The sequence below is a fragment of the Amycolatopsis sp. 2-15 genome, assembly GCF_030285625.1.
GTDB lineage: Bacteria > Actinomycetota > Actinomycetes > Mycobacteriales > Pseudonocardiaceae > Amycolatopsis > Amycolatopsis carbonis.
Genome location: NZ_CP127294.1, coordinates 3,200,841 through 3,257,820, shown reverse-complemented (window position 1 = coordinate 3,257,820; position 56,980 = coordinate 3,200,841). Strand labels below are relative to the sequence as shown.

Below are 56,980 nucleotides of genomic sequence, written 5' to 3'. Positions count from 1 at the left end.
GAACCAGTTTCACATGCGACGAGCGGGACGGCTCCCGGCATTTCTGCCGACACCGCAGCGAATGGACTAGTCGGCGGGCCATTCGTAGGACAGCTCGTAGCGGTCCGCGGCCAGGACCATGTCGTTCATTTCGAGCGGCGTGCCGTCGGCGCCGTAGGCCACCCGGGTGAGGGTGATGACCGGGACACCATCGGCGAGCTGCAACAACGAGGTCTCGTCCGGCGACGGCATGCGCGCCCCGACCTGTTCGGTGAACGAGCCGAGCCGGTGCCCAGCATCCTCCAGCCGCGCGTAAGTGCCGCCGGGCCCGGTCTCGGGATCTTCGATGACAGTGCCGCGGGTCAGCTCGCGCGGCAACCTCGACACCGCGAGCTGCACGACCAGATCATCGGCGCGCATCACGCGGTCCCGAACGGTCACTTCGTCGCCTTCGGCGATCGCAAGCCTCGTGGCAACTCGGCTGTCGGCATGCTCGAACCGGACCTCGACCGACGCGGAGGGCGTGAGACCGCGCGCGGTGGCATCGGCGCGAAAGGCGCCGCGGTCACTTTGCCGGGCGGCGCGCGAAAGCCTAGTGGTCGCCACTCGTTCCTGCACCAGCGCCGGCGGCCGGACGAACACTCCGCGTCCGTGCTCCGAGGTCACGAGACCTTCCGAGCGCAGCATGTTCACCGCTTCCCGAACGGTCGGCCGCGACACACCGTAGGTGTCGACCAACTCGCGCTCACTGGGCAACTGCTCGCCCGGGGCGTACTCACCTGCCGCGATCTTGCCGCGAAGATCCCCGGCGACCTGCCGAAACGCAGGGATGCCGCTTCTGCGATCCACCATGCCAACATTCTCGCACTCATCAACTTGTCTTGACCAGTTGCCCCACTGTATGTCACGGTAGCGCAACTCGTCAGGACAAGTTGCTGGATGGTGAACCATGGATTCGTTGACGGAACAGATCGAGGTGGCGCGGACGCGGCTGGAGGAAATCCGCTACTCCCGCGGCTGGACTCTCTCGAACATCCAGGAGATGACCGGCCTCCCCAACCGCGTCACCGCCGCCCGGTGGTGGTTCCGCGCCCCGCACTCGAAAGGCCTGCACCGGCTCGCCGGCTACGCCCACGAACTCGGTTACGGCATTCGCCTGCTGATCGTGGAAGACGACCCCGCCGAACGCCCCCTGCCCTGGCGCGAACGCATGCCCCACACCGACTTCACGACCCTGGACCCCGACGCGGACGCCATGGCCGAACCCCGTCGCCTGCAGGAAAAACTGCGCCGCGCCCGCCTGGCCACCGGCCGCTCGCGCACCGACCTCGCCGAGGCCCTCGACACCAGCCCCCTCCACATCTGGTGCCTCGAGTACAGCCCGACCGTGCACGACTTGGCGCTGTGCGAGTTCCTGATGTACGCCCGTTTCCTCGGCTACACCATCCGCCTGGACCTGGTGCCCGACAACGAAAAAGGCTCTTCCCCGGACGAATCCGGGAAAGAGCCTTTTTCGCTCAGCGTCTAGAACCTATTCGTAGATCTCACCCTTGGCAGCCTTCGCCACCAGCGACTCCGGCGGCAGGAAGTGGTCGCCGTACCGCGCGGCCAGCTCACGCGACCGGTCGACAAAGCCCTGCAACCCACCGGCGTACTGGTTGATGTACTGGATCACGCCACCGGTCCACGCCGGGAACCCGATCCCGAAGATCGACCCGATGTTCGCGTCGGCCACCGTGGTCAGCACGCCCTCGTCGAAGCACTTCACCGTTTCCAGGGCCTCGGCGAAGAGCATGCGCTCCTTGAGATCCTCGAAGGGGACGTCGCCGGTGCCGGACTTGAAGGCGTCGCGCAGGCCGGGCCAGAGGCCGGTGCGCTTGCCGTTCTCGTCGTACTCGTAGAAGCCGGCGCCGGTGCTGCGGCCCTTGCGGTCGTACTCGTCGAGCATGCGGTCGATCACGGCTTCCGACGCGTGCGGCGTCCAGGTGCCGCCGGAGGCCTCGACCGCGGCCTTGGTCTCGACCCGGATCTTGCGCGGCAGCGTGAGCGTGAGCTCGTCCATCAGCTGCAGCGGCGGCGCCGGGTAGCCGGCCTGCGAACCCGCCTGCTCGATCGACGCCGGCTCGACACCCTCGCCCAGCGCGGCGACGGCCTCGTTGATGAACGTGCCGATCACGCGCGAAGTGAAGAAGCCGCGGCTGTCGTTGACGACGATCGGGGTCTTCTTGATCTGCAGGGTGTAGTCGAAGACCTTCGCGAGCGTCGCGGGCGAAGTCTTCTCACCGCAGATGATCTCGACCAGCGGCATCTTGTCCACCGGCGAGAAGAAGTGGATCCCGATGAAGTCCTCGGTCCGTTTCACGCCCTCGGCGAGGGTGGTGATCGGCAGGGTCGAGGTGTTGGAGCCCAGCACCGCGTCGGAGTTCACGATGCTCTCGATCTCGCCGAACACCTTGTGCTTGAGCTCGACGCTCTCGAACACGGCCTCGATCACGAAGTCGACGCCCTCGAAGTCGGCCGCGTCGCCGGTCGCCTTGATGCGGCCGAGCAGCTCGTCGGACTTCTCCTTCGTGGTCTTGCCGCGCGAGAGGGCCTTCTCCTCGAGCTTGACCGCGTAGCCCTTGCCCTTGTCGGCGGCTTCCTGCGAGACGTCCTTGAGCACGACGTCGATGCCGGCCTTCGCGGAGACGTACGCGATCGCCGCGCCCATCATCCCGGCGCCGAGCACACCCACCTTGCGAGCGGTGTACTTCTCGAAGCCGTCCGGCCGCGAGTTGCCCGAGTTGATCGACTGCAGGTCGAAGAAGAACGCCTTCGTCATGTTCTTCGAGACCTGACCGGTGGCCAGGCTGACGAAGTAGCGCGTCTCGACCTTGATCGCGGTGTCGAAGTCGACCTGCGCGCCCTCGATGGCCGCGGCCAGGATCGCGCGCGGCGCCGGCATCGGCGCGCCCTTGAGCTGCTTGCGCAGGTTCGCCGGGAACGCGGGCAGGTTCGCCGCGAAGCTCGGGTTCGACGGGGTGCCGCCCGGGATCTTGTATCCCTTGACGTCCCACGGCTGCACGCCGCCCTCGGGGTTGGCCTTGATCCACGCCTTGGCGGCGGGCACCAGCTCCTCGACGGTGTCCACGACCTCGTGGACCAGGCCCAGCTCCAGCGCCTTGCGCGGCTTGTGACGCGTGCCCTGCAGCAGCACGTTCAGCAGCGCGCTCTGGATGCCGAGCAGCCGCACGGTGCGCACGACGCCGCCGCCACCGGGCAGCAGGCCCAGCGTGACCTCGGGCAGGCCGATCTGGCTGCCCTTCGCGTCGGCCGCGATGCGGTGGTGCGTGGCGAGCGCGATCTCGAGGCCGCCGCCGAGCGCGGCGCCGTTGATGGCCGCGACGACAGGCTTGCCGAGCTGCTCGATGCGGCGCATCTGCGTCTTCATCAGCGTGCTGGACTCGGTGAAAGCGGCGGCCTGCTCCGGCTTGGCCTGGATCAGGTCACGCAGGTCGCCACCGGCGAAGAACGTCTTCTTGGCCGACGTGATCACGACACCGGTGATGTCGTCCTTCTCCGCCTCCAGCCGGTCGACGGTCACGCCGAGCGACTCGCGGAACGCGGAGTTCATGGTGTTGGCCGACTGGTTGGGATCGTCCAGTGTCAGCGTGACGATGCCGTCCGCGTCCTTCTCCCAGCGGATGGTCTTGCTCTCAGCCATTCTGGATCCTCACACCCGCTCGATGATGGTCGCGACGCCCATGCCGCCGCCGATGCACAGGGTCACCAGGGCGCGGCGCGCCTGGCGGCGTTCCAGCTCGTCGACCACGGTCCCGACCAGCATCGCGCCGGTGGCGCCGAGCGGGTGGCCCATGGCGATCGCGCCGCCGTTGACGTTGACCTTCTCCTCGGGCAGGTGCAGGTCCTTCATCCACTTGAGCACGACGGAGGCGAACGCCTCGTTGAGCTCCCACAGGTCGATGTCGTCCGGGGTCAGGCCCGCGGTCTTGAGCACCTTCTGCGTGGCCGGCGTGGGGCCGGTGAGCATGATCGTCGGCTCCGAGCCGATGGCGGCGGTCGCGACGATACGCGCCTTCGGCGTGAGGCCGAAGGTCTTGCCGACCTCCTCGCTGCCGACGAGCACGATGGCCGCGCCGTCGACGATGCCGGAGGAGTTGCCACCCGTGTGGACGTGGTCGATCTTCTCGACCTGGTGGTACTTCTGCAGCGCGACGGCGTCGAAGCCGCCCATGTCACCGATCGTGGTGAACGCCGGCTTGAGCTTCGCCAAGCCCTCGACGGTGCTGCCGGGGCGGCGGTGCTCGTCGTGGTCGAGGATCGTGACGCCGTTGATGTCCTTCACGGGCACCACGGACTTCGCGAAGTAGCCGCCGGACCAGGCCGCCTCGGCCTTCTCCTGCGAACGCACCGCGAACCGGTCGACGTCCTCGCGGCTGAAGCCCTCCATCGTCGCGATCAGGTCGGCGCCGATGCCCTGCGGCACGATGTACTCGTCGTAGGCCGTGGTCGGGTCCATGAACAGCGCGCCGCCGTCGGAACCCATCGGCACGCGCGACATGGACTCCACACCGCCCGCGATGATCAGCTGGTCCCAGCCAGAGCGCACCTTCTGGGCCGCGATGTTCGTGGCCTCCAGGCCCGACGCGCAGAAACGGTTGAGCTGCACGCCCGCGACCGTCTCCGGCAAACCCGACACGAGGGCGGCGGTGCGCGCGATGTCGGCGCCCTGCTCACCCACCGGGGAGACCACGCCGAGCACGACGTCGTCGATCGCCTTCGGGTCGAGGTTCGGGTGGCGGACCTTGAGCTCTTCGATCAGCCCGACCACCAGGTCGAGCGGCTTGGTGCCGTGGAGGGCACCGCCCTTGTTCTTACCTCGAGGCGTGCGCATCGCCTCGTAGATGTAGGCCTCGCTACTCACTGAACACTCCTCCGCGCAGCGGCGTGGTTGGACACTTCGGTGTATCTCACGGCCGAGCATACCGAGCCATGGGTGCTAATGCCCATTAACATAAGCCTGGCGAACCCGATGGTGTCAATGGGTTGCCCGTGTTCCGATTGACGCTATCGTCGGTTCACCATGAGTACTCCAGCCCGCGGGTCGCGCCCCCGCGACCGCAAGGCCCAGCTCGCCGCGGTCGCGGCGGGGCTGTTTCGCGCGCGCGGCTTCCACGGCGTCGGCATCAACGACATCGCCGCCGCGGCGGGCGTCACCGGTCCCGCGCTGTACCGGCACTTCGCGGACAAGCAGGCGATCCTGGCGTACGTCGTGCTGGCCGGGATCGACGACATGGAGGCGGTGACCGCTTCGGCGCTGTCGGGTGCGCCTGACCAGCTGGAAGTGCTGCTGACGGGGCTCGCCACGCAGGCCGTCGAGCGGCGCGAGATCGCTGCTTTGTGGCGTTGGGAAGGCCCCCATCTGCCCCGCGACGAGCGGCGCGAGATCCGCCACCGGTCGGGCGCGGTGCTCGACGCTTGGACGAAGGCGCTGCTCGGCGTCCGCCCCTCACTGGCCACCGACGACGCCGAGTTCCTCTGCTGGGGCGCCCTGTCGGTGTTCGGCAGCGTGGCCGTGCACCACACGACGGTGGCCCGTCGCCGGTTCGTTCCGCTGCTCGTCGAGCTCGCCTTGGCTGTGTTGAACAGCACACTCCCGGCTGGTGGCTCTGCCGAGCCGGTCCGCGACGGCCTCGGCACACCTTCCCGCCGCGAACAGGTACTGGCCGCGGCCACTTCACTGTTCGGCGAACGCGGGTTCCACGCGGTGAGCATGGAGGACATCGGCGCCGCGGCCGGCATTGCCGGGCCGAGCGTGTACCGGCACTTTCCCAGCAAAGCGGCCCTGATGGTCGCCATCGGTCACCGCGCCGCGGACCGGCTCGCGCTCGCCGCCGAGCAGGCCCTGCGGGCGCCGGACGAACTCTCGGCACTACGCCGGCTGGCGGCTTCGTACGTCCACACGTTGCTGCACACGCCCGAACTGCTGGTCTCCTTCACCGCCGACCGCGTCACCATGCCGGACCGCGACAAGGCCGATCTGCTGCGCGTGCAGCGGGACTATGTGGACCAGTGGGTGGCCCTGCTGGCGACGATCTCCCCCACTCTGCCGGCGCGCGAGGCGAAGATCCGGGTGCACGCGGCGTTGACGATCGCCAATGACCTGACGCGTACCCGTCGGGTCAGTGGGCGGGCGAATCTTGAGGCGGAGTTGACGGCCCTGTTGCATGCGGTGCTGGAGCGCCCGATCCCGTGAGCCGGAAAAACGAGCACCGCGACGGTGGACGCCGCGGTGCTCGCAGAGATTTCCCGCTCAGGGGACCAGGTAGTTCCCGGCGACATCAGGTTTCGTCGGGTGGTAGTACTCCACGATGCCGTCGCGCCAGACGCGAACGGTGATTCGGTCTTCACCGTTGGGTTGGAAAAAATCAAACAATGCGTCGACGTTTGCCGGGCTGAATCCGATGGCCAGCATCAAAGCGGTGAAAAGCGGACGTTCGATCAGGCCGTCGCGATCGGGGTCGCCGAGTTCGGAGAGGGCGTCGGCAAAGGACGTCACGGTCTCGTCGAACTTCTCGGGCGAGAGGACGCACGCGGTGAACTCGTCGTAGCTCACCTTGCCGTCACGGTTGGCGTCCAGCTCGCGTTCGACGGTGGTCCACCACTTGTCGAAGGAGGCTCTCAGCGCCGCCTTCGCTTCGGGGCTCGAGCCGTCCGCCACCTGCTCGACGCGGCTCGACATCGCCGCGAAATCGCTCTCCTCCAAGTATCCGTTGTGATCGACATCGAACAATCCGAAAACAACCCTTGTCCGATCTTCGGCAGTGACGGTCATGATTCCCCACATCATTCCGGCGAAAATTCCACATCGAATTGTGCCGAGCACCGGGTGATCATGAAACCGTTTCCACACTAAAGAGTGCAATTGCCGTCACCCACCGAATTCACCGGGGAAGCCCAGTAGTTCGGCCGTTCGAACCGGCACCGGTGACGCACTGCCACGCAGGACTGGCCTACCCGTGCTAACCTACTCGCCAGTAGGTAACCCGAGGGAGAGGCCACATGGCTGCGGCGAGGAAACGAGACGCGATGGGCTTCGGCCTGGCTGCGCTCACCCGGCTGGCCGGGAGCAGCGTGATCGACAAGGCCGGGCTGCGCGCGCCGGTGCGGAACCTGGTCAAAGCGGGCACCCGCAACGGTTTCCGCGCGGCGGGGGCGGCCACGCGGTCGTTCAAGTCGGTGCGACGTCTGGGCAAACCCGCGCGGCTCGCGCCGACGACCGACACCGGGCTGTTCGACCTCACGCCGAGCGAAGACCAGCAGCTCATCGCCGAAACGGTGACCGAGTTCGCCGCCGAGCAGTTGAGGCCCGCCGCCGCGGACGCCGACGCCAAGCTCGCGGCACCCGAAGGCCTGCTCATGCGCGCGGCCGAGCTGGGTATCAGCCTCGTCGGCATCCCTGAGGAGCTGGGTGGGGCGGGGACCGAGCGTTCGGTCGTCACCAACGCGCTCGTCGCCGAGGCCCTCGCACACGGCGACATGGGGCTGGCGGTCGCGGTGCTCGCGCCGTCCGCGGTGAGCACGGCGCTCGTGGCCTGGGGCGACGAGCAGCAGCAGGCCGACTACGTGCCCGCGTTCGCCGGTGACCAGGTGCCCGCGGCGGCGCTGGCGCTGCTGGAGCGCACGCCGCTGTTCGACCCCTTCAAGCCCGCCACGAAGGCCAAGCGCACACCGAAGGGCTACCAGCTTGACGGTGTGAAGTCGCTGGTCCCGCGCGCGGCGGAGGCGGAGCTGTTCCTCGTGTCGGCCGATCTCGAAGGGCGCGGCCCGGCGCTGTTCCTCGTGGAATCGTCGTCGGCGGGCGTCACCGTGGAAGCCGAGCCCGCGATGGGCCTGCGCGGCGCGGCGACCGGCAGGCTGCACCTGGAGAAGGTCGCGCTGCCGGCGGGCGCGTTGCTCGGCGGTGGGAAAGCCGACGTGTTCACCGAGGTCGTGCGCCTCTCGCGGCTGGGCTGGGCGGCGCTCGCGGCCGGGACGGCGAAGGCCGTGCTCGACTACGTGGTGCCGTACGTGAACGAGCGCACCGCGTTCGGCGAGCCGATCAGCCACCGGCAGGCGGTGGCGTTTTCCGTCGCCGACATCGCCATCGAGCTGGAGGGCCTGCGCCTGGTCACGCTGCGCGCGGCCGCCCGGGCCGAGCAGGGCAAGGACTACGCGCGGGAGGCCGCGCTGGCCCGCAAGCTGGCTGTGGACAAGGGCATGCGCATCGGCAACGCGGGCGTGCAGCTGCTGGGCGGGCACGGCTTCGTGAAGGAGCACCCCGTGGAGCGCTGGTACCGGGACTTGCGAGCGATCGGCGTGATGGAAGGCGCCGTCCTCCTCTAGAAAGGCTTTTCGATGATCAACCTCGAAGTTCCGAAGAAAGCCGGCACGCTGATCAACCAGGCGTACCAGGCCGCGGCCGAAGTGTTCCGGCCGATCTCGCGCAAGTACGACCGCGCCGAACACACCTACCCCGCCGAGCTCGACATGTTCGCGGCCCTGCTCGACGGCCTCAACTCCTCCGGCGAAGGCGGCGCCGGCGCGGCGGGCGTGCGCCGTTCTGCTCCCGATTCCGCGCGTGGCAACCGCAACGGCGCCAACCTCAACGTCGTCCTGGGCACGATCGAGATGTGCTGGGGTGACGTCGGCCTGCTGCTGTCCATGCCGCGCCAGGGCCTGGGCAACGCGGCCATCAGCTCGGTGGCGACCGACGAGCAGCTTTCGCGGTTTTCCGGTTTGTGGGCCGCCATGGCCATTACCGAACCCGACTGCGGCTCCGACTCCGCCGCCATCACCACCACCGCCGTCCTCGACGGCGACGACTACGTGCTCAACGGCGAGAAGATCTTCGTGACGTCGGGCCAGCGCGCCGATGCCGTCGTGGTCTGGGCCACTTTGGACCGTTCGAAGGGCCGCGCGGCGATCAAGTCCTTTGTGGTCGAAAAGGGCACACCGGGCTTCGAAGTCGTTCGCGTGGAACACAAACTGGGCATCCGCGCGTCCGACACGGCCGTGCTGCGCTTCGAAAACTGCCGCGTCCCCCGCGAGAACCTCCTGGGCACGCCGGACATCGACACCGCCAAGGGCTTCGCGGGCGTCATGCAGACCTTCGACAACACCCGGCCCTTGGTCGCGGCCATGGCGGTGGGCGTCGCCCGTGCTGCGCTGGAGGAGACCCGCCGAATTCTGTCCTCCGCGGGCGTCACGATCGACTACGACCGCCCCCCGCAACACCCGGCCGCCGCCACCTGGCTCGAACTGGAGGCCGACTTCGAATCCGCGTACCTCCTGACGCTGGAATCAGCGTGGATGGCGGACAACCGCAAGCCCAACTCCCTGCAGGCCTCCATGGCGAAAGCCAAGGCCGGCCGGACGGTCGTGGATGTGACGCTGAAGTGCGTCGAGCTGGCGGGTGTTTATGGGTACACGGAGGAATCACTGCTGGAGAAGTGGGCGCGGGATGCGAAGATTCTGGACATTTTCGAGGGGACGCAGCAGATTCAGCAGCTGATCGTGGCGCGAAGGGTGTTGGGGAAGACTAGTGCGCAGTTGAAGTAGACCCAGCCCTGCTTCCGACCGGAGGCGTCACAATGGCTACCAACCATGAACGACGCGAGCCCCGAAGCGCTCGACCTCGGCAACGCGCTGCAGGGCCTGCAGCAGCACTCGGAGTCGCCGGGTGGCCAGCTTTGCGTCGCCGTCAGATGCGATCGTCGAGGAACTCGTCGAGATAAGTCCACGTCGTGCCCCGCGCTTTACGCCCGGTCAGCACACCGAGGTGGCCGCCGGGTGAGGTGCGGAAGCGCACCTCCGGCGCGTTCTCCAGCAACCGCACCACACGTTCCACCGAAGCCTGCGGGGCGATCGTGTCGTTCTCACCCGCGACGACGAGCACCGGGGCCTTCACGTCCGCCAGGCTGATCTTGCGCCCGTTGAGGTCGACGGTGCCCTCGGCGAGGTCGTTGGTGCGGAACAGGCGGTGGTAGAGCTGCCCGAACGTGCGGCCCGGGTAGGCGTACATGTTGTCCATGAAGTGGTCCACGGCCTCGATCTGCGCGAGGTAATCGCGGTCGTCGAGGTGCGAGAGGATCGCGATGGGCTTCGTGATCTCCTTGCTGATGCCCGTCGCGCGGAACACGCGGCTGACCAAATAGGACGGTGCCCCGCCGAACGCGCGGTAGACCGGCGTGAGCAGGTGGCCGCCGGTGAGGTCGACGAGCGGGCGGAACGGCGCGACGATCGGGATCGCCGTGAAGTCCACCGGCGACGCGATGGCGGTGACGGACTCGATCGGCAGGTCGGGCTGGTCGGCGTTCACCAGCAGCGAGAAGATCCCGCCCAGCGACCACGACACCAGGTGCACGCCCTCGCCGCCCGAGTCCTCGCTCACCTTGCGGATCGCGCGCGGCAGCACCTCGTCGATCCAGTGCTCGATGCCGAGGCGCCGGTCGGAGAACGCGACGTTGCCGTAGTCGACGAGGTAGACGTTGCGCCCCGCCTCCACGAGGTGCTCGATCAGGCTGCAGCCGCGGCGCAGGTCGAAGCACAGCGCGGGCGCGGCCAGCGGCGGCACGAGCAGGATCGGCGGCCCCGACACGGGCGCGCCGCTGTGGGTCATCCGGTACAACGAGCGGTTCGGGCCCTGGTCGATGAGCACCCGGGGCATCGGGCGCAGGTCGGCGACGCCACCGTGCAGCACCTTCCCCACGACGTTCGACGCCGCTGCGGCCAGCCGTGCCGTGGGTGAAACCATGTGTGCCTCCTGAGCTCGACCTCTCGGAGGCAATCTTGCCCGGGGCCGCGGGCGGCATCAACACCGCCACACTTGCAAGAACCCGGCAAGCACGTCCATTTCGGACAGTGTCCGGTGACCGGGAACCTAGTTCCCCGAGTCGGCCGCCGGAGCGCTCTGAGCAGCCCGGGACTCGTATTCCGCCCGCGCCGGGGAATGCGCGGCCGACGCCAGCAGCTGATCACCACCGAGCGCGCGCACGAACCATTCGCCGAACGCACGCGGGAACAGCCGTGTGATCCGGCCCGTGAAATCCAGGGATTTCGGCACGAAAACATCGAACTTCGGGTATTTCAGGGCATCCGCGATCGCCGCGGCGACGTCTTCGGGCCCCACGGACTTGATGAACTTCGCCTCGCCGAGCCCGGACGCCAGCTCGGTGCGCACCACCGCCGGCATCACGCACGACACCGACACGCCCGTGCCGCGCAGCTCCAGGTGCACCGCCTCCGACAGCCCGACCACGGCGTGCTTGGTCGCGCAGTACGTGGCCGCGCCGGGGAACCCGGACTTCCCGGCCATCGAAGCGACGTTCACGATGTGCCCGGTTCCCCGCGGCTTCATCCGCTTCACGGCCTCGCGCGTGCCGTGGATGACGGCGTGCAGGTTGATCTCCAGCATCCGGCGCGTGGCCGCGTCGTCCTCCTCGTCGAGCGGCGCCAGCGGCATGATGCCGGCGTTGTTGATCAGCACGTCGATGGGCCCGACCTGGCGCTCGACCTCGTCGAGGAACTCGGTGAACGCTTTCGTGTCAGTCACGTCCAGCGGCAACGCGACGGCTTCGGGCCCCAGCTCACCGGCCGTCTTCTCCGCGCGGACGTGGTCGAGGTCGCCGAGCACCACCCGCGCGCCGAGCCGCTTGAGCGCGGTGGCCGTGGCGGCCCCGATGCCCTGCGCGCCACCGGTGATGACGATGACCTTCCCGGACAGCGAGCGCGGCTGCTTGGCCATGGCGGGCTCCTCCTGCGTCGACGGAGACGGAACACTATTGGCGTCGTGTCAATATCGTGCCCCCGCGGGGCGCCGAGCGCCAGTCGACTGCCCCGATCAGGGGCGTTGCTCGAAGACCTGACCGATCCAGCCGCCGACGTCGAAGCGGACCGTCGGCGTGAAGCCCTGGCCCTCGTAGTAGCGCTGCAGCTCGCCGTCGCCGCCCGCCCAGCAGTCGACGCGCACCAGGCCGATGCCGCGTTTCCGGGCTTCCTCCAGCGAATACTCCAGCAGCCGCGCGCCCACCCGATGCCCTGTGAACCGGCGCGACGTGATGAGCAGCCCGATGTAGAGCTCCCGCTCCCCGGCCGGCGGCACGTGCTTCGGGCATTGCTCCTGGACGATCAGCGCGCCGGCCGGCTGCCCGCCGACCTCCGCGAGCCGCAGGCCCGGCTCCTTCGTCATGTCGGCCACGCGCGAGGCCCGGTGCGGAATGCCGCTCCACGGCTGATCACCCCACTGGCCGGCGCTGCCGCGCGCCACCAGCCACTCGACGGCCTCGTCGAAGAAGCGCAGCAACGTGTCGGCGTCGCCAGGCTCGCCCGGGCGGATCGTGAAAGTCCCCACCTTCGACGTTGTACCCCTACGGCAGCGTCAGGACCACCGGCCCGGCCTCGGTGATCGCGACGGTGTGCTCCGAGTGCGACGCGCGGGTGCCGTCGGTGGTGTGGACGATCCAGCCGTCGTCGGCGTGCCGGTAGTCGTCGCAGCCGCCGCGAGTGAACATCGGTTCGAGGGCGAGGACCAGGCCGGGCCGCAGGCGCAGGCCGCGGCCTGGGCGGCCATCGTTGGGCACGGGTGGGTCCTCGTGCATGGCGCGGCCGATGCCGTGGCCGCCGTGGTCTTCGGTGACGCCGTAACCCGAGGCGCGGCCGATCGCGGCGATGGCAGCCGAGATGTCTCCCATCTTCGCGCCTGGCCGCGCGGCCGCGATGCCCGCCGCGAGCGCCTGTTCCGTCGCCGCGATCAAAGCGAGGTCGGCCGGGTCCGCCGCGCCGACGACGAAGCTCACCGCGGCGTCGCCGTGCCAGCCGTCGATCGACGCGCCGCAGTCGATGCTCAGCAGGTCGCCGTCGCGCAGGCGGTACCGGCCGGGGATGCCGTGGACGACGGCGTCGTTCACGCTCGCGCAGATCACGCCCGGGTACGGCACCGGCGCCCAGTCCGGGTGGTAGCCGAGGAACGACGGCTTCGCCCCGGCGTCGGCCATCACCTGCGCGGCGACGGCGTCCAGCTCCGCCAGCGAAACGCCGATGCCCGCGGCCTCCCGCACAGCTGCCAACGCCTGGGCCACCACGCGGCCCGCTTCCCGCATCACCGCGAGCTCGGTCGCGGTCTTCAGCTCTACCATGCGGATAACTATACCGGTATTATCATCCCGATCGGTGCTCCGGGCCGGCGAGGTGAGCGGCTGTCGGCGTAATGCGACGCGAGCGCTTGCGTACGGCCGCCGATCTCGCGGCCCACACTGTCCACTCCGGACTGATCGGAGAAACCGCCGTGCGCGACGTAGTCGGTGATCATCGCGGTGGCGGCGAGCCTGGCCCAGGTTGAACGCGTCCTGCAGCCCGGTGTTCATACCCTGACCGACCCGGGCTGCTGGACGGTCAGCAGCACTTCGCGCAGCGCAGCGCAGCGCGCGCTGGCCGCGGTCATCGGGTGACGCTCAGCGCGGCGATCCGCGTCGCGAAGTCCGCCCACAGCTCACGCGGCAGGCTGTGCCCCATGCCGGGCACGACCACGAGCTCCGCCCCGGGGATGGCCGCCGCCGTGGCGCGCCCGCCACTGAGGTCGCACATGCGGTCGGCGTCGCCGTGGGTGACCAGGGTGGGCACGCCAGCCGCCGCAGCCGGTCCGTGCGGTCGCCCGACGCCAGCACGGCGATGGCTTGCCGCGGCATGCCCAGCGCGGAGTAACCCCGGTCGAACGTCCGCCCCGCCCGCTCCGCGACGGCGGCCTCGTCGAACTCGAACCCAGGCGACCCCGTGATCCGCGACGCGCGCAGCTGCCACGCCACGAACGCCTCCCGTTCACTCGGTGGCTGTCCCATCTCGGCCAAAGTCGACGGGTCGGGCGCGCCCACACCCGGGGCGCCGCTCGTGGACATGATCGACGTCAGCGTCCGCACTCGACCGGGGTGCTCGATGGCGGCCATCTGCGCGATCATCCCGCCGAGCGACGCGCCGACGAGGTGTGCGCTTTCCAGCCCGAGCAGATCGAGCAGACCGACCGTGTCATCCGCGAGGTCCGAGAGCGTGTAGGACGCCGTCGTGAAATCCCCCGCGAGAACGGCCGGGAAGTCCGGCGCTGGCGCGGCGTCGAAATGCGTGGACCGGCCGGAGTCGCGGTTGTCGAACCGGATCACGTGCAGGCCGCGGTCCACCAGTTCCTGGCAGAACCCCTCGGCCCAGTTGATCATCTGCGCGCCGCCACCCATGATCAGCAGCACCGCGGGCATCTCGGGGTCGCCGAAACGCTCGTACGCCACGGCAATTCCGGACGGGCCGACGTTCAGCGCGAGTTCTCAGGCATGGCCTCGAGAGTAGCCCCGCGCCGGCCCCGGAAAATCGACCCGCAGACCGATGTTTCCGGCTTGCCACCCGGGTTATGGTGAAAGGGGATCAACCGGCAGTCCGGCGTTTTCTGCCATGATCGGCCGCATGACTCCGGACAACCACACACTGCCGGCCAACGACTACAACAGCTTCGCCGAGGCGTATGCGGCCCAGAACGAGGGCGGCATCCAGAACGCCTACTACGAGCAGCCCGCGATGCTGGAGCTCGCCGGAGACGTCGCCGGAAGACGGATCCTCGACGCCGGCTGCGGCGCCGGTCCGCTGTCCGCGGTGCTGCGCGATCGCGGCGCGATCATGTCCGGGTTCGACCTCAGCGCCGGCATGCTGGAGCTGGCCCGCCGCCGGCTCGGCCCCGAAGCCGACCTGCGCGTCGCCGATCTGGCCGAGCCGCTGCCCTACGCCGACAACGCGTTCGACGACGTCATCGCGTCCCTGGTGCTGCACTACCTGGAGGACTGGGGCCCGTCGCTCACCGAGCTGAAGCGCATCCTCAAACCCGGCGGCCGCCTGCTGATCTCGGTCGACCACCCCTTCGCGATCCACGCCCTGCAGCGCTTGGAGGGGATCAAGACCAACTACTTCCAGACCTACAAGTGGACCGAGGACTGGACGTTCGGCAGCCAGACCATCCCGATGTCGTTCTGGATCCGCCCGCTGCACGCGATAACCGCCGCCTTCACCGCGGCGGGCTTCGAGATCTCCGTGATCAGCGAACCCATGCCCGCGCCGGAAGCCCGCGAGCTGTGGCCCGAGGATTACCGCATGCTCACGGTCAGCCCGAGCTTCCTGTTCTTCGTGCTGACCGCGAGCTGACGCACTAGCCCGCGGCGACGCCGAGGTGGCGAGCGATGAGCATCCGCTGCACCTCGCTCGTCCCCTCGCCGATCTCCAGGATCTTCGCGTCGCGGTAGAAGCGGCTGACCGGGTACTCGTTCATGAAGCCGTAGCCGCCGTAGATCTGGGTGGCGTCGCGGGCGTTGTCCATGGCGGCGTTGGAGGCGACGAGCTTCGCGATGGACGCTTCCTTCTTGAAGGGTTCGCCGCGCAGCATCTTCGACGCCGCCTGGTAGTAGGCGAGGCGCGCGGTGTGGGTGCGCACCTCCATGTCGGCGATCTTGAACTGGATCGCCTGGTACTCGCCGATCCGGTGCCCGAACGCGACCCGGTCCTTCGCGTACTTGAGGCACTCGTCGACGCAGCCCTGGGCCAGACCCACGCTCAGGGCGGCGATCGCGACGCGGCCTTCGTCCAGAATGGACAGGAACTGCGCGTAGCCGCGGCCACGGGTACCGACCAGGTTCCCCGCCGGCACGCGGACGTCGGCAAAGGACAGCTCGTGCGTGTCCGAGCAGTTCCAGCCGACCTTGGAGTACTTGGGCGCCACGGCGAAGCCCGGCGTGCCCGAGGGCACGAGGATCGCGGAGATCTCCTTGCGGCCGTTCTCCATCACGTCGGTGACGGCCGTGACGGTGACCAGCCGCGTGATGTCGGTGCCGGAGTTGGTGATGAACGCCTTGCTGCCGTTGATCACCCACTGGTCGCCGTCGAGCTTGGCCCGGGTGCGCGTGGCGCCGGCGTCGGAGCCGCCGCCCGGTTCCGTGAGGCCGAAGCCGCCGAGCGCCTCACCGGAGCACAGGGCGGGCAGCCAGGTTTCCTTCTGCTCCTGTGTGCCGAAGCGGTAGATCGGCATCGCTCCGAGGGAAACGCCGGCCTCCAGCGTGATCGCGACCGACGAGTCGACCCGCGCCAGCTCCTCCAAAGCCAGGCACAGCGCGAAGTAGTCGCCGCCCATGCCGCCGAACTCCTCGGCGAACGGCAGGCCGAACAGGCCCATCTCCCCCATCTTGGCGACGAGGTCGTAGGGGAACTCTTCCTTCTCGTACATCGGCCCGATCACGGGCGCGACCTCGTTGTGCGCGAAGTCCTCGACCGTCTTGCGCAGCGCCTCGTACTCTTCGTCCAGCCGGAAGTCGATCATCTTTGCTCCTCGTTCGGGCTCACCACGGCCAGGGTTTCGTCCAGCGCCACCTGCTGGCCCGCGCGCGTCGAAAGCTCGCTCACCACGCCGTCGATCGGCGCGGTCACGGTGTGTTCCATCTTCATCGCTTCCACGACCAGCAACGGTGTGCCGGCCGCGACCACGTCGCCCTGGGCGACCTTGACCACGAGCACCGTGCCCGGCATCGGGCTCTTCACCGGCCCGGCACCCGCGGCCTCACCGCGGGCGGCCAAGCGCACTTCCTGGTCCGCGAACGCGAAACCGAAGCCGTCGCGTGCGAGCCACACCGTCTGTTGTGGACCGTCGGCGCGGCGGTAGCGCTCGATTCCGCTGTCCCGCCGGACTTCCAGCACGTCACCGACACGGGTCGCGGTGGCCTCGACCGGTTCGTGGTCGTCGACCTGGACGGTGGACGCGGTCACGCGCACCACGGCCTGGACCTCGCCGGCACGCAGGCGGAACGTGACCCCGCCCCCTCCGCCGACGCGCCACCCGCTGGGCACATCCCACGGATCCACCACGGAACCCTTCGGCTGCAACGAAAGCAGCCGGTCGAGCGCCGCCGCCACGAAGAACCCTTCGGGCACGTCCGAAGACACCAGCGACGACAACCGCCGGTCCACCAGCTCCGTGTCCAGCCGGCCGGCGCGCACGTCCTCGTCGGCGAGCAGGCCGCGCAGGAACGCGATGTTCGTGCCCAGCCCCAGCAACGCCGTGTCCGCCAGCGCGCGGTCGAGCTTGCGCAACGCCGCCGTGCGGTCGGGACCGTAGGCGATCACCTTGGCCAGCATCGGGTCGTAGTTCGACCCGATCACCGCACCCTCGGTCATCCACGAGTCCACGCGCACGCCGTCGCCCGACGGCTCGTGCACGGCCAGCACCGTGCCCCCGGTCGGGATGAAGCCGCGCGCGGGATCCTCGGCGTACACGCGAGCTTCGACGGCGTGGCCTTCGAGGCGTACGTCCTCCTGCTTCAGCGTCAGCGGATCACCGGCGGCGACGCGCACCTGCCACGCCACGAGGTCGAGCCCGGTCACCATCTCCGTGACGGGGTGCTCCACCTGCAGCCGGGTGTTCATCTCCATGAAGAAGAACTCGTCCGGGTCGTGCGCGGACATGATGAACTCGACGGTGCCTGCGCCGACGTAACCCACGGACCGCGCGGCCTCGGCCGCGGCGGCGCCCATCTTCTGGCGCGTGGCCTCGTCGAGCAGCACCGACGGGGCCTCTTCGATGATCTTCTGGTGCCGCCGCTGCAGGCTGCACTCGCGTTCACCGAGGTGCAGGACGTTGCCGTGCTGGTCGGCCAGCACCTGGATCTCGATGTGGCGGGGCGTGGTGACGAACCGCTCCACCAGCAGCGTGTCGTCACCGAAGGAGCCGCGCGCCTCGCGGCGCGCGGACTCGATCGCGGCGGCGAGCTCCGACTCCTCGTGCACGAGCCGCATGCCCTTGCCGCCACCGCCCGCGGACGGCTTCAGCAGCACCGGGTAGCCCACCCCGGCCACCGCCTCGGCGAACCCGCCCTCCGGAATGTCCACATCGGACACGCCGGGGACCACGGGCACACCGGCCGCGGACACCGTGGCCTTGGCGCGGATCTTGTCGCCCATCTGCTCGATCGCGGCGACGGGCGGGCCGATGAACACCAGCCCCGCCTCTTCACACGCTCGCGCGAACGCCGCGTTCTCGGCGAGGAAGCCGTAGCCCGGGTGCACGGCCTGCGCGCCTGTCACCTGGGCAGCCTCGACGATGGCCGATATCGACAAATAGCTTTTCGCCGCCTCGGCCGGGCCGATCCGGACCGCGGTGTCGGCCTCGCGCACGTGCTTGGCGTCGGCGTCCGCGTCGCTGTACACCGCGACCGAGCGGATGCCCAGCTCCCGCAGCGAGCGGATCACGCGGACCGCGATCTCGCCGCGGTTGGCGACCAGAACAGTGTCGAACGAAGACATGCTCACTCACATCCGGAAGACGCCGTAGTTGACCTCGGGCAGGGGCGCGTTGGCCGCGGCCGACAGCGCGAGCCCGAGCACCGTGCGGGTATCCGCCGGGTCGATCACGCCGTCGTCCCACAGCCGCGCGGTGGAGCAGTACGGGCTGCCCTGGTGCTCGTACTGGTCGCGGATCGGTGCCTTGAACGCGTCCTCGTCCTCGGCCGACCACTCGCCACCGCGGGCCTCGATCGCGTCGCGGCGGACCGTCGAAAGCACCGACGCCGCCTGCTCGCCGCCCATCACGGAGATCCGCGCGTTGGGCCACATCCACAGGAACCGCGGCGAGTACGCCCGGCCGCACATCGAGTAGTTCCCGGCGCCGAACGAGCCGCCGATGATCACGGTGAACTTCGGCACCCGCGCGCACGCGACGGCCGTGACCATCTTCGCGCCGTGCTTCGCGATGCCGCCGGCCTCGTAGGCCTTGCCGACCATGAAGCCGGTGATGTTCTGCAGGAACACCAAGGGGATCGAGCGGCGGTCGCACAGCTCGATGAAGTGCGCGCCCTTCATGGCCGATTCGGCGAACAGCACGCCGTTGTTGGCGATGATGCCCACCGGATGCCCGTGGATGTGCGCGAAGCCGGTGACGAGCGTGGCACCGTACTCCTTCTTGAACTCGGAGAACCGGCTGCCGTCGACCACGCGCGCGATCACCTCGCGCACGTCGTACGGGGTGCGCGAATCCGTCGGCACCACGCCGTAGAGCTCGCGCGGGTCCACTGCCGGCTCCTCGACGGGCCGCACGTCCCACGGCCGCGGCGTGCGCGGGCCGAGGGTGGAGACGATGTCGCGGACGATGCGCAGCGCGTGGGCGTCGTCGTCGGCGAGGTGGTCGGTGACACCGGACTGGCGCGAGTGGACATCGCCGCCGCCCAGCTCTTCGGCGGTGACGACCTCACCCGTCGCGGCCTTCACCAGCGGCGGGCCGCCGAGGAAGATCGTGCCCTGGTTGCGGACGATGACCGCTTCGTCGCTCATGGCCGGCACGTACGCGCCACCCGCCGTGCAAGAACCGAGCACGGCGGCGATCTGCGGGATTCCGCGAGCGGACATCGTGGCCTGGTTGTAGAAGATGCGCCCGAAGTGTTCGCGGTCGGGGAACACGTCGTCCTGGTGCGGCAGGAACGCACCGCCGGAATCGACGAGGTAGATGCATGGAAGGTTGTTGTGCAGCGCCACTTCCTGGGCGCGCAGGTGCTTCTTGACCGTGAGCGGGTAGTACGTGCCGCCCTTGACGGTGGCGTCGTTGGCCACGATCACGCACTCGCGCCCGGAGACGCGCCCGACACCGGTGATGATGCCCGCGCTCGGCGCCTCGTCGTCGTAGAGGCCGTTGGCCGCGAGCGGCGAGAGCTCCAGGAACGGCGAACCCGGGTCCAGCAATGTGTCGACGCGGTCGCGCGGCAGCAGCTTGCCGCGTTCCACGTGGCGGGCACGGGACTTCTCGGGCCCGCCGAGGCGGGCGGCGTCCAGGCGCTTGCGCAGGTCCTCGACGAGCTCGCCGTGCGAGGTGACGCTGCGGGTGAACGCGTCGCTGCGCGGATCCGCGGAACTGCTCAGTACCGGCGTGTCCATGACTCCCCGTCGAGACGTTGGTGATCCAAGACGTTGGTGATCGACTACGTTAGCGGTCGTTAACTCCTCTTCGGATGTTAGCGACCGCTAACCGGAGTGTCCAGCCAGGGTCCGGGGGCTCACACCTGCGTCAGCCGGGCCCCTCGCCAGTGGCGGCGAGCAGCGGAACCACGACTTCGCTGACGGGTGTGGGGATGCCGTGGTGGCGCCCGCGGCGCAGCACGACCCCGTTGCGGACGTCCCATTCCAGCGGCCGGCCGGCTTCGCGGTCGGCCAGGATCGACGTGCCCATGTCCGCCGGGTAGGCCCGGAACGTGTCGATGATTTCCCCAGGCACCTCGTCGCCGAGGTCGGCACCCTCAGCCCGGGCCACGGCGAGGCACTCCCGCAGGTACACGAGCCCGAGCTCGGCGAGGTCGGCCCGCGCGAACATGCCGGCGCGCCGGCCGGTGAGGGCCATCAGCCCCGCGAGCGCGTTCTGCATGAGCTTGCGCCAGGCCAGCGAGCGGAAATCGGCTACCGCCTCGACCGTGCACAAGCTCCCGGCCAGCGCTTCGGACACCGCGCGGCCCGGCTCGGTGTCCGGCACGGTCAAGCGGGCCGGGGCACGCAGCCACACCGACCCGTCGGCCCGGGTCTGCGCCGGGAACCACACGACGCTGGGCAGCACCCGGCCGAGGCGGGCGTGTTCCGCGACGGCGGTTTCCTGCTCGACCCCGTTCTGGAGCACGCAGACGATCGTGTCCGCCCGGCACAGCGCGGCCAGCCAGGGCGCAGCTGCCTCGAGCTGCGTCGCCTTGACGGCCAGGAAAACGAGATTGACCGGAGTGACGTCCGGGGTGACCTTGACCTGGACCGGGCCGGGCACCACGAGGTGATCCCCCGGAGCGTGCAACTCGAGCTGATCACGAGCGGTGCGGCCGTACAACCGGGGGGTGCGGCCGACCTGGTGCAATGCGGCCGCGATGGTCGTCCCGATCGCTCCGGGGCCGATCACAGCGACGTTCGGGCTCGTCATTGTTCGAGTATCGCCTGCTTCACCACGGCCGGCCGGTCGTCACGCGGGCTGCCACAGCTCGATACGGTTGCCCTCCGGGTCGGTGACCCAGCCGAAGCGCCCGACGCCGGCCATCTCCTGCGTCTCCTCGGCCACCTCGGCGCCCTTGTCACGCAGCTGGGTGAGCATGGCGTCGAGGTCGCGGACGCGGAAGTTGAGCATGGACTGCTGCGACTTCGAGCCGAAGTAGTCCGTGCCGGCCTCGAACTGCGCGAAGACGGTGGGGCCGGGTTCCTGCTGCCACACCCCGTTTTCGTCGGCGTCGAGGCCGAGGCAGTCGCGGTACCAGGCGCCCAGGGCCGCCGGGTCCGACGCGCGGATGAAGTAGCCGCCGATGCCGAGCACGCGTTCCATGGCCGTGATCCCGCCAGCGCGGCGGGCGGTTGTCCGAGAGACAGGGTCAGTCGGTGACGGCGTCGGAGATCCACTCGGCGACGGGGAGATCGCGGTCGAGGCATTCGACCGACAGCCTGATGGTCCAGCGCAGCGCTTGGAGCACGAGGCTGTCGACCTCGTTGGGCGCGGCGCTGGCCAACGCGATCTCCACCTGCTCGCGCGCGGCTGCGGTGTTGCCGTGCACCTCGGCGAGCAGCGTACGCACGGCGGTGCGCACGGGCGGGTCGGCCTGATCGATGGAGACCTCTTCGCCGTCCTCGTCGAAGACCTGGACCTTCACCGGGGCGGTGCCGCCGTCACCGAGCGTGGACACCATGGCGCTGCACTCGCCGAACAGCAGCAGCATGAGCTCCTTGGTCTCCTCCGAGCGCGCCTGTGGCTCGTCGGACGACGGGGTGACCTCTTCGAGCGCCTCGGCATCCTCGCCGAGGCTGATGGCGACGAGCGCGCGCTGCGCCTTCTCCACGAGCCGCTGCTCGTCCTCGCTCCGGTCCGGGGTCACGTGCCTATCAAACACCAGCACCGGCTTCCGTGGGGATACCCCGAATCCGGGTGATCAGCCCGCCGCGGAAAGTGCGCCCAGAGCGAGCCGGCAAAGCAGTTCGGACAGCTCTGCGTCACCGAGATGGCGGTTGTACGGCGTCGAGTTGATCAAGCCGAACACGGCGTGCGCCGCCGAGCGGGCCTCGCGCTCTTCGAGGCCGGGGATCGCGTCGCGGATCGCGCGCACCCACACCTCGACGTACTGCCGCTGGAGCGCGCGCACCTGCTTGCGGTCACTGTCGGTGAGATTCGCGAGGTTGCGCTCCTGCACGGTGATCAGCGCCGGGTGGTCGAGCGCGAAGCCGACATGGAAGCGCACCAGCGCTTCGAGCAGCTCGAGCGGCGTGCCGCCCGTCTCGGCGCGGTCGGTGCCGCCTTCGAGCAGGTAGTGGCTGATCGAGTTCAGCATCTCGCCGAGGATGGCGTCCTTGCTGCGGAAATGGCGGTAGAGCGCCGGGCCCGAGATGCCGACGGCCGCGCCGATGTCGTCGATCCCGACACCGTGGAAGCCGTGGTGGGCGAACAGCTCGGCGGCGGCGGCCATGATCTGTTCACGCCTGTTCGCCTTCTCGCCGTTCACGAGTGGGGTGGGGTTCGCCGGCATTTGGCCATAGTAGGACCGGCGGTTAGCGAGCGCTAACTTCCGGCCCTACTTCCTGCCTGGGCCAAGTGGAGTCACCTGCGGATTCTGGGGTGTCGTGTGGGGATTCCACCTGGTATTCGTATTCCTCGTCGAGCCGTCACGACCAGGAGTGACCCATGGCTGAAGCCACCCGTCCCACCTCACGATCGTTCCTCCGGATGTGCGCGGCCCTGGGGGTCGCTGTTCTCGCCTCTCTGGGCATCGTGGGTACCGCGCACGCTGCTCAGAGCTACGTCGCACTCGGCGACTCCTACTCCTCCGGGGTGGGCGCCGGGAGCTACGGCAACTCGGGCAACTGCAAGCGCAGTGCCAACGCCTACGGCCAGCTGTGGGCCAACGCCCACCCCGGGACCACGTTCACCTTCCTCGCCTGTTCGGGTGCGAAAACGGGTGATGTGCTGAACCAGATCAACTCGATGCCGTCGGGCACCGGCCTGGTCACCCTCACGGTGGGCGGCAACGACGCGGGCTTCACCGACGTGATCACCACCTGCACCCTCAACAGCGACCAGACCTGCACCGACCGGGTCAACACCGCCAAGACCTACGTGCAGAACACCCTCCCGGGCCTGCTCGACAACGTCTACCGCGCCGTGAAGTCCAAGGCGCCCAACGCGAAGCTCGTGGTGCTGTCGTACCCGCGCTTCTACACCGTGCCGGGCTCCTGCAGCGTCGGCCTGAGCGACACGAAGCGCGCCGCGATCAACTCCGGCGCGGACACGCTGGCCTCCGTGCTGGCTTCGCGCGCTGCGGCCGCGGGGGCCCAGTTCGTGGACGTGCGCTCGGCTTTCGTGGGGCACAACATCTGCTCGTCGGCCAGCGACTACCTGCACAGCCTCACCTGGCCGGTGGACGAGTCGTACCACCCGACGGCGGCTGGGCAGCGTGGCGGGTACTACAACCCGTTGACGTCGGCGATCGGCTGATCTTTCTGTGGTTTTGGTGATAGGGAAGGGGCGTCCCTCGTCGGGGCGCCCTTTCTTGTTGCTTGCGGTTTCACCGGGTCCGACGTGGCAGGGTGGTTTTGGCGCTGTTGAGGGGTTGTGCCGGAGTCGAGGGTTGCGCCCGAGTGGTTGCGGTCCGCTAACCGGGTGCTGTGGACAGCTTGGGCTGAACACAGGCTTCTGTGGACAACTTCCACTGAGCACAGGGTTTTGTCCCTGGCCGCCGATAGAATGGATCATGGGCAGCCCCCGGGAGGGTGGGTTATGCCGTCGCGCGGGGGTTATGCCGTCGCGCGGGGTCGCGCAGGAGCAAAGGGGCGCGCCCGAGCCAGAGGTCACGCCGGAGCGGGGAGCGGATGGGTGTGCAAGTCCGCGTCACGGGTAAGCGCCGATCGGGCACGACCATGCCGTGCGGTCGTCGGACCAGAGGGCCGTGTCGTCGTAGGCGAGGGCGCGGGCCGGGCGGGCGGTGCCGGGCACGTGGGCAGGCCGGCGCGGAGGTGCTCGACCACGAAGTCCTGCAGGCGATCCGCCGCGGCGGCGAGGAGGGCGGCGGGCGCGTCCGGAAGGCCGAAGCCGAACGACGTGCCGTCCGGCGAAGTGACGGTGACCAGGACCGTGGAGCCGTCGAGGTGGGCGGTCCAGGTGAGGGCGCCCAGCCAAGCGTGGTGCGAAGCCGAGTCGGTGGCGTGGGCGAAGTCGCGCAGGATCGGGTGCAGGTCGAGGGAGATCGGCCGGCCGGTGGGTCCGGGTCGGGCGCCGACCGGGCCGCAGGTGGTCTCCAAGCGTGAGGTGAAGGCGTCGTCCACCGCCCCAGCGTGCCTCGGATCGCCGCCCGACGCCCGGTCAACCCAGCAAGGACTTCACCAACGCCGCGATCTGCCCCGTCTCGATCAAAAACGAATCATGCCCATACGGCGACGAAACCACCGCCGTCTCCCCGCCGACGCCCTCCGCGATCTCCACCGACTGGTACAGCGGATAGAGCCGGTCGCTGTCCACGCCGGCGACCACGGTGCGCGCCCGGACCCGCGACAGCGCCGACCCCACCCCGCCGCGGTCACGGCCGACGTCGTGGGTGTTCATGGACTCCGTGAGGACCACGTAGGAACCGGCGTCGAAGCGGCGGACCAGCTTGTCGGCGTGGTGGTCCAAATAGGACTCGATGGCGAAGCGGCCGCGGCGCAGCGGATCCTCCGACCCCTGCGGCTGACGGCCGAAGCGTTGCGCCAGTTCGGGTTCGCTGCGGTAGGTCACGTGGGCGATCCGGCGGGCGACGCCGAGGCCGGCGTGCGGGCCCTCGCCCGGCGAAGACGAGTAGTAGTCGCCGCCATGCCAGCCCGGGTCGGCGCGGATGGCGTGCAGCTGCGGCGCGGCCCAGGCGATCTGCTCGGCCGACGCGCGGGCCGTCGAAGCCAGAACCAGGACGGACGCCACCCGATCGGGCAACGAGACCGCCCATTCGAGGGCGCGCATCCCACCCATCGAGCCGCCGACGACGCCGGCCCAGCGCTCGATGCCGAGCGCGTCGGCCAGCGCGGCTTCGGTCGCCACCTGGTCCCGCACGGTGACGGCCGGGAAGCGGCTGCCGTAAAACCGACCGTCGGGATCGGGGCTCGACGGGCCCGTCGAGCCCTGGCAGCCGCCGAGCACGTTGGGCGCCACCACGAACAGCGAGTTTGTGTCCAGCGCCTTGCCCGGCCCGACGAGGCCGTCCCACCAGCCCGCGCTGGGGTGGCCGGGCTCCGCGGGGCCGGCGATATGGCTGTCGCCGGTCAGGGCGTGCTCGACGAGGACCGCGTTGGAACCGTCGGAGTTGAGCGTGCCCCACGTCTCGTACGCGAGGGTGTAGGACGGCAGCGAACCACCGGCCTCCAGCGACAGCGCGCCGGGACCGGTGAACCACTGCCGCCTGCCGGGTGGGTCCTCTGCCCGCCACGCACCGGTGACGGGCAGGGGAAACGCACCGGAATCCGTCACAGTTCCGCCTTGGCGGCGCGGAAGCCCGCCTCGAGGTCGGCCTTGAGGTCCTCGATGCCCTCGAGCCCCACGGCGAGCCGCACCAGGCCCGGCGTGACGCCGCTCGTGAGCTGCTCCTCCGGGCTGAGCTGGCTGTGCGTGGTCGACGCCGGGTGCACGATCAGGCTGCGCACGTCGCCGATGTTCACCAGCTGGCTGTGCAGCGTGGTGCCGTCCACGAACTTGCGCCCGGCCTCGACGCCGCCACGCAGGTCGAACGACAGCACCGCACCCGCGCCGCGCGGCAGGTACTTCTGCGCGGCCGCGTGGAACTTGCTCGACGGGAGGCCGGCGTAGTACACGGTCTCGACCTCGTCGCGCTGCTCCAGCCACTCCGCAAGCGCTTGCGCATTGGCGACGTGGCGCTCGAGCCGCAGCGACAGCGTCTCGATGCCCTGCAGGATCAGGAAGCTGTTGAGCGGCGAGATGGCCGCACCGGTGTCGCGAAGGATCTGCACGCGCGCCTTCGCCGCGAACGCGCCGGGGCCGAGCGCCTCCCAGTACTTGAGACCGTGGTAGCTGGGGTCCGGCTCGGAGAAGCCAGGGAAGCGCGACGGGTCCTTGCCGAAGTCGAACGTGCCGCCGTCCACGATCACGCCCGCGACCGTGGTGCCGTGGCCGCCGAGGTACTTGGTGGCCGAGTGCACGACGATGTCGGCGCCGTGCTCGATCGGGCGCAGCAGGAACGGCGTGGGCACGGTGTTGTCGACGATCAGCGGTACGCCGGCCTCGTGGGCGACGTCGGCGACGGTGCGGATGTCGAGCACGTTGCTGCCCGGGTTGGCCAGCGTCTCGGCGAAGAACGCCTTCGTGTCGGGCCGCACGGCCGCGCGCCACTGCTCGGGGTCGTCCTGGTCGTCGACGAACGTGACCTCGATGCCGAGCTTCGGCAGCGTGTAGTGGAACAGGTTGTAGGTGCCGCCGTACAACGACGGGCTGGACACGAAGTGGTCACCCGCGCCGGCCAGCGTGAGGATCGCCGCGGTGGTGGCCGCCGAGCCGGAGGCGAACGCGAGCGCCGCGACGCCGCCTTCGAGCGCGGCCAGGCGCTGCTCCAGCACGTCCTGGGTCGGGTTCATGATGCGCGTGTAGATGTTGCCGGGCTCGGCCAGGCTGAACAGGTCTGCACCGTGCTGCGTGTCGCGGAAGACGTACGACGTGGTCTGGTAGATCGGCGTCGCGCGGGCGCCCGTCGCGGGGTCGGGTGCCGCGCCGGCGTGGATCTGCTTGGTCTCGAAGGACCAGGCCGAGGTGTCTTCCGGCATCTGTTTCTCCTTGCGGCTCAATGGGTTCGGCTCCTCGGACGAAGCTAGCTCCCCTGAACGGCCCACCCAAGGGTTCCCACGGGCTGGGAAGACACCGTCAACCTACCGTGCAAGTCGATCACCCGCGCGGGTGCCCGGGTGCGGCCGTTCGGGTGACCGTCCATAACGGACTCAGCCCACGCGGCTGCTCCTCTCCGACGGGTCGCCGGCGATCGACCAGGTCAGCTGAAGGCTACCCGCGACGAGCGCCCCGGATGCGTCTCGGCGAGGATGTACCCCGTGGTCTCGGTGCGCAGCGTGGTCGACCGGGTGGGGCCGACGTTGCTCCACGCGCTCCAGCTGCCCGACGACTGCCCGGCGGCGGGCGACGTGGTGATCGCCGAGCCCGGCGTGCCCGCGGGCATCGCGGCGGGCGACCTCGTGCTGGGCGTCGCCACGGTGGATCCGGCCGATGCCGCCGAGCTGGTGCGCGTGAGCGCCACGCAGGGCGCCGCCGCGGTCCTGCTGAAACCACCGCTGGCGGCCAAACCCACCGTGCGCCGCGCGGCGAAAACGGCCGGGATAGCGCTCATCCAGGTGCATTCGGCGACGTCGTGGGCCCAGCTCGTGTGGCTGCTGCGCACGGTCCTCGACGCGCTGGGCGACGAATCGGAGTCCCTCGAAGACGGCGGCGACCCCGGCTCCGGAGACCTGTTCCGGCTCGCCGACGCGGTGGCGTCCGTGGTCGACGCGCCCGTGACCATCGAGGACACGAACTCGCGCGTGCTCGCCTACTCCGCGCGCCAGGACCTCACCGACCCCGCGCGCGTCGCCACGATCATGGGCCGCCGGATCCCCGACGACGTGCTCGCGCGGTTCCGTTCGCGCGGCGTGTTCCGCGAGCTGTCGCGCGGCCGGCAGACGATCTTCGTGCCGGCCCAGCGCGACGGCACGCTGCCGCGCCTGATCGTGCCCATTCGGATGGGCGGCGAGCTGCTGGGGTCGATGTGGGCCGTCGTCGCCGGGCCGGTTTCGGAGGAACGCGCGGCCGCCTTCGCCGACGCCGCCCCCGTTGTCGCGTTGCACCTGCTCCGTCGCCGCGCACACACCGACGCGCAGCGCCGCGCGTCGGCCGAGCTGCTGCGGGCCGTGCTCGAAGGCCACGCCGGCCAGCGGCGCGTCGTGGCCGAGCTGGACCTGTCCGACGAGCCCCACCGCGTCGTCGCGATCGAGGTCACCGGCGGCGACGGCCGCGACGCCGAGGGCCTGCGGCTGGCACTGCTCGAACGCATCTCGCAGGGCATCGGCCGCCGCCCCGTCGCCACCGAACTCGGCGGCCTCCTCTACGCGGTCGTCCCCGACGGCAACGCCTGGGCCGACCTGCGCGACGCACTGGCTCTTCAGCCTGCCTCCCGCCGGGGTGGCGTCCCCCGCGCCGCCGCCGGCGCCCCCGTGGCCGTCTCCGCGCTGGCCACTTCGCGTACCCAAGCCGACGAAGCCCTGGGCCTGCTCCGCGCCGGCTTGGTGGAAGGCCGCGTCGTCGCGTACGAGGACGCCTGGACTTCACTGGTGCTCCACCGCGCCGCCACCGGCTCGGCCACCGCACGCGTCGCCGACCTCGGCCCACTCGGCCTGCTGCGCGCCCACGACGAAACCACGAAAGCCGGCTACGTCGACACGCTCTACGAATGGCTCCGCCACCCCGGCGATCCCCGCGCGGCCGCCGCGGAGCTGCGCATCCACCCGAACACGTTGCGGTATCGGATGAAGCGGTTGTTGGATCTTGTGCCGCTTGATCTGGATGATCCTGATGTGCGGTTGGCGTTACTTATGCAGTTGGTGGCGTTGCGGTGGAGCTGACGTTGCGGGGAAGGTGTTGTGTCCGAAGGGGTTTCCGGGGTCAGGTGGGTCTGGACGGTGCTGCGCTCGGTCTCGTTGAGGTAAGCGCGGAACCGTGGGTCCCACCGTTGCTAGTCGGGCCCCAGATACCGCACCAGCTTCCGCCGCCCGCGTGGCACGTCAAACGGCACGACCTCTGTGGGACCGCTCGCGACAACCAAGTGGCGGGTTTGGTTTGTTCACAGGCAGGTCGGCTTTGGCGGAGTTGTCCACAGATTGCGCTGGAGCCGTTTTTTGGGTCCAGGGGACGATAAGCTGGAACAGGGACGCCCCCGTGGAGGGTGGGGGCCGTCTGTGGGGTGGGGGCCTGGCGCAATGCGCCAAATCCGGCCCGCCGCGCCTCGTGTCGGACCGGGCCCGCGGTGCCTCGCACCGAACGCCACCGCCCCGACGTCCGGATGACGTTACTCAGCTGGTGGCGTTGCGGTGGAGCTGACATACGAAAGGTCTTTCCCACGAAGGCTTTCCGGCACCAGACGAACCCAGACCGTGCCCCGGCCGGCGTCATTCAGATAAGCGCGGAACCGCGAGTCCCACCGTTGCTCATCAGGCCCCAAGTACCGCACCAGCTTCCGCCGCCCGCGTGGCACGTCGAACGGCACCACCTCCGCCGGACCACTCGCGACGACCTGGCGCACCAGGCCCGTCGCGAGGTCACAAACGTCAACCGTCAGCGCGAGTCGCGGGGAAGCGCGGACGTGACCGGGCAAGCGGGACCAGGGGCCACTGAGGATCCAGAACGCGTGGTCCTCCCAGAGGTACCAGGTCGGGCGCACGGTGGGACCGTTCGTGGCGACGCGCGCGGTGAGCGGCTGCGCGAGGAACTCGTCGACGTCGAACGGCGTCATGCGACCAGCAGCGTCTTGCCAAAGGTGCCGCGCGCCTCCATTGCCGCGTGTGCGTCGGCCGCGGCGGCGAGGGGAAACCGTTGCCCGATAACCGGAGTGAGACGGCCGGCCGAAGCCGCGTCGAGGGCGGACACCGTGAACGCGCGCAGCGCGGCGGCGTCGCCGAGAGAACGGATCAGCGTGACCTCGCGAGCCCGAGCGTCCTCTTCGGACACTTCGGCCCACGCACCGCTCGCCAAGCCGTACACCGCCATGCGGCCGCCGGGGCGCAGCAGGGAAAACGCGGTGGTCCCGATGGCACCACCCACCCCGTCGAAGACCACATCCAGCGGTCCGACCGCCGAAGCCCAGTCAGCAGCTGTGTAATCCACCGCGAAGTCCGCCCCGAGTTCTCGGGCGCGCGCGAGTTTTTCAGCGCTGCCCGCCGCCGCGACGACCTCCGCGCCGGCGGCCTTCGCGAGTTGCACGAGCAGGCTGCCGACGCCACCGGCGGCGGCTTCGACCAGGACGCGGTCGCCGGGCGCCACGGCGGCGGCGTGGACGAGGCCGGTGGCGGTTCGGCCGTCGGCGAGCAGGGCGACCGCCGCGTCGAGCGAGAGGGCGTCGGGCACCGGGAAGACCGCGGCCGCGTCGACCACCGCGCGCTGGGCGTAGCCGCCGCTGCCGCCAGTCGAGGTCACCACGCGCCGGCCGACGAGGGCCAGGTCGACGCCGTCGCCGACCTTGCTGATGACGCCGCCGACGCCGTTGCCGGGGATCACCGGGAGCTCCGCCGCCGAAGGCCCGAAGCCCGACGCCCGGAACTGCGTCTCCACGAACGTCACGTTCACGAAGGCCACCTCGACCAGCACCTGGCCCGGCCCCGGGACCGGGTCGGGCGCCTCCCCGGCCACGAGCACCTCGGGGCCGCCGAACTCCCTCAACCACACCGCACGCATGCACGCCCTCCTCCGCCGAACCAGGTGCGACAGCCAACAACCTCGAGCGCGGTCGAGGTCAAGCGATTTGTGCCCTTGGCACCATGAAATGGCGAAAGAACTGTTCCGCGCGCATGATGACACCGCCGTCCGGGTGCATCACCGTGAGTGGCAGCACCTCGAACCGAACCGCCGCCAGGAGGCCGCCGTGCGTATCGCCGTTCCCCGTGAGATCAAGAAGCACGAGTACCGGGTCGCCCTGACCCCGGCCGGTGTGCACGAGCTGGTGGGGCGTGGTCACGACGTGTTCGTCGAGACCGGTGCCGGGGTTGGTTCGTCGATCAGCGACGAGGAGTACGTGGCCGCCGGCGCGAAGGTGCTCGCCACCGCCGACGAGACGTGGGCCGAGGGCGAGCTGGTGCTCAAGGTGAAGGAGCCCATCGCCGAGGAGTACCCCCGCCTGCGCAAGGACCTGGTGCTGTTCACCTACCTCCACATCGCGGCCGACCGGCCCCTGACCGACGCCCTGCTGGCGGCGGGCACCACGGCGATCGCGTACGAGACGGTGCAGACGGCCACCGGCGCCCTGCCCCTGCTGGCGCCGATGTCCGAGGTCGCGGGCCGGCTGGCGCCGCAGGTGGGCGCGTATTCGCTGATGAAGCCGAGCGGCGGCCGCGGCGTGCTGCCCGGCGGCATCCCCGGCGTGCACCCGGCGCGGGTCGTGGTGATCGGCGGCGGCGTCGCGGGCATCAACGCCGCCCGCGTGGCGCTGGGCCTGGGCTCGGACGTCGAGATCCTGGACACCAACGTCGACCGCCTGCGCCAGATCGACAACGACTTCGGCGGCCGCATCCGCACGGTCACCTCCAACCGCCTGTCGATCGAGGAGTCCGTGCTGGAGGCCGACCTCGTGATCGGCGCCGTGCTGGTGCCGGGCGCGAAGGCCCCGAAGCTGGTCTCCAACGACCTCGTCTCGCGCATGAAGCCGGGTTCCGTGCTGGTCGACATCGCCATCGACCAGGGCGGCTGCTTCGCCGACTCGCGCCCGACCACGCACGACGACCCGACCTACCGCGTCCACGAGTCGGTGTTCTACTGCGTCGCCAACATGCCGGGCGCCGTGCCGCGGACCTCGACCTACGGCCTCACCAACGTGACGCTGCCGTATGCCCTGCAGCTCGCCGACCGCGGCTGGCACGCGGCCCTCAACGCCGACGCCTCGCTCGCCAAGGGCCTCAACACCCACGACGGCGCCCTCACCAACGAGCCCGTCGCCACCGCGCACGGCCTGCCGTACACGCCGCTGGCGATCGCCCTGGCGTGACCTTCCGATCCACCTGGCGTCTCGAGGGGCCTCCGCGAACCAGCGGGGGCCCCTCGTGTTTCTGCTGTCCATCACACGGAGGCCGAACAGGAAGCCCGGTCAGGAGCGACGTTCGTCACGCTGCGCGTCCCGTTCAGCGGTACCCGTCCGGTGATCGAAGTGCCCTTGACGAGGGGTTTCACGACTCTGAACGTGCTTCTTAACCGGTTGCGGGCTCACTCTGTGAAGAAGTAATCCGGTCTCGTTGAAGACCCCGAGGAGCGAAGTCGCCACTTATTACCTAAGCTAGTACTCGGCGACCCGCTCCCAGTGACCCCCAGGCTGGTTGAGCGGGTCGCCCCTTCTTCCCCTTCCTGTTCGCACTTCGTGCTCCCATGGAAGGGGCGACGCATTGCGCGGGGGGCCGAGCCCCCGGAACCCCCACGGTGCGGCCGGTAACCGGCCCAGCGTGGTCAGTGTGGTCCGCGATGCGTTGCGGCACAAGAACTCCGCTGGGCCAAGTCGCTGTTGTGCGGTCCGGGCCGAAGGGGTGAAGGGACCCGTCATCCCTTCAAGGCGGAATAAAAAGTCGGTCCCCGTGCCTAGATTGAGAACGTGACCACCACTGCGACGCGTGCGCGTCAAGACCGCCCGGCTGCTGAGACGCCGGCTCCTCCCGTCGGCTGGGTCCGGCGGCTCTCGGCCGCCTGCTGGGAGCACCGGGGTGTCGTCGTGCTCGCGATGGCCGCGGCGATCCTGTCCGTGGGCGTGCAGGCGGCGAGCCCGCTGCTCGTCCGCACGGCGGTCGACGACGCGGTGGCGGGGCACACCGCGGGCCTCGGCGGCATCGCGGCCGCGCTGGTCACGCTGCAGGTGGTGGCGTTCGGCTCGGCGTTCCTGCGCCGCTACGTCGGGGCCGGCTCGCGCTCGACGTGCAGCACGACCTGCGCAACCGGGTGTTCGGCTCCGTCTCGCGGCTCGACGGCGGCAAGCAGGACGCGCTGCGCACCGGGCAGGTGGTCTCGCGGGCGATCTCCGACCTGCAGCTCGTGACCGGGCTGCTGATGCAGGTGCCGCTGTCGGCGGGGTCGGTGATCTTCGCGCTGCTCGCGCTGGGGGCGATGCTGTGGATGTCGCCGCTGCTCACGCTCATCGCGCTCGTGGTGGCGCCGGCCGTCGGCATCATCGTCACGCTGAGCCGCAAACGGCTCTTCCCGGCCACGTGGTCGGCGCAGCAGCGCGCGGCCGACGTGGCGCAGCAGGTGGAGGAGACCGTCACCGGCGTGCGCGTGGTGAAGGGCTTCGGCCAGGAATCACGGGAGGTCTCGCGGCTGGAGCGCACGGCGCGGCGGTTGTTCGCCGAGCGGCTGCGCGCGGCCAAGCTGTCCGCGGTGCCCACGGCCACGACCACCGCGCTGCCGGCCGTCGGCCAGGTCGCGGTGCTCGCGATCGGCGGCGTCCTGGCCCTGAACGGCCAGATCAGCCTCGGCACCTTCCTCGCGTTCGCCACTTACCTCGCCACGCTGATCGGGCCCGCGCGGATGCTGTCCAGCCTGGTCGTGCAGGCGCAGCTGACGCGCGCGGGCGCCGAGCGCGTGTACGAGCTCATCGACGCGCAGCCCGACGTGGTGGACAGCCCTGACGCGCGGCCGCTGCCGGAGGGCCCGCTGGGCGTCGAGCTGGAAGACGTGAAGTTCGGCTACACCCGCAGCGAGCCGGTGCTCGACGGCCTCACGCTCACCGCGCGGCCGGGCGAGACGCTCGCGCTGGTGGGTACGGCGGGGTCGGGCAAGTCCACGATCTCACTGCTGCTGCCGCGGTTCTACGACGCGCACGCGGGAGTGGTGCGCGTGGGCGGCGTCGACGTGCGCGACTTGCCGCTCAAGCAGCTGCGGCAGGCGATCGGCGTGGTGTTCGAGGAGGCGTTTCTGTTCTCCTCGTCCGTGCGCGACAACATCGCCTACGGCCGCCCCGACGCGAGCGACGAAGAGGTGTACGCGGCGGCGCGCGCGGCCGAGGCCGACGAGTTCATCCGCGCCCTGCCCCACGGCTACGACACGGAGGTCGGCGAGCGCGGCCTCACGCTCTCGGGTGGCCAGCGCCAGCGCCTGGGCCTCGCGCGGGCGCTGATGACCGACCCGCGCGTGCTGATCCTGGACGACGCGACGTCGGCGATCGACACGGTCACCGAGGCCGCGATCCACGACACCCTGCGCTCGGTCACGGCCTCGCGCACCACGCTGCTCATCGCGCACCGCCGCTCCACGCTGCAGCTGGCCGACCGGATCGCCGTGCTCGACCAGGGCAAGGTCGTCGACGTCGGCACGGAGGAGGAGCTGCAGGCGCGCTGCCCGCTGTTCCGCGAGCTCGTGGCGGGCCCGGGCGACGACGTCGAGAAGCCGCACCGCTGTGAGGACCTCGAGCCCGACGCCAGCGGCGTCACACCGGTGCTGTGGCCACACGACGATCGCGACGAGGTCGACGCGCTCGCCGAAGCCGCGGCCGCACGCGGGGGCACACCGGGTGGCGGGACCGGTTTCATCGGCGGCGGAGCGGGGGCCGACGTGCCGCCGACGCCGGAGCTCTTGGAGGGCGTGCGCAAGCTGCCGCCGGCCGACGACCGGCCCCGACTGTCCGAAGTGGACATCACAGCCGCCGACCCGGGGTTCCGGCTCTCGCGGCTGCTGCGGCCCGTGCGGTGGCCGCTGGTCGCGGTGATCGCGCTGGTGGCGGCCGACGCGCTGGCCTCGCTGGCGCTGCCCGCGTTGTACCAGCGAGGGGTGGACCACGGCGTGCAGCCGGGTGTCGTCAGCGTGATCTGGCTGATGGCGGGCATCGGCGCGCTCGTGGTCGCGGCCGACTGGTTCGTGGTGCGCGGCCAGACGCGGCTCACCGCGCGCGTCGGCGAAACAGTCCTGTACTCGCTGCGCGTGCGCAGCTACGCGCACCTGCAGCGGCTCGGGCTCGACTACTACGAGCGCGAGCTGTCCGGGAAGATCATGACCCGGATGACCACGGACGTCGACGCGTTGTCCACGTTCCTGCAGACCGGCCTGGCGACGGCCGTGGTGAGCGCGCTGACGCTGGTGGGCATCACGGTCGCGCTGCTGGTCACCGACGCGTCGCTGGCGCTGTACGCGCTCGCGATGCTGCCCGTGCTGCTCGTGGCGACGCTGGTGTTCCGGCGGGTCGCTTCGCGGGCGTACACGGAGGCGCGCGAGAAGGTCAGCGTGGTCAACGCCGACATGCAGGAGAACGTCAGCGGCCTGCGCGTCGCCCAGGCTTACACGCGCGAGGAGCGTTCGGCGGCCGCGTTCGCGTCGCGCAGTGACGAGTACCGGCGCTCGCGGCTGCGGGCGCAGCGCTACATCGCCACGTACTTCCCGCTCGTGGCGCTGCTGTCGGACCTGGCGACCACGACGGTGCTGGTGATCGGCGCCAACCGCGTGGCCGCGGGGACGCTGGAGGCCGGCGTGCTGCTCGGGTTCCTGCTGTACCTGCAGCAGTTCTTCTCGCCGATCCAGCAGCTGTCGGCGGTGTTCGACGGGTACCAGCAGGCCCGCGTCGGCATGGCCCGCATCGGCGACCTGCTGCGCACGCCGACATCGGTGCCACCCGCCGCGCACCCGGTCGCGCTGCCGGAGCACCTGAGCGGCGAGGTGACGTTCAAGGACGTCGACTTCGCCTACACCGGCGCCGAGCAGCCGGCGCTGGAGAAGCTGTCGCTGGACGTGGCGCCGGGTGAGACCGTGGCGCTGGTCGGCGCGACGGGCGCGGGCAAGTCCACGGCGGTGAAGCTGGTGGCGCGCTACTACGACGCCACCGGCGGCGCGGTGCTGATCGACGGCATCGATGTCCGCGAGTACGACCTGCCCGGCCTGCGCGCCCGCATGGGCGTGGTGCCGCAGGAGGCGCACCTGTTCTCCGGCACCGTCGCCGACAACGTCCGCTACGGCCGCCCCGGCGCGACCGACGCGGAGGTCGAGGCGGCCGTCCGCTCGGTCGGCGCGCTCGACGGCGTGGCCGCCCTGCCGGCCGGCTTCCTGCAGCCCGTCGGCGAACGCGGCCGGTCACTGTCCGCGGGCCAGCGCCAGCTCGTCGCGCTCGCCCGCGCCGAGCTCGTGAACCCCGACGTGCTGCTGCTCGACGAGGCCACCGCCGCCCTCGACCCGTCCACGGAGGCGGCCGTCCTGCGCGCCACCGAACACCTCGCGCGCCGGCGCACCACCTTCGTCGTCGCGCACCGCCTGGCCACCGCCGCGAAGGCCGACCGCATCGTCGTCCTCGACCACGGCCGCATCATCGAACAGGGCACCCACGCCGACCTCCTGGCGGCCGGCGGCCACTACGCCCGCCTGTGGTCCCTCGGCTGACGGCGGCGAAAAGCCTTCGCCAGGCACCGGCACACGCCATGAGAATCGGGAGGTGTTCGAAGAGACGGCGTTCGAAAAGGCCGGGATCCCGGCCTATCAGATCCGCGCGCGGCACGACGAGCGGACCATCCGCGTCTACCAGGCCTACTCACCGGAGATCGCCGAGGCGGCGCTGGCGGCGGGCACGTTCGTGGCGCCGTTCAAGCGCGAGCGGATGACGTGGATCAAGCCGTCGTTCACGTGGATGGGCTACCGCTGCGGCTGGACGACCAAGTCCGGCCAGGAGCGCGCGCTGGCGTTGGACCTGACGCGCGAGGGCTTCGCTTGGGTGCTGGCCCACGCGGCGCTGAGCCACTTCGACCCTCGGGTGCACCGCGACAAGGCCGCGTGGAAGGCGACGATGCGGGCCAGCCCCGTCCGCGTGCAGTGGGGCCCCGAGCGTGACGTGCACCACCAGCCGCTGCCGCACCGCTCGATCCAGCTCGGGCTGAGCGGGGAGGCCGTGGACCGGTACGTGGACGAGTGGATCATCGCGGTCACCGACGTCACACCGGTCATGCGCGCCATCCGTGAGCACCTCGCTGACGGGCGCGTCGCCGAAGCGCAGGCGCTGCTGCCCGTCGAGGCGCCGTACCCGTTGTCCGCCGAGCTGGCCGAAGCCGTCGACGCGAGCACCGACGGCGCGAGCCAAGTCAGCTAAGGCAGCTCACGCCACGCCAGCTCGCCCCACCCGGCCGACGTGACCTCCGCCTCGGAGGCCCAGCGGACCGTGCCCGGGCGAACGTGGCTGTCCTGGTCGATGGACCAGTCGGGTTCGCAGGGTTCGACGTGCTCGAAGTCGTCGATGCCGGCGGGGGTGTGCCAGACCACGCCGCAGGAGTCGCACATGAGGACGACCTTGCCGTTCTCGACGACCAGGGGGCGGATGAGCCCCTGGTCCCAGAACGAGGGACATTCGACGAGCCACATCGTGCTGCACCACCTCGGAGCGCCAGGGCGGCCGCACAGCCGACGTGGGCCGCATCCTTCCGACAGTGCACCGGGCGGGCGTGAACGCGTGCGGGCGCCTCGGCGAAGGAGGCACCAACGTGGCCCGAAATGGTCGTGACAGGCGAATCTCCTCTACCTCAAAAGTCCGCTCCTCGGGACACTTGATCGAGTCAGTGATCGATCCCCTAGTGCGCCAGGCCTCACACAGGGCAGTTCCATCACACGGCCGCTACGGAGGGGGTTAGCCTGGTAGGCGCATTAGCACAGACAAGATCGAGACGGATAGAGGCGAGCCCAAGCCGTGTCCAGCAGCAGCCCTGCGTCACAGTTCGGCCCAAACGAGTGGCTAGTCGAGGAAATGTACGACCAGTTCCTCGCGGACCCTTCCTCAGTCGATGCCGCCTGGCACGACTTCTTCGCAGACTTCAAGCCGACGCAGACGGCACAGGCGAAGGCCGACAGTGCGCGCCAGAGCGCGGCCGCCACCACTGCGGCCAGCGGTAACGGCCACGCGACCGAACCGTCCGCCAAGGCGGTCCAGAACGCCGAGTCGGCCGCCCGGCAGTCGGCGCCGGCCAAGCCGGCCGCCGCCGCCCCCGCGCCGGCCCCGGCCCCGGCCCCGGCCCCGGCCCCGAAGAGCGCGCCTGCGAAGCAGGCTCCGAAGGCCGCCGAGAAGGCGCCCGCGGCCACGCCGGCGGCGAAGGAAGAGCCCGAGACCAAGCAGCTGCGCGGCGCCGCCGCGGCGATCGCGAAGAACATGGACGCCTCGCTGACGGTGCCCACCGCGACCAGCGTGCGCGCCGTCCCGGCAAAGCTGATGGCGGACAACCGCATCGTCATCAACAACCACCTCAACCGCACCCGCGGCGGCAAGATCTCCTTCACGCACCTCATCGGCTACGCCATGGTGCGGGCGCTGAAGGACTTCCCGAACATGAACCGGCACTACCAGCTGATCGACGGGAAGCCGTTCTCGGTCACGCCGGAACACGTGAACTTCGGCCTCGCCATCGACATGAAGGGCAAGGAGGGTGCGCGCACCCTCGTCGTGGCCTCGGTCAAGGGTGTCGAGGACATGTCCTTCCTGCAGTTCTGGCAGGCCTACGAGGACATCATCAAGAAGGCCCGCAACAACAAGCTCACCGCGGACGACTTCGCCGGCACCACCATCTCGCTCACCAACCCGGGCGGCATCGGCACCAACCACTCGGTGCCGCGCCTGTCGGCCGGCCAGGGCGCGATCATCGGCGTCGGCGCGATGCAGTACCCGGCGGCGTTCGAGGGCACGAGCGAGAAGACGCTGGTCGACCTGGCCGTCAGCAAGATCATGACGCTGACGTCCACCTACGACCACCGCATCATCCAGGGCGCCGAGTCGGGCGAGTACCTCAAGCGCATCCACGAGCTGCTGCTCGGCGGCGACGGCTTCTACGACGACGTCTTCACCAGCCTGCGCCTGCCGTACGAGCCGATCCGCTGGGTCGCCGACATCCCCGAGGGCCCGGTCGACAAGACCGCCCGCGTGATCGAGCTGATCGACGCGTTCCGCACGCGCGGCCACCTGATGGCCGACACGGACCCGCTGAACTACCGCCAGCGCAGCCACGTCGACCTCGACGTCATCTCCCACGGCCTCACCCTCTGGGACCTCGACCGCGAGTTCCCGGTCGGGGGCTTCTCCGGCCAGGAGCGCATGACCCTGCGCGACATCCTGGGCGTGCTGCGCAACTCGTACTGCCGCACCGTCGGCATCGAGTACACGCACATCCTCGACCCCGAGGAGCGGCGCTGGATCCAGGACCGCGTGGAGATCCCGCACGAGAAGCCCGACTCCACCGTCCAGAAGTACGTGCTGTCGAAGCTCAACGCCGCCGAGGCGTTCGAGACCTTCCTGCAGACGAAGTACGTCGGCCAGAAGCGCTTCTCGCTGGAAGGCGGCGAGACGGCGATCCCGCTGCTCGACACCATCCTCGACAAGGCCGCCGAGCACGAGCTCGACGAGGTCGTGATCGGCATGCCGCACCGCGGCCGCCTCAACGTGCTGGCCAACATCGTCGGCAAGCCGATCAGCCAGATCTTCCAGGAGTTCGAGGGCAACCTCGACCCGGGCCAGGCCCACGGCTCCGGTGACGTGAAGTACCACCTCGGCGCCGAGGGGAAGTACTTCCGCATGTTCGGCGACGGCGAGACGAAGGTGTCGCTGGCCTCGAACCCGTCGCACCTCGAGACGGTCGACCCGGTGCTCGAGGGCATCGTCCGCGCCAAGCAGGACATCCTCGACAAGGGCGACAGCACTACAGGGGGCTACTCAGTATTGCCCGTCCTGATGCACGGCGACGCGGCCTTCGCGGGCCAGGGCGTCGTGGCCGAGACCCTGAACCTCGCGCTGCTGCGTGGCTACCGCACCGGCGGCACCGTGCACGTGATCGTGAACAACCAGGTCGGCTTCACCACCGCGCCCGAGCACTCGCGCTCCTCGCAGTACGCCACCGACGTCGCGAAGATGATCGGCTCGCCGATCTTCCACGTGAACGGCGACGACCCGGAGGCCGCCCACTGGGTGGCCAAGCTGGCCGTGGAGTACCGCCAGGCGTTCCACAAGGACGTGGTCATCGACCTGATCTGCTACCGCCGCCGCGGCCACAACGAGGGCGACGACCCCTCGATGACGCAGCCGGCGATGTACGACATCATCGACACCAAGCGCTCGGTCCGGAAGACCTACACCGAGTCGCTGATCGGCCGCGGGGACATCTCCGTCGAAGAGGCCGAAGCCGCGCTGCGCGACTTCTCCAGCCAGCTGGAGCACGTCTTCAACGAGGTGCGCGAGCTCGAGAAGCACCCGGCGAAGGCGAGCCCTTCGGTCGAGGAAGAGCAGCAGGTGCCGGCGAAGGTCACCACGGCCGTCTCCACGGCGGTCGTGGAGCGGATCGGCGACGCGTTCCTCAACGTCCCCGAGGGCTTCACCCCGCACCCGCGCGTGAAGCCGGTCATGGAGCGCCGCCACAAGATGTCGCGCGAAGGCGACGTCGACTGGGCGTTCGGCGAGCTGCTCGCGTTCGGTTCGCTGGCGATGGAGGGCCGCCTGGTGCGGCTGTCCGGCCAGGACTCGCGCCGCGGCACGTTCACGCAGCGGCACTCGGTGTTCATCGACCGCAAGACGGGCCAGGAGTACTCGCCGCTGCAGAACCTGGCCGAGGGCCAGGGCCGCGTGATGATCTACGACTCGGCGCTGTCGGAGTACGCGGCCGTCGGCTTCGAGTACGGCTACGCCGTGGCGAACCCCGAGTCGCTGGTCATGTGGGAAGCGCAGTTCGGTGACTTCGTCAACGGCGCGCAGACCGTGATCGACGAGTACATCTCCTCGGGCGAGGCCAAGTGGGGCCAGCGCTCCGACGTCGTGCTGCTGCTGCCGCACGGCCACGAGGGCCAGGGTCCGGACCACACGTCCGGCCGCATCGAGCGCTTCCTCTCGCTGTGCGCCGAGGGCTCGATGACCGTCGCTGTGCCGTCGACCCCGGCGAACTACTTCCACCTGCTGCGCCGCCACGCCCTCGACGGCATCCAGCGTCCACTGGTGGTCTTCACGCCGAAGTCGATGCTGCGTAACAAGGCCGCGACGTCGGCGGTCGAGGACTTCACCGGCCAGAGCCGCTTCATGTCCGTCATCGACGACACCACCCAGAACCCCGAAGGGGTCCGGAAGGTGCTGCTGACCTCGGGCAAGCTCTACTGGGAGCTCGTCGCCGAGCGCAACAAGCGCGAAGCCAACGACGTCGCGATCGTGCGCATCGAGCAGTACTACCCGCTGCCGAAGCGCAAGCTGCTCGCCGCCATCGAGCGCTACAGCAACGCGAAGCAGATCGCGTGGGTCCAGGAGGAGCCGGAGAACCAGGGTGCGTGGCCGTTCTTCGGTCTCAACCTGCCGCGGAAGTTCCCGGAGGTCTTCGCCGGCCTGCAGGTCGTCTCGCGCCGCCCGATGGCCGCGCCGTCGGCGGGTTCGTCGAAGGTGCACGAGGTGGAGCAGAAGGCGCTGATCGCGAAGGCGTTCGACTGATCGTCGGCTTTACTCCGGAGGCCACCACGGTTCGCCCGTGGTGGCCTCCGGGCGTTTGGTGGTATTTCTATACCGGCCAATGTTAGGGTGGCGGTATAACTATACCTTTTGTGCTGCGAGGTTTTTCGTGATCGAACTGAAGACGCCTGCGGAGATCGACCGCATGCACGTGACCGGCCGCTTCGTCGCGGAGGTCCTCACCGAGGTCGGCCGGCTCGCCGACGTGGGCGTCAACCTCCTGGACCTCGAGCACCACGCGCGCGGCATGATCAAGCGGCGCGGGGCCGAGTCGTGTTACTGGGACTACTCGCCTTCGTTCGGCAAGGGGCCGTTCCGCAATGTCATCTGCCTTTCGGTGAACGACGCGGTCCTGCACGGCCTGCCCCACGACTACGTCCTCCGCGACGGCGACGTGCTCACCGCCGACCTCGCGGTCGGCATCGACGGGTGGGTCGCCGACTCGGCTCGTACGGTGATCGTCGGGACCCCCGCCGAGGAGGACCTGCGGATCATCCGGGCCACGGAGGAAGCGCTGGAGGCGGCGATCGCGGCGGCTCTCCCGGGCAACCGCCTAGGCGACATCTCCGCGGCGATCTACGCGGTGGCCGTTTCGTACGGCTACCCGGTCAACACGGAGTTCGGCGGCCACGGCATCGGCCGCACCATGCACGAGGACCTGCACGTGTCCAACAAGGGCACGGCGGGGCGCGGCTTGAAACTCCGGCCGGGACTCACGCTCGCACTGGAGCCTTGGTTCGCGCGCACGACGGACCGCATCGTGTACGACCCCGACGGCTGGACGATCCGGTCGGCCGACGGCTCGCGGACGGCGCATTCCGAGCACACGGTGGCTGTGACGGAGGACGGGCCGTTGGTGCTTACGCGGCGCGAAGCGGAGGTTTCCGCTTCAGAGAAGTGACCCAGGCCCGCAGCCCGTCACTCGGTGTCGTCGGTACCGGAGTACACCAGGACGTTCGGCGACCCCGTGCCCGCGTCGGTGATCTCGTCCTTCGTCCCCGCGTCCACCAGCGCGTCGCGGACCTCCTCGGGCGTGGCCGACGGGTGGTCCGCCAGGTACAGCGCGGCGGTGCCGACCACGTGCGGAGCCGCCATCGACGTGCCGCTGATGGTGTTGGTCGCGGTGTCGCTGCCGATCCAGGCGGACGTGATGTCGGTACCCGGCGCGAAGAGGTCAAGGCACGAGCCGGTGTTGGAGAAGACGGACCTGGCGTCGGTGTCCGTGGTGGCGCCGACGGTGATCGCCTCGGGTACGCGGGCGGGCGAGGCGTCACACGCACTGCCGCCGTAGGAGTTGCCGCCCGCGATGCCATACGTGACACCCGCGGCGATCGACCGCTCCACGGCCTCGTCCACCACAGTGGACACAGGGCCGCCGAGGCTCATGTTCGCCACCGCCGGCAACTCGGCGTTCTCGGTGACCCAGTCGATGCCGGCGACGACCTGGTCGGTCGTGCCGCTGCCGGTGCAGTCGAGCACGCGGACCGCGGTCAGGCTGACTTCCTTCGCCACGCCGTAGGTCGTGCCGCCGATCGTGCCGGCGACGTGGGTGCCGTGGCCGTAGCAGTCGGTGGCGTCGGAATCGTTGTCCACGAAGTCGTAGCCGGAGACCGCGCGGCCGTCGAACTCGGAGTGGGTGAGGTTGATCCCGGTGTCGATCACGTACGCGTGCACGTCGGCCGCCGTCGTGCTGTAGCGGTAAACCTCGTCCAGCGGCAGTTCACGCTGGTCCACCCGGTCGAGGCCCCACGACGGCGGGTCCGACTGGTCGGCCAAGGCGTGGACCACGCGGTTCTGCTCCACAAAGGACACAGCGGGGTCGGCGGCGGTGCGCTTGGCCTGTGTCTCGGACATCGTACCGGTGAAGCCCCGCAGCGCCTTCGAGAACGTGCGCTCGACCGAGCCGCCGTGGCGGCCGGTGACGTTCTTCGCCGTCGCCTCCACCGAGGTGCCGTCCTTGAGCACCACGAGGTAGCTGTCCTTCACCGCACCGGCAGCACCCGCGCCGACGATCGCGCCCTCCTGAGCGGACGCCACGCCGCTGCCGAACACCGTGACGGTCGCGATCGAGGCGGCACTCGCCAGGATCGTCAGGCTTCTGGTCACTGTTCCCCGAGATTTGCGCACAGTTCGTCCCTCCTCGACCAGCGCGGACACCAGTTGGCCTGAGGCTAGGTGCGCGGCCTTGGTCGCCGGAAGAAGAGCCGTCCCGGAGGTTTTCACCGCGTTGCGCTGTCCAGGCCATTCGCGTGATCGGAAAACGGTTTTACCCACGCGGGCGCAGCCAGCAAGAATCCACCCATGCTGATCCGCCGAGCCGTTCGCGCCGACGAGGCCCCGATCCGCGCCGTGCACACGGCCGCGTTCGCGCAGCCCGGGCTCACCAAGGTGCCCGAGGCCGTGCTCGTCGACGAGCTGCGGGCCGACGGTGACCTCATCCCCGAACTGTCGCTGGTCGCCGAGCGGGGTGGCCAGGTGATCGGCCACGTGTGTTCGAGCCCCGGCAAGCTGAGCGAAGACCCCAGCCGCGCCGTGGGGCTCGGGCCGCTCGGGGTGTTGCCGGAATTCCAGCGCAGCGGCGCGGGGTCGGCGCTGGTACACACGACGCTCGGGGCCGCCGACGCGCTCGGGTTCGCGCTGGTGGTCCTGCTGGGTGATCCGGGGTACTACCACCGGTTCGGGTTCGTCCTGGCCGAGCGGCTGGGGATCACGCCGCCGGTCGCCGAGTGGAAGAGGCACTTCCAGGCCCGCGCCCTCACCGCCCACAAGCCGGAAAACCGGGGCGCCTTCAGGTACGCGCCGGCGTTCGATCGACTGTGAAGGAAAGCCGATGACCATCCTCTGGCGACCCACCGGGCCGGTGGAGCTGGACCTCGTACGGGAGCTCGAGTGGCGTGCGTGGCCGCCGCGGTTGCCGGAGCAGCCGATCTTCTACCCGGTGCTCAACGAGGACTACGCCATCCGCATCGCGCGCGACTGGAACGTGCGCCACGACGGCGCCGGGTTCGTCACGCGGTTCGAGGTGGAGACGGAGTTCCTGAAGCGCTACCCGGTGCAGCAGGCGGGCGGCGAAACGATCCTCGAGCTGTGGGTGCCCGCCGAAGAGCCGGCGGAGTTCAACCGGCACCTCATCGGTGAGATCGAGGTCGTGCACGAGTTCCGCTGACGGCTCAGGCCTTCAGGTGGTTGCGCGCCAGGAAGTCGTCGGCGATGTCGAGGGGGTTGCGCTTCTCGTCGGTGAACTGGACGTTCAGCTCGGTCAGCTGGTCGGTCGTCAGGGCGGCCGAGACGCGGTTCAGGGCGGTGACCTCGGCCGGCGACAGGGTTCCGCGGGCGACGAGCGGCACGATGTTCTGCGCCGGGAACATGTTCTTGTCGTCGGCCAAGGGCACGAAGCCGTTGGACTTGATCGTCGACGACGTGCTGAACAGGTCGGCCACCTGGACCTCGCCGGACTTCAGCGCGGCCACGGTGACGGGGCCGCCGGTGTCGGTGGTGCGGATCTCCTTGAAGGAGCAGCCGTACAGCTGCTTGATGCGGTCCTTCCAGCGGCTGCTCCACTGGCCTGGACCGCCCATCACCAGCTCGCCGCAGCGGCGGCCCAGGTCCGAGAACGTCCGCACGCCCGCGGCCGCCAGTTCGGGACGCACCACGAGCAAGTCCTTGTCCTGCGCCGGCGCCTGGTCGAGGACCTCGAACCCGGCGGGCAGCTTTTGCTTGAGCTGCGCGTAGACGTCGTCCGAAGTGGTCGCCTGCGTGTCCTTGTCGAAGTAGCGCAGGAGGTTGCCGCTGTAGTCGGGCACCACCGACAGGGACTTGTCCTGCAGCGCCTTCACCACAACCTCGCGGCTGCCGACCGGCGGGCGCACCGTGACGTTGGCAGCGCCCGCGTTGCGCAGCGCGCCGGCGTAGATCTGGGCCAGCAGGAGGCTTTCGCCGACGTCGGACGCGCCGATGATGATGTCGCCCGTCGTGCCGCCCTCGCCGCCGCCGGCGAGCGGGTTGCCGCAGCCCGAAACAACCAGGGCCAACGACACCAAGACCAATCCCCAGCGCCTCACGCCACACCTCCCGCCGCCGCGGCCGAGCCGGTGGTCGCCTGCGCGGCGAGCCGGACGCCCTTCGGCACGAGTGCGCGCTGCGCCGCGGCGAGCACCAGGTCGAACACGATCGCCAGCAGCGCCGTGAGAATGGCGCCCGCGACGACCTCGGTGTAGTCCAGGATGGCCAGCCCGTCGAGCAGGAACCGGCCGAGGCCGCCGAGCCCGACGTACGCGGCGACCGCCGCCGTCGCGATCAGCTGCAGCACGGCGTTGCGGATCCCGCCCAGCACCAACGGCAACGCGATCGGCAGCTCGACCTTCCACAGCTGCTGTCAGCCCGTCATGCCGATGCCCTCGGCGGCGTCGACCACGTCGTGCTCGGCCGCTTGCAGGCCCGCATACGTGCCGGCCAGGATCGGCGGGATCGCCAGCACGACGAGCCCGATGATCGTGGCCGTGGTGCTCTCGGTGAAGAGCAGGAACAGGAACGTGACGAGCCCCAGCGTCGGCAGCGCGCGGATCGCGTTGCCCGCGCCCACCAGCACCACGGCGCCGCGGCCGGTGTGCCCGACCCACAGGCCCAGCGGGAACGCGATCACCACCGCGATGACCAAAGCCAGCAGCACGTAGCCGAGGTGTTCGCCCAAGCGCGTGGCGATGCCGTCCGGGCCCTGCCAGTTGGCGGCCGTGGTGAACCAGTCGAAGACGTTCACGCCGACACCTGGGCGAGCACGGGCGCGCGGCCGGCGCGCTCCCACGGGGTCAGGACGTTGCGCAGCAGCACGAGGACCACGTCGACGACCAGTGCCAGCAGCAGGGTGAGCACGATGCCGACGACGATCGGCGAGAAGTACTCGCGCTGGAAGCCGTCGGTGAACAGCACGCCCAGCCCGCCGGTGCCGATCAGCGCGCCGACGCTCACGAGGCTGATGTTGCTCACCGACGCCACCCGCACGCCCGCGGCGAGCACCGGCACCGACAGCGGCAGCTCCACACCGAGGAAGCGCCGCGGCGCGCGGTAGCCGATGGCTGTGGCGGCGGCGATGATGTGCGGCGGCACGGCGTCGAGCGCGTCGAGCACCGGGCGCACGAGCAGCGCCGTGGTGTAGATCGTGAGCGCGACGATCACGTTGACGCTGTCGAGGATCTTCGACCCGATCAGGCCCGGGATCACCACGAACAGCGCCAGCGACGGGATCGTGTACAGCAGGTTCGCGACCACCAGCAGCACGCTGCGCACCGGCTGCCAGCGGTGCCCGAGCCAGCCCAGTACGATGGCGAGCACGATCCCGATCACCAGCGGCACCAGCGCGAGGTAGATGTGCTCGCCCAGGTTGCCGAGGATCTCGCCGCGGTTGTTCGCGCTGCCCAGGTAGCGCCCGAGCTCGTCGAAGAACCCACCCATCAGGACGCCTGCGGAGTGGCCTCGATCACGTCCAGGACCTGGTGGGCCACGACCGTGCCCACCACGCGGTGTCCGTCGTCCACCACCACGCCGAGGCTGGCGGGGGAGGACAGGGCGGCGTCGAGCGCGCCGCGGATCGGCGTGCCCTGCACGTAGAGGGAACCGCCGGCCACGAGGTCGTCCTCGGCGAGCTCGCCGTCCACAGTGGAGTTCGGCGGCAGCCAGCCGCGGGGCTGCTTCTCGGAGTTCACCACGAGCTGCCAGCTCTTCGTCGGCTCCGCCAGCCTCGTGCCGAGCTCGACGACGTCCACAGGGGACACCTCGACGCCGTTGGCGGACACGAAGGACAGTCCACGGTAGCCGCGGTCACGGCCGACGAACGACGCCACGAAGTCGTCCACGGGGTGACGCAGCACCTCGGACGGCGTGCCGTACTGGGCGAGCACGCCGCCCACCCGCAGCACCGCGATCTTGTCGCCGAGCCGCACGGCCTCGTCGATGTCGTGCGTGACGAACACGATGGTCTTGCCCAGCTGCGACTGCAGCCGCAGCAGCTCGTCCTGCAGCTCCTCGCGCACGATCGGGTCGACGGCCGAGAACGGCTCGTCCATCAGCAGCACCGGCGAGTCGGCCGCGAGCGCCCGGGCCACGCCCACACGCTGCTGCTGGCCGCCCGAAAGCTGCGCCGGGTACCGCTTGCCGAGCTCCTTCGGGAGGCCGACGGTCTCCAGCAGCTCCGCCGCGCGGGCACGGGCCTTGCGCTTGTCCCAGCCGGACAGCAGCGGCACGGTCGCGATGTTGTCGAGCACCGTCCTGTGTGGAAAGAGGCCGGCGTGCTGGATCACGTAGCCGATGCCGCGCCGCAGCAGCGCCGGGTCGCCCTCGCTCACGTCCTTGCCGTCGAGCAGCACCGCACCCGACGTGGGCTCCACCATCCGGTTGATCATGCGCAGCGACGTGGTCTTTCCGCAGCCCGAAGGGCCGACGAGCACGGTGATCGTGCCGTCGTCGACGGTGAGCGAGAGACCGTTCACCGCCACCGTGCCGTCCGGATAGCGTTTGGTCACATCGCGGAACTCGATCGTCACGGACTTCTCCCCACGTCAGATGCAGATCGACCGTAGCCCACTCGGCGGGCCTTGGCAGCCCTTCCCGCACTGTGGCCGGTTACCAATCCGACCAGAAGTAGGCGGGTACCCAACCGGACCTGACCGTGTCCGGCGACCATTCCCGCCGTGACTGTGGTCGGATTGGTAACGAGCAGCGCAGTACTCTGGACCTCCGTGACCGCACTCGAGGACCTCCTGACCGCGCACGGCGCCGGCGTACGCCCGCTGTACGAGGTGATCGACCTGCTCCGCACGGGTCCCCGCGAGCTGGCCGACCTGGTGCGCCTGGCCGCGGCGCCCCGGCGCAGTGTCGAGGACGTGCTGGCCGCGCTGGAGCGTGATCTGGAGCGTTCCGCCGCGGGTGTCCGGATCGCACGCGATGCGCTGCCCGAATACGAGAAGTACCGCCTGCCCCGGCTGCCCGATCCGCTCGACGACGCCGTGGCCGCGCACTCCGAGCTGCTCGCCTCGGTTTCCGGCTGGGTCGCCGGCGTGCCCGCGCCGCTCGCCGCGCTCGACCACGTGCAGGCGACGCCCGAGACGGTGCTGCGGCGGGCTTTGTGGCTCAACGCCCGCTACGACCTGCGCCGCTCCCGCCTGCTGTTCCTCGGCGACCACGACCTGACGTCGCTGGCCGTGCACGCCGTGTGCCCCGAGGCCGAGCTGACCGTGGTGGACCTCGACGAGCGCGTTCTGTCCTACCTGGACTCCACCAGTTCGCGCGCCGTCGCCACCGCCCACGCCGACCTGCGCGTCGGCCTGCCGCCCGCCGTCACGGGCCGCGCGGACCTCGTGTTCAGTGATCCGCCTTACACCCCGGACGGCATGGGGCTGTTCGCCGCGCGCGCCGTGCAGGCGCTGCGTGAGCCGACCGAGGGCCGCATCCTGCTGGCCTACGGCTACAGCCCCCGCCACCCCGCACTCGGCGCCCAGGTGCAGCGTTCCCTGGCGACACTCGGGCTCACGTTCGAGGCGATCCTGCCCGACTTCAACCGCTACGACGGCGCCCAGGCCATCGGCGCGGCCGCCGACCTCTACGTCTGCCAGCCCACCGCAAAAGCCCGCAAAACGGGCCGGGGCAAGGGAAAGTCGGCGATCTACACCCACGGGCCGCAGTCCGTCGAGGCCAACGGCACGAAACCGACGCTGCTGTCCGCGTTGCGCGACATCGCTTCCGAAGGCGGCCTGGCCCTGGAAACCCGGCCCGTCGACTGGTCGGTGTCCGGGCCCGAGGGTGACGCCGTCGCCATGGACCTCACCGCCGACCCCGGCCCGTGGCTGCTGCGCACCCTGCTCGGCACCAACGCCCGGCGCCTGGCCCTGCTCGTGCCCAACAACCACCCGGACCTCGCCGACGCGGCCTCGCAGGCGGCACTCACCGACCTCGTGACCGGCAAGTACCGCCTGCGGTTCCTGCGCAGCACGCCGGACAACCGCCACGCCGTGGTCACCGCGGACATGGTCGACGACCAGTCGGAGGTCCTGACCCGCGCCCACGCGCGGCTGGCGAACGTCGCGCTCGACGTGCCGGACGACCTGGTGGACCTCCGGCTCGTGGACGTGCCGCGGCACCGGCTGGTGGAACTGCTGCGCTGAAGGCCGGAATCGCAGTGCCTCAGAGCAGCTCCGCCGCCAGTGCCTTGTAGACACCGAAGACCTCGTCGTCGTAGACCTGCAGCTCGACGTCCGGAATAGCCGGGTGGGTGGCGTGGCGGGTGGTGATCACCTGGATGGCGACGTGGTTCGCGCCCGCCTCGGCGTGCTGGCCGAGCTGCCGGGTGATCGCGGCCGCGTCTCCGTGGGCGACGACGGCGTCGATGAGGCGGTCGCTGCCGTCGCCGGCCAGGTCCTCGTCGGTGAAGCCCAGGCGGCGCAGGTTGTTCGTGTAGTTGGTGAGTCCCAGGTACGGGTGCTTGATCCGCGGCCGCGCCGTGTCACGGGCGCGCACCGGGTCCGGATCGAGCACGACTTTGTGCTCGGGCACCAGCAGCGCGGATGGCCCGAGGGCCGCCCGGGAGAGCCGCGTGTGCGACGGCGGCACGAGGTAGGGCACCGACCCGCCCGCGCGCGAAGCCGTGAGCTCCAGCATCTTCGGCCCCAGCGCGGCGATCGCGCGGCCCTCGACCGGCACGCCGCCCGCGTCGAGCCCGTCGAGGTAGCGCTTCATCGCCGCGAGCGGTTTGGCGAACTCCTGCGTCTGCTCCGGGTGCCCCGCGCCGATCCCGAGCCAGAACCGGCCGGGGAACCGCTCGGTCAGCCGGTGGTACGCCTGCGCGGCGACCGCCGGGTCGCCGTGCCAGATGTTGAGGATGCTCGTGCCGACCGCGAGCGTCGAGGTGGCTTCGAGAAGTTCGTCGAGGCCGGCGAGGTCAGTTGATGGGCCGGCGACCCACAACGTGGAGAAGCCGAGCTGCTCGACCTCCTTCGCCATCGCCGGGGTGGTCAGCGCGGCCGGTTGCCAGACGCCGTAGGCGCCGAGGTCGATCGTCATACCCCCAGGGTGGCGACGGGGAAATGGACCGGCAAGTCCAGAATGATCAGAACAGCTCGTCCGCGAGGGCCCGGTAGACGGCGAGGATCTCGTCGTCGTAGCGCGGCAGTTCGATCCCGGGGGAAGTCGGGGTGCTCCGCGGTCGCGCCGGTGATCGCCTGGATCGCCACGTGGTTCGCGCCCGCCGCCAGGTGTTCACCGACACGGGCGGAGACGGTGGCCGCGTCGCCGTGCGCCACGAGGGCGTCGATCAGCCGGTCGCTGCCGGCCCCGGAGAGGTCCTCGTCGGTGAAGCCGAGGCGGCGCAGGCTGTTGGTGTAGTTGGTCAGCTTGAGGTACGCCGACGCGAACCGCGACCGGGCCGTCTCTCGCGCCCGCGCCGGGTTCGGGTCCAGCAGCACCTTCTGTTCGGGCGCCGGCTGGAGCGAGGGGCCGAGCGCCGCACGGGCGAGCCGCGTGTGCTCGGGCGTCACGAGGTACGGCACGGCACCGCCCGTGCGCGAAGCCGCAAGCTCCAGCATCTTCGGACCCAGCGCCGCGAGCCCACGGCCTTCCACCGGCACGCCCGCGGCGTCCAGGCCGTCGAGGTACTCCCTGATCGCCGCCAGCGGCTTGGCGAACTGCTGCGTCTGCTCCCGGTGCCCCACGCCGAGGCCGAGCCAGAACCGGCCCGGGAACCGGGTGGTGATCCGGCGGTACGCCTTCGCGGCGACGGCCGGGTCGCCGTACCAGATGTTGAGGATGTCCGTGGCCACGACAAGCGTCGACGTCGCCTCGAGCAGCTCGTCGATGCCCGCCAGGTCGACAGGCATGGCCGCCACCCACAACGTGGTGAAGCCGAGGGCTTCGATCTCCTTGGCCATGGCGGGAGTGGTCAGGGCGCCGATCTGGAAGATGCCGTACCGGCCGAGTTCGATCTTCATCCCCTCAGCGTGGCCCGCAGAAAATGGCCCGGCATGTCCAAAAATGGGGCTCCCCGCGACGGGGAGCCCCATTTTTCAGGTGTGAAAGATCAGTCGGTCACACCGTCGGCCACCGCGGCCTTGGCGACGGCCGCCGCGACCTCCGGGGCCACGCGCGGGTCGAGCGGGCTCGGCACGATGCGGTCGGGGCCGAGGTCGTCGGTCGCCACGGCGACGATGGCGTCGGCCGCGGCCAGCTTCATGTTCTCGGTGATCGCGCGCGCACCGGCGTCGAGCGCGCCGCGGAAGACGCCGGGGAACGCCAGCACGTTGTTGATCTGGTTCGGGAAGTCACTGCGGCCCGTGGCGACGATCGCCGCGTAGCGCGCCGCGTCGACCGGGTGGACCTCCGGGTCCGGATTGGACAGTGCGAACACGATCGGGCCGTCGGCCATGGAGCCGAGCAGCTCGGGGTCGATCGTCGCGCTGGACAGGCCGAGGAACACGTCGGCGCCCTTCATCGCGGCCTCGAGACCGCCGGTGAGACCGGACTTGTTGGTCGTCGCGGCCAGCTGCTGCTTGATCGGGTTCAGGCCCTCGCGTCCCGAGTGAATGATGCCGCGCGAGTCGAGCACCGTGACGTCGCCGACACCGGCTTCCTGCAGGATCTTCGCGCAGGCCACCCCCGCCGCGCCCGCACCCGAGATCACCACGCGCTGGTCGGCGATCGCGCGGTCCAGCACCAGGTTCGCCCCGCGCAGCGCCGCGAGCGTGACGATCGCGGTGCCGTGCTGGTCGTCGTGCATGACCGGGCAGTCGAGCGCGGCCTTGAGCTTGTCCTCCAGCTCGAAGCACCGCGGCGCCGAGACGTCCTCGAGGTTCACCGCGCCGAACGACGGGCGCAGGCGCACCAGCGTCTCCACGATCTCGTCGACGTCGGTGGTGTCGAGCACCAGCGGGATCGAGTCGAGGCCGCCGAACGTCTTGAACAGCACCGACTTGCCCTCCATGACGGGCAGCGACGCGCTCGCGCCGATGTCACCGAGGCCGAGCACCGCCGTGCCGTCGCTGACGACCACCACGAGACGGTCGGCCCAGGTGTACCGCTTCGCCTGGGCGGCGTCCTCGGCGATCGCGCGGCTCACCTTCGCCACGCCCGGCGTGTAGGCGATCGAGAGGTCGCGCGGGTCGGAGATGGGCCGGGTGGCCGCCACGGAGAGCTTGCCGCCCTCGTGCCCGGCGAAGATCTCGGCGTCCGTCACCGGTGCGGCGGTGGCGGCCGTGCTGGCCTGGTCGGTCATCGGGGTTCCTGTCGTCGTTTCCGGCGTTCGCCCCTCGGCGATCGCGGAACTCGCGGGGTGGATCTGCGTCACTGAATTACTCCTGGGACTGCGAGCGGGGGACCACTGGCGGCGGGCGAAGGCGCACCCGGCGCCGATGGAACTTGTCCTCCGGACGGCAGCCCAGCGCGGTAGCGCCGGCCTGTCGGCGAGGCGTCACAGCGGCCATCCGATCCGTGGGGTGTGGCTGATGGCCGCGGACGCTGCGGTCTCCCAATCATGACAGCAGCTCCTCCGGCGGCGAACCCTCGGTGCGGCTCATGTCACAGATTCCGTGGACTTCCCGAGGAAACCCCCCGAAAAACCCTATTCCCAAGACGTCCGTCCGGTTTTGTTGAATGGTTCCGAACCGATTCAGTGATCACGGCCACCCGCATTTCGCGCCGCGCGGCACTCGATAAGGTGACGGCATGCAATTCCGCCCGCTGAAGGTCGCCGACGCCTACGAGTTCACCCCCCGCGCGTTCCCCGACGAGCGCGGGCTCTTCGTGGCGCCGTTCCAGGAAGAGGCGCTCCTGAGCGCCACCGGGCACCCGATGCGCGTGGGCCAGACCAACCACAGCGTCTCCCGCCGCGGCACCATCCGCGGCGTGCACTTCGCCGACGTGCCGCCGGGCCAGGCGAAATACGTCTACTGCCCCGCCGGCTCCCTGCTCGACGTGATCGTCGACGTGCGCACGGGCTCCCCCACCTTCGGCCAGTGGGACTCCGTCCTGCTCGACGTGAAGGACTTCCGCGCCGTGTACGTGGCCGAAGGCCTGGGACACGCGTTCGTGGCACTCGAGGACAACACGGCGATGGCGTACCTGTGCTCGGAGCCCTACAACCCCTCGGGTGAGCACGGCATCAGCCCGCTCGACCCCGCACTTGACCTGCCGTGGCCCGCCGAGCTGACGCCGATCGTGTCCGAAAAGGACCGTTCCGCCCCGACGCTGGCCGAGGCCGCGGCGCAGGGGCTGCTGCCGTCGTACGCGGATTGCACGGCGTACTACGAGAAGCTGCGCTCGGCTCACCGCTGAGTTCCGGCCGACCCGTGGCCGGGGCTCAGCGGTTGCCCTTTTAATATGCGCGCATATAGTATGCCCGCATGGCACTGTACGAGTACGAGCACATGGAGACCACCACCGCGCCCGCGTCGGCCGTCTGGCCACTGTGGACAGACACGTCGCGCTGGCCCGAATGGGACGCGGGCCTGCGGGAAGTCGTGCTGGACGGCCCGTTCGAGGCGGGCACCACCGGCACCATGACGATGCCGGACCTGCCGCCGATCCCGTTCACGCTCACCGTCGTCGACGACGGCCGCGGGTTCACCGACGAGACGCGACTGCCCGACGCAACGCTCGTCTTCGAGCACTGGCTGGAAGCCGCGGAAGACGGCACGCGCATCGTCTACCGCGTGACGGTGGACGGACCGCCGGAGCTGGGCCCGGCCGTCACCGAGGACACCCCGGACGCCGTGCGCGCGCTGGCGCGGCTGGCCGAGGCATCCTTGCGGGCATGACCGCTCCGGAGTCCCGCCTGCCCGGTCCCGACGCGAGCCCCGGCTTCCTGCTGTGGCGCGCCACACTGGCCTGGCAGCGCGTGATGCGTGCCGCGCTGGCACCGCACGACCTCACGCACGTCCAGTTCGTACTGCTCACGACTACGTGGTGGCTCACACGCTCCGGCGAGCCGCCCACGCAGCGCCGGCTTGCCGAGCAGGCCGGCACGGACACGATGATGACCAGCCAGGTCGTCCGCAAGCTCGCGGACCGCGGTCTGCTGACGCGCGCCGACGACCCGGCCGACGCGCGCGCGAAGCGGGTGCAGCTCACCGGAGCCGGCTCGGCGCTCGTCGCGAAAGCGTTGCACGACGTCGAAGGCGCCGACGCGCGGTTCTTCGGCGGGCTCGGCGAGCGGACCGGCGGTTTCGTGTCCGCTCTGGCCGAGCTCGGGACGTGAGGGCTCAGGCCAGTACATCCTCCGCCAGCACCCGCTCCACGTTGCGCTCCGCCAGGGCCGTGATCGTCACGAACGGGTTCACGCCTGTACTGCCCGGGATGAGCGACCCGTCCGTCACGTACAGGTTGCGGTAGCCCTTCACGCGCCCGTAGTCGTCCGTCGCGTCGCCGAGGACGAGGCCGCCGAGGAGGTGGTAGGTGAAGCGGTTCTCGAGCGGGCGGGTGTCGCCGAAGAGGTCGTAGCGGGTAGATGGTGACGTTGGCCGCGTTGATCTTGTCGAACAGCGCCTTCGCCGCGTCGATCGACGGCCGGCCCTGCGCAGCGGTCCACTGCAGTTTCGCCGAATCCGAAGCCACATCGTAGGTGAAGTGCCCACGTTCCGGGTTCTTCGTGATCGCCAGGTACAGGCTCACCCACGTTTCGAGCCCCGCCGGCACGGGCGCGATCTCCGCGAAGACCGGGTGCACGGGTCGTTCCAGTTGTCGACCCGAGCGCGGGCAGGCCGGACTGCAGGCTGCCCGTGGTGTCCCAGATGTGGTTGGTGCGCCCGAGCATCACGTTTCCGTTGGTGCCCCAGCCCTGGCCCACGGCGTCGGGCAGGTCCGGCAGACGGCCGGTTTCCCTCGCCCGCAACAACAGTTCGTGGAACCGACACTGCCGGCGCCGAGGAAGAGGTGCTTCGTGCTCACGTGCCTGGTCGCCACGACCGCGCCGTACGGGTCGATTTCGCGTACCACCAGCGTGTACGTGCCGTCGGGCTGCCGGCTGATCTCGCGGACCTCGTGCAGCGTCTGGATCGTCACGTGGCCGGTGCCGAGCGCGGCCGCGAGGTAGGACTTGTCCAGTGAACGCTTGCCGTGGTTGTTGCCGTAAATCACTTCCGACGCGAGCGCGGAGCGTTCGACGGTGCCGGCTTCTTCCTGTTCGAGATAGGAGAAGTCGTAGACGCTGGGCACGAAAGTGGTCGTGAAACCGGCTTTCTGCGCGGCTTTCCGCGAAACGCGCGCGTATTGGTACGAGCGGCAGATCTCGAACCATTGCTCGTCCACGGAGTTCGCGCCGAGCCTGGCCCCGCGGGAAGTATTTGCCGTACATCTCGTCGGCGTCGACCCGCGGCAGGATTTCCTCGAAGTACGAACGTTTCGGTGTCACGGCCATGGCGCCGTTGACCAGCGAGCCGCCGCCGACGCCGCGGCCGAGGTACACGGACATGTCGCCGTAGTTCACGCGGTCGAGCACCCCGGCGTACGGCTTGATGTCGCGGTTGGCGATGTCGAGCCACAGGAACGACGCGAGCGGCGCCTGCGTGCGGTTCTTGAACCACATCGAGCGCTGATCGGGGTTCAGCATCTCGCAGAAAACCTTGCCGTCGGGCCCGGGATCATGCCAGAGCTGCCCCATTTCGAACATCAGCGTGGGCAGTCCGAAGGCCGCGGCGGTGTTCAGCGTGGCGAGGCCGAGGAACCGGCGGCGCGTCAGGGCTGGCATGCCTGCATGGTGTCGTCACGGTTCAAGAGCTGACGAGGTCGAAAATGAGCAGTATTCGCATCCGCCCGGTAAACGGCGTTAAGTTTCACCTGGCCGGGTCAGTTGGCGAGTGACTCCGATCGCACTTTCTTCCGCGTAACCCAGATGGTGATGGCCGCCGTGACGACGGTCATCCCGCGCGCGTCGAGGATCCGCACCGACACCGGGAGGTCGAACCCCTCGTCGCCGAACTCGGGCAGCTCCGGCAGTTCGGCCACAGCCCGCAGACCCGTGGTCGCCCTGGCGACGTACCGAACGTCCATTCCCTTGGGCAGCCAGCGGTGCGACGGCGGCACGGTCGCCTCCGCGAGCATGCCCATCGCGATCTCCGCAAGGTTGCACGCGGCGATCGCGTGAAAAGTCCCGATGTGGTTGTGGACACCCCACCACTTCGGCGCGGTGACCGAACAGGGCCCCGGACGCAGCTGCCGCACCGACGGCAGCACAGTCCCGAAGTAGGGCACGCGCAGGCACATCGCGGCGGAAAACAGCTGCTTACCGCCCGGTTTGTCCGCCAGCCGGCGCCACAGCGCGAACGTCGGGCTTGCACCCATCGAAACCTCCCCATCTACCTACTCACCAGTAGGTAAACACGGTACGCGACCTGCCCGCAAACGGAGGCAGGGCTATATTCGGCCTCGTGGCACATCGGCTCTTCCTCCTCAGGCACGGCCAGACCGAGTGGTCCGTCAACGGCAGGCACACCGGACGCACCGACATCCCGCTCACGGCGGCAGGTGAAGACCAGGCGCGCGCGGCGGGCGGCACTCTGCGCACCCTGCTCGGCGGTCCCAAGCTCGTGATCTCGAGCCCGCGCGAACGCGCTCAGCGCACGGCCGAGCTCGCCGGCCTGCGCGTGGACGAGCTCACCGAAGACCTCGGCGAGTGGGACTACGGCGCGTACGAAGGCCTGACCACGCCGAAGATCCGCGAAACGGACCCGGGCTGGACCGTGTGGACGCACGCGATCCCGGGCGGCGAAAGCGCGGCCGACGTGGCCGCGCGCGCCGACAAGGTC

At 70.0% G+C, this 56,980-nt stretch carries 48 protein-coding genes and 4 pseudogenes (1 of these 52 running past the window's edge); 20 read left to right on the top strand and 32 right to left on the bottom strand.

Annotated elements, in window-relative coordinates; genetic code table 11:
* Positions 1-66 precede the first annotated feature (66 nt).
* Complete coding sequence (locus QRX50_RS15915) at positions 67-831, bottom strand: GntR family transcriptional regulator (protein WP_285974477.1); 765 nt, start codon at positions 829-831, stop codon at positions 67-69.
* A 97-nt stretch (positions 832-928) separates the two neighbouring features.
* Between QRX50_RS15915 and QRX50_RS15910 the strand changes: the two genes are divergently transcribed.
* Positions 929-1,507, top strand: coding sequence for a hypothetical protein (locus tag QRX50_RS15910; RefSeq protein WP_285972708.1), 579 nt, complete (start codon positions 929-931; stop codon positions 1,505-1,507).
* Between the two features lie 3 nt (positions 1,508-1,510).
* On the opposite strand, the gene QRX50_RS15905 is transcribed toward QRX50_RS15910, so the two are convergent.
* Positions 1,511-3,682, bottom strand: a complete 2,172-nt coding sequence (locus QRX50_RS15905; RefSeq protein WP_285972707.1) for a 3-hydroxyacyl-CoA dehydrogenase NAD-binding domain-containing protein — start codon at positions 3,680-3,682, stop codon at positions 1,511-1,513.
* A 9-nt stretch (positions 3,683-3,691) separates the two neighbouring features.
* Complete coding sequence (locus QRX50_RS15900) at positions 3,692-4,903, bottom strand: acetyl-CoA C-acetyltransferase (protein ID WP_285972706.1); 1,212 nt, start codon at positions 4,901-4,903, stop codon at positions 3,692-3,694.
* Positions 4,904-5,062: 159 nt separating this feature from the next.
* On the opposite strand from QRX50_RS15900, the gene QRX50_RS15895 reads away from it, so the two are divergent.
* On the top strand, positions 5,063-6,235 hold the full coding sequence (locus QRX50_RS15895) for a TetR/AcrR family transcriptional regulator (RefSeq protein WP_285972705.1): 1,173 nt from the start codon (positions 5,063-5,065) through the stop codon (positions 6,233-6,235).
* Positions 6,236-6,292: 57 nt separating this feature from the next.
* On the opposite strand, the gene QRX50_RS15890 is transcribed toward QRX50_RS15895, so the two are convergent.
* Positions 6,293-6,814, bottom strand: coding sequence for an EF-hand domain-containing protein (locus QRX50_RS15890; protein WP_285972704.1), 522 nt, complete (start codon positions 6,812-6,814; stop codon positions 6,293-6,295).
* A 254-nt stretch (positions 6,815-7,068) separates the two neighbouring features.
* On the opposite strand from QRX50_RS15890, the gene QRX50_RS15885 reads away from it, so the two are divergent.
* Both QRX50_RS15885 and QRX50_RS15880 read left to right on the top strand, forming a co-directional pair.
* A complete protein-coding gene (locus QRX50_RS15885; RefSeq protein WP_285974476.1) occupies positions 7,069-8,364 on the top strand; it encodes an acyl-CoA dehydrogenase family protein in 1,296 nt (431 codons plus the stop codon).
* Positions 8,365-8,376: 12 nt separating this feature from the next.
* Complete coding sequence (locus tag QRX50_RS15880) at positions 8,377-9,579, top strand: acyl-CoA dehydrogenase family protein (RefSeq protein ID WP_285972703.1); 1,203 nt, start codon at positions 8,377-8,379, stop codon at positions 9,577-9,579.
* A gap of 142 nt (positions 9,580-9,721) precedes the next feature.
* Here QRX50_RS15880 and QRX50_RS15875 read toward each other — a convergent pair whose 3' ends face one another.
* The 4 genes from QRX50_RS15875 to map (QRX50_RS15860) all read right to left on the bottom strand — a co-directional run bounded on the left by QRX50_RS15875 (position 9,722) and on the right by map (QRX50_RS15860) (position 13,154).
* Positions 9,722-10,774: an alpha/beta fold hydrolase gene (locus QRX50_RS15875; protein ID WP_285972702.1), complete on the bottom strand. Its 1,053-nt coding sequence runs from the start codon at positions 10,772-10,774 to the stop codon at positions 9,722-9,724.
* Between the two features lie 126 nt (positions 10,775-10,900).
* The gene (locus tag QRX50_RS15870) at positions 10,901-11,764 is read right to left on the bottom strand and encodes an SDR family oxidoreductase (RefSeq protein WP_285972701.1); all 864 of its coding nucleotides are present in this window, start codon (positions 11,762-11,764) and stop codon (positions 10,901-10,903) included.
* A 96-nt stretch (positions 11,765-11,860) separates the two neighbouring features.
* Positions 11,861-12,370 carry a GNAT family N-acetyltransferase gene (locus QRX50_RS15865; RefSeq protein ID WP_285972700.1) on the bottom strand — a complete coding sequence of 170 codons (510 nt, stop codon included), beginning with the start codon at positions 12,368-12,370 and terminating at the stop codon, positions 11,861-11,863.
* 16 nt (positions 12,371-12,386) lie between these two features.
* Positions 12,387-13,154, bottom strand: a complete 768-nt coding sequence (gene map, locus QRX50_RS15860; RefSeq protein WP_285972699.1) for a type I methionyl aminopeptidase — start codon at positions 13,152-13,154, stop codon at positions 12,387-12,389.
* A 165-nt stretch (positions 13,155-13,319) separates the two neighbouring features.
* On the opposite strand from map (QRX50_RS15860), the gene QRX50_RS15855 reads away from it, so the two are divergent.
* Positions 13,320-13,466 (top strand): hypothetical protein, encoded by a 147-nt coding sequence (locus QRX50_RS15855; RefSeq protein ID WP_285972698.1) that lies wholly within the window; start codon positions 13,320-13,322, stop codon positions 13,464-13,466.
* Positions 13,467-13,469: 3 nt separating this feature from the next.
* Here the strand turns inward: QRX50_RS15855 and QRX50_RS15850 are convergent, their stop codons facing one another.
* Entirely contained in the window at positions 13,470-14,291 is an 822-nt protein-coding gene (locus tag QRX50_RS15850; protein ID WP_353074122.1) for an alpha/beta hydrolase, read from the bottom strand.
* Between the two features lie 172 nt (positions 14,292-14,463).
* On the opposite strand from QRX50_RS15850, the gene QRX50_RS15845 reads away from it, so the two are divergent.
* On the top strand, positions 14,464-15,192 hold the full coding sequence (locus tag QRX50_RS15845) for a class I SAM-dependent methyltransferase (protein WP_285972697.1): 729 nt from the start codon (positions 14,464-14,466) through the stop codon (positions 15,190-15,192).
* A gap of 4 nt (positions 15,193-15,196) precedes the next feature.
* Here QRX50_RS15845 and QRX50_RS15840 read toward each other — a convergent pair whose 3' ends face one another.
* The 7 genes from QRX50_RS15840 to QRX50_RS15810 form a co-directional block, all read right to left on the bottom strand.
* On the bottom strand, positions 15,197-16,357 hold the full coding sequence (locus QRX50_RS15840) for an acyl-CoA dehydrogenase family protein (protein ID WP_285972696.1): 1,161 nt from the start codon (positions 16,355-16,357) through the stop codon (positions 15,197-15,199).
* Complete coding sequence (locus tag QRX50_RS15835; protein WP_285972695.1) at positions 16,354-18,333, bottom strand: acetyl-CoA carboxylase biotin carboxylase subunit; 1,980 nt, start codon at positions 18,331-18,333, stop codon at positions 16,354-16,356. The genes QRX50_RS15840 and QRX50_RS15835 overlap by 4 nt, the downstream gene beginning before the upstream one ends.
* Before the next feature lie 6 nt (positions 18,334-18,339).
* Positions 18,340-19,953 (bottom strand): carboxyl transferase domain-containing protein, encoded by a 1,614-nt coding sequence (locus QRX50_RS15830; protein ID WP_285972694.1) that lies wholly within the window; start codon positions 19,951-19,953, stop codon positions 18,340-18,342.
* A gap of 130 nt (positions 19,954-20,083) precedes the next feature.
* Positions 20,084-20,971: an oxidoreductase gene (locus tag QRX50_RS15825; RefSeq protein WP_285972693.1), complete on the bottom strand. Its 888-nt coding sequence runs from the start codon at positions 20,969-20,971 to the stop codon at positions 20,084-20,086.
* A 39-nt stretch (positions 20,972-21,010) separates the two neighbouring features.
* Entirely contained in the window at positions 21,011-21,364 is a 354-nt protein-coding gene (locus QRX50_RS15820) for a VOC family protein (RefSeq protein WP_285972692.1), read from the bottom strand.
* 46 nt (positions 21,365-21,410) lie between these two features.
* Entirely contained in the window at positions 21,411-21,908 is a 498-nt protein-coding gene (locus QRX50_RS15815) for a hypothetical protein (RefSeq protein ID WP_285972691.1), read from the bottom strand.
* Between the two features lie 54 nt (positions 21,909-21,962).
* Complete coding sequence (locus QRX50_RS15810) at positions 21,963-22,553, bottom strand: SACE_7040 family transcriptional regulator (protein ID WP_285972690.1); 591 nt, start codon at positions 22,551-22,553, stop codon at positions 21,963-21,965.
* Between the two features lie 197 nt (positions 22,554-22,750).
* Between QRX50_RS15810 and QRX50_RS15805 the strand changes: the two genes are divergently transcribed.
* Positions 22,751-23,518, top strand: a complete 768-nt coding sequence (locus QRX50_RS15805) for an SGNH/GDSL hydrolase family protein (RefSeq protein WP_285974475.1) — start codon at positions 22,751-22,753, stop codon at positions 23,516-23,518.
* A 353-nt stretch (positions 23,519-23,871) separates the two neighbouring features.
* On the opposite strand, the gene QRX50_RS15800 is transcribed toward QRX50_RS15805, so the two are convergent.
* The 3 genes from QRX50_RS15800 to QRX50_RS15790 are packed head-to-tail and all read right to left on the bottom strand — an operon-like array spanning position 23,872 to position 26,820.
* Positions 23,872-24,345 carry a hypothetical protein gene (locus QRX50_RS15800; protein ID WP_285972689.1) on the bottom strand — a complete coding sequence of 158 codons (474 nt, stop codon included), beginning with the start codon at positions 24,343-24,345 and terminating at the stop codon, positions 23,872-23,874.
* 37 nt (positions 24,346-24,382) lie between these two features.
* Entirely contained in the window at positions 24,383-25,516 is a 1,134-nt protein-coding gene (gene metX / locus QRX50_RS15795) for a homoserine O-acetyltransferase MetX (protein ID WP_285972688.1), read from the bottom strand.
* On the bottom strand, positions 25,513-26,820 hold the full coding sequence (locus QRX50_RS15790) for a bifunctional o-acetylhomoserine/o-acetylserine sulfhydrylase (protein WP_285972687.1): 1,308 nt from the start codon (positions 26,818-26,820) through the stop codon (positions 25,513-25,515). Before QRX50_RS15790 ends, metX begins: the two co-directional genes overlap by 4 nt.
* Positions 26,821-27,099: 279 nt before the next feature.
* On the opposite strand from QRX50_RS15790, the gene QRX50_RS15785 reads away from it, so the two are divergent.
* Complete coding sequence (locus tag QRX50_RS15785; RefSeq protein WP_285972686.1) at positions 27,100-28,659, top strand: PucR family transcriptional regulator; 1,560 nt, start codon at positions 27,100-27,102, stop codon at positions 28,657-28,659.
* A gap of 443 nt (positions 28,660-29,102) precedes the next feature.
* Here the strand turns inward: QRX50_RS15785 and QRX50_RS15780 are convergent, their stop codons facing one another.
* On the bottom strand, positions 29,103-29,546 hold the full coding sequence (locus QRX50_RS15780) for a pyridoxamine 5'-phosphate oxidase family protein (RefSeq protein WP_285972685.1): 444 nt from the start codon (positions 29,544-29,546) through the stop codon (positions 29,103-29,105).
* The gene (locus QRX50_RS15775; RefSeq protein WP_285972684.1) at positions 29,543-30,484 is read right to left on the bottom strand and encodes a zinc-binding dehydrogenase; all 942 of its coding nucleotides are present in this window, start codon (positions 30,482-30,484) and stop codon (positions 29,543-29,545) included. The genes QRX50_RS15780 and QRX50_RS15775 overlap by 4 nt, the downstream gene beginning before the upstream one ends.
* A gap of 187 nt (positions 30,485-30,671) precedes the next feature.
* Between QRX50_RS15775 and ald the strand changes: the two genes are divergently transcribed.
* The 3 genes and pseudogenes from ald to QRX50_RS15760 all read left to right on the top strand — a co-directional run bounded on the left by ald (position 30,672) and on the right by QRX50_RS15760 (position 36,839).
* A complete protein-coding gene (ald, locus tag QRX50_RS15770; protein WP_285974474.1) occupies positions 30,672-31,787 on the top strand; it encodes an alanine dehydrogenase in 1,116 nt (371 codons plus the stop codon).
* Positions 31,788-32,381: 594 nt separating this feature from the next.
* Positions 32,382-36,139 (top strand): annotated as a pseudogene (locus QRX50_RS15765) (ABC transporter ATP-binding protein).
* Between the two features lie 52 nt (positions 36,140-36,191).
* Complete coding sequence (locus tag QRX50_RS15760) at positions 36,192-36,839, top strand: DUF4291 domain-containing protein (RefSeq protein WP_285972683.1); 648 nt, start codon at positions 36,192-36,194, stop codon at positions 36,837-36,839.
* Here QRX50_RS15760 and QRX50_RS15755 read toward each other — a convergent pair.
* Positions 36,836-37,108: a hypothetical protein gene (locus tag QRX50_RS15755; protein ID WP_285972682.1), complete on the bottom strand. Its 273-nt coding sequence runs from the start codon at positions 37,106-37,108 to the stop codon at positions 36,836-36,838. The genes QRX50_RS15760 and QRX50_RS15755 overlap by 4 nt on opposite strands.
* Before the next feature lie 322 nt (positions 37,109-37,430).
* On the opposite strand from QRX50_RS15755, the gene QRX50_RS15750 reads away from it, so the two are divergent.
* Both QRX50_RS15750 and map (QRX50_RS15745) read left to right on the top strand, forming a co-directional pair.
* Positions 37,431-41,186: a multifunctional oxoglutarate decarboxylase/oxoglutarate dehydrogenase thiamine pyrophosphate-binding subunit/dihydrolipoyllysine-residue succinyltransferase subunit gene (locus QRX50_RS15750; RefSeq protein WP_285972681.1), complete on the top strand. Its 3,756-nt coding sequence runs from the start codon at positions 37,431-37,433 to the stop codon at positions 41,184-41,186.
* Between the two features lie 127 nt (positions 41,187-41,313).
* Positions 41,314-42,105 carry a type I methionyl aminopeptidase gene (gene map / locus QRX50_RS15745; RefSeq protein ID WP_285972680.1) on the top strand — a complete coding sequence of 264 codons (792 nt, stop codon included), beginning with the start codon at positions 41,314-41,316 and terminating at the stop codon, positions 42,103-42,105.
* Between the two features lie 29 nt (positions 42,106-42,134).
* Here the strand turns inward: map (QRX50_RS15745) and QRX50_RS15740 are convergent.
* Positions 42,135-43,331: pseudogene (locus QRX50_RS15740) on the bottom strand (S8 family peptidase); the annotation flags it as partial.
* Positions 43,332-43,505: 174 nt separating this feature from the next.
* Between QRX50_RS15740 and QRX50_RS15735 the strand changes: the two are divergent.
* On the top strand, positions 43,506-44,024 hold the full coding sequence (locus tag QRX50_RS15735; protein WP_285972679.1) for a GNAT family N-acetyltransferase: 519 nt from the start codon (positions 43,506-43,508) through the stop codon (positions 44,022-44,024).
* Positions 44,025-44,034: 10 nt separating this feature from the next.
* Positions 44,035-44,370, top strand: coding sequence for a hypothetical protein (locus QRX50_RS15730; protein ID WP_285972678.1), 336 nt, complete (start codon positions 44,035-44,037; stop codon positions 44,368-44,370).
* A 4-nt stretch (positions 44,371-44,374) separates the two neighbouring features.
* Here QRX50_RS15730 and QRX50_RS15725 read toward each other — a convergent pair whose 3' ends face one another.
* The 4 genes and pseudogenes from QRX50_RS15725 to QRX50_RS15710 form a co-directional block, all read right to left on the bottom strand.
* Positions 44,375-45,244: an ABC transporter substrate-binding protein gene (locus QRX50_RS15725; protein WP_434533275.1), complete on the bottom strand. Its 870-nt coding sequence runs from the start codon at positions 45,242-45,244 to the stop codon at positions 44,375-44,377.
* Positions 45,245-45,261: 17 nt separating this feature from the next.
* Positions 45,262-45,960 (bottom strand): annotated as a pseudogene (locus QRX50_RS15720) (ABC transporter permease).
* Entirely contained in the window at positions 45,957-46,652 is a 696-nt protein-coding gene (locus QRX50_RS15715; protein WP_285972676.1) for an ABC transporter permease, read from the bottom strand. Before QRX50_RS15715 ends, QRX50_RS15720 begins: the two are co-directional and overlap by 4 nt.
* Positions 46,652-47,740: an ABC transporter ATP-binding protein gene (locus tag QRX50_RS15710; protein ID WP_285972675.1), complete on the bottom strand. Its 1,089-nt coding sequence runs from the start codon at positions 47,738-47,740 to the stop codon at positions 46,652-46,654. The genes QRX50_RS15715 and QRX50_RS15710 overlap by 1 nt, the downstream gene beginning before the upstream one ends.
* Before the next feature lie 195 nt (positions 47,741-47,935).
* Between QRX50_RS15710 and QRX50_RS15705 the strand changes: the two genes are divergently transcribed.
* Positions 47,936-49,357 (top strand): bis-aminopropyl spermidine synthase family protein, encoded by a 1,422-nt coding sequence (locus QRX50_RS15705; protein ID WP_285972674.1) that lies wholly within the window; start codon positions 47,936-47,938, stop codon positions 49,355-49,357.
* A 19-nt stretch (positions 49,358-49,376) separates the two neighbouring features.
* Here QRX50_RS15705 and QRX50_RS15700 read toward each other — a convergent pair whose 3' ends face one another.
* The 3 genes from QRX50_RS15700 to QRX50_RS15690 form a co-directional block, all read right to left on the bottom strand.
* A complete protein-coding gene (locus tag QRX50_RS15700) occupies positions 49,377-50,252 on the bottom strand; it encodes a TIGR03620 family F420-dependent LLM class oxidoreductase (RefSeq protein ID WP_285972673.1) in 876 nt (291 codons plus the stop codon).
* Positions 50,249-51,175: a TIGR03620 family F420-dependent LLM class oxidoreductase gene (locus QRX50_RS15695; protein ID WP_285972672.1), complete on the bottom strand. Its 927-nt coding sequence runs from the start codon at positions 51,173-51,175 to the stop codon at positions 50,249-50,251. Before QRX50_RS15695 ends, QRX50_RS15700 begins: the two co-directional genes overlap by 4 nt.
* Positions 51,176-51,264: 89 nt before the next feature.
* Positions 51,265-52,455 (bottom strand): NAD(P)-dependent malic enzyme, encoded by a 1,191-nt coding sequence (locus QRX50_RS15690; RefSeq protein WP_285972671.1) that lies wholly within the window; start codon positions 52,453-52,455, stop codon positions 51,265-51,267.
* Between the two features lie 449 nt (positions 52,456-52,904).
* On the opposite strand from QRX50_RS15690, the gene QRX50_RS15685 reads away from it, so the two are divergent.
* The 3 genes from QRX50_RS15685 (at position 52,905) to QRX50_RS15675 (ending at position 54,435) form a co-directional block, all read left to right on the top strand.
* Positions 52,905-53,513, top strand: a complete 609-nt coding sequence (locus QRX50_RS15685) for a dTDP-4-dehydrorhamnose 3,5-epimerase family protein (protein WP_285972670.1) — start codon at positions 52,905-52,907, stop codon at positions 53,511-53,513.
* 68 nt (positions 53,514-53,581) lie between these two features.
* On the top strand, positions 53,582-53,995 hold the full coding sequence (locus tag QRX50_RS15680; RefSeq protein WP_285972669.1) for an SRPBCC family protein: 414 nt from the start codon (positions 53,582-53,584) through the stop codon (positions 53,993-53,995).
* Complete coding sequence (locus QRX50_RS15675; protein ID WP_285972668.1) at positions 53,992-54,435, top strand: MarR family winged helix-turn-helix transcriptional regulator; 444 nt, start codon at positions 53,992-53,994, stop codon at positions 54,433-54,435. Before QRX50_RS15680 ends, QRX50_RS15675 begins: the two co-directional genes overlap by 4 nt.
* Positions 54,436-54,439: 4 nt before the next feature.
* Here QRX50_RS15675 and QRX50_RS15670 read toward each other — a convergent pair.
* Together QRX50_RS15670 and QRX50_RS15665 are read right to left on the bottom strand one after the other, a co-directional pair.
* Positions 54,440-55,923: pseudogene (locus QRX50_RS15670) on the bottom strand (GMC oxidoreductase).
* A 98-nt stretch (positions 55,924-56,021) separates the two neighbouring features.
* Positions 56,022-56,516: a hotdog fold domain-containing protein gene (locus QRX50_RS15665; RefSeq protein WP_285972667.1), complete on the bottom strand. Its 495-nt coding sequence runs from the start codon at positions 56,514-56,516 to the stop codon at positions 56,022-56,024.
* An 86-nt stretch (positions 56,517-56,602) separates the two neighbouring features.
* On the opposite strand from QRX50_RS15665, the gene QRX50_RS15660 reads away from it, so the two are divergent.
* Positions 56,603-56,980, top strand: the 5' portion of a protein-coding gene (locus tag QRX50_RS15660; RefSeq protein ID WP_285972666.1) for an acid phosphatase. The gene runs 213 nt beyond the window's last position; only the first 378 of its 591 coding nucleotides appear in the window; it begins with the start codon at positions 56,603-56,605; its stop codon lies beyond the right edge, outside the window.

Bases quoted from the DNA above. Each gene is read 5' to 3' on its own strand.
- QRX50_RS15915 (WP_285974477.1), bottom strand. From the start codon at position 831: ATGGTGGATCGCAGAAGCGGCATCCCTGCGTTTCGGCAGGTCGCCGGG.
- QRX50_RS15910 (WP_285972708.1), top strand. From the start codon at position 929: ATGGATTCGTTGACGGAACAGATCGAGGTGGCGCGGACGCGGCTGGAG.
- QRX50_RS15905 (WP_285972707.1), bottom strand. From the start codon at position 3,682: ATGGCTGAGAGCAAGACCATCCGCTGGGAGAAGGACGCGGACGGCATC.
- QRX50_RS15895 (WP_285972705.1), top strand. From the start codon at position 5,063: ATGAGTACTCCAGCCCGCGGGTCGCGCCCCCGCGACCGCAAGGCCCAG.
- QRX50_RS15890 (WP_285972704.1), bottom strand. From the start codon at position 6,814: ATGACCGTCACTGCCGAAGATCGGACAAGGGTTGTTTTCGGATTGTTC.
- QRX50_RS15885 (WP_285974476.1), top strand. From the start codon at position 7,069: ATGGGCTTCGGCCTGGCTGCGCTCACCCGGCTGGCCGGGAGCAGCGTG.
- QRX50_RS15880 (WP_285972703.1), top strand. From the start codon at position 8,377: ATGATCAACCTCGAAGTTCCGAAGAAAGCCGGCACGCTGATCAACCAG.
- QRX50_RS15875 (WP_285972702.1), bottom strand. From the start codon at position 10,774: ATGGTTTCACCCACGGCACGGCTGGCCGCAGCGGCGTCGAACGTCGTG.
- QRX50_RS15870 (WP_285972701.1), bottom strand. From the start codon at position 11,764: ATGGCCAAGCAGCCGCGCTCGCTGTCCGGGAAGGTCATCGTCATCACC.
- map (WP_285972699.1), bottom strand. From the start codon at position 13,154: ATGGTAGAGCTGAAGACCGCGACCGAGCTCGCGGTGATGCGGGAAGCG.
- QRX50_RS15845 (WP_285972697.1), top strand. From the start codon at position 14,464: ATGACTCCGGACAACCACACACTGCCGGCCAACGACTACAACAGCTTC.
- QRX50_RS15840 (WP_285972696.1), bottom strand. From the start codon at position 16,357: ATGATCGACTTCCGGCTGGACGAAGAGTACGAGGCGCTGCGCAAGACG.
- QRX50_RS15835 (WP_285972695.1), bottom strand. From the start codon at position 18,333: ATGTCTTCGTTCGACACTGTTCTGGTCGCCAACCGCGGCGAGATCGCG.
- QRX50_RS15830 (WP_285972694.1), bottom strand. From the start codon at position 19,953: ATGGACACGCCGGTACTGAGCAGTTCCGCGGATCCGCGCAGCGACGCG.
- QRX50_RS15825 (WP_285972693.1), bottom strand. From the start codon at position 20,971: ATGACGAGCCCGAACGTCGCTGTGATCGGCCCCGGAGCGATCGGGACG.
- QRX50_RS15820 (WP_285972692.1), bottom strand. From the start codon at position 21,364: ATGGAACGCGTGCTCGGCATCGGCGGCTACTTCATCCGCGCGTCGGAC.
- QRX50_RS15810 (WP_285972690.1), bottom strand. From the start codon at position 22,553: ATGCCGGCGAACCCCACCCCACTCGTGAACGGCGAGAAGGCGAACAGG.
- QRX50_RS15805 (WP_285974475.1), top strand. From the start codon at position 22,751: ATGTGCGCGGCCCTGGGGGTCGCTGTTCTCGCCTCTCTGGGCATCGTG.
- QRX50_RS15790 (WP_285972687.1), bottom strand. From the start codon at position 26,820: ATGCCGGAAGACACCTCGGCCTGGTCCTTCGAGACCAAGCAGATCCAC.
- QRX50_RS15780 (WP_285972685.1), bottom strand. From the start codon at position 29,546: ATGACGCCGTTCGACGTCGACGAGTTCCTCGCGCAGCCGCTCACCGCG.
- QRX50_RS15775 (WP_285972684.1), bottom strand. From the start codon at position 30,484: ATGCGTGCGGTGTGGTTGAGGGAGTTCGGCGGCCCCGAGGTGCTCGTG.
- QRX50_RS15755 (WP_285972682.1), bottom strand. From the start codon at position 37,108: ATGTGGCTCGTCGAATGTCCCTCGTTCTGGGACCAGGGGCTCATCCGC.
- QRX50_RS15735 (WP_285972679.1), top strand. From the start codon at position 43,506: ATGCTGATCCGCCGAGCCGTTCGCGCCGACGAGGCCCCGATCCGCGCC.
- QRX50_RS15730 (WP_285972678.1), top strand. From the start codon at position 44,035: ATGACCATCCTCTGGCGACCCACCGGGCCGGTGGAGCTGGACCTCGTA.
- QRX50_RS15715 (WP_285972676.1), bottom strand. From the start codon at position 46,652: ATGGGTGGGTTCTTCGACGAGCTCGGGCGCTACCTGGGCAGCGCGAAC.
- QRX50_RS15700 (WP_285972673.1), bottom strand. From the start codon at position 50,252: ATGACGATCGACCTCGGCGCCTACGGCGTCTGGCAACCGGCCGCGCTG.
- QRX50_RS15695 (WP_285972672.1), bottom strand. From the start codon at position 51,175: ATGAAGATCGAACTCGGCCGGTACGGCATCTTCCAGATCGGCGCCCTG.
- QRX50_RS15690 (WP_285972671.1), bottom strand. From the start codon at position 52,455: ATGACCGACCAGGCCAGCACGGCCGCCACCGCCGCACCGGTGACGGAC.
- QRX50_RS15685 (WP_285972670.1), top strand. From the start codon at position 52,905: ATGCAATTCCGCCCGCTGAAGGTCGCCGACGCCTACGAGTTCACCCCC.
- QRX50_RS15680 (WP_285972669.1), top strand. From the start codon at position 53,582: ATGGCACTGTACGAGTACGAGCACATGGAGACCACCACCGCGCCCGCG.
- QRX50_RS15675 (WP_285972668.1), top strand. From the start codon at position 53,992: ATGACCGCTCCGGAGTCCCGCCTGCCCGGTCCCGACGCGAGCCCCGGC.
- QRX50_RS15665 (WP_285972667.1), bottom strand. From the start codon at position 56,516: ATGGGTGCAAGCCCGACGTTCGCGCTGTGGCGCCGGCTGGCGGACAAA.